At 61.3% G+C, this 57,296-nt stretch carries 49 protein-coding genes, 6 tRNA genes and 2 pseudogenes (2 of these 57 only partly in view); 24 read left to right on the top strand and 33 right to left on the bottom strand.

Annotated features, from left to right (window positions below; genetic code table 11):
- From J1777_RS00840 to J1777_RS00805, 8 genes and pseudogenes are all read right to left on the bottom strand, one after another.
- Nucleotides 1–55, bottom strand: the beginning of a protein-coding gene (locus J1777_RS00840) for a hypothetical protein (RefSeq protein WP_207573942.1). Its footprint begins 122 nt before the window's first position; 55 of the gene's 177 nt are visible here — the first part of the coding sequence; it begins with the start codon at nt 53–55; the stop codon falls past the left edge of the window.
- A gap of 54 nt (nt 56–109) precedes the next feature.
- Nucleotides 110–682, bottom strand: a pseudogene (locus tag J1777_RS00835) (IS3 family transposase); the annotation flags it as partial.
- An 8-nt stretch (nt 683–690) separates the two neighbouring features.
- Nucleotides 691–2,328: a DUF2130 domain-containing protein gene (locus J1777_RS00830; RefSeq protein WP_242700315.1), complete on the bottom strand. Its 1,638-nt coding sequence runs from the start codon at nt 2,326–2,328 to the stop codon at nt 691–693.
- 147 nt (nt 2,329–2,475) lie between these two features.
- Nucleotides 2,476–2,637: a hypothetical protein gene (locus J1777_RS00825; RefSeq protein WP_207573941.1), complete on the bottom strand. Its 162-nt coding sequence runs from the start codon at nt 2,635–2,637 to the stop codon at nt 2,476–2,478.
- Between the two features lie 1,001 nt (nt 2,638–3,638).
- Entirely contained in the window at nt 3,639–4,220 is a 582-nt protein-coding gene (locus tag J1777_RS00820; protein WP_207573940.1) for a hypothetical protein, read from the bottom strand.
- Between the two features lie 43 nt (nt 4,221–4,263).
- Nucleotides 4,264–7,359: an HsdM family class I SAM-dependent methyltransferase gene (locus J1777_RS00815; RefSeq protein ID WP_207573939.1), complete on the bottom strand. Its 3,096-nt coding sequence runs from the start codon at nt 7,357–7,359 to the stop codon at nt 4,264–4,266.
- Between the two features lie 63 nt (nt 7,360–7,422).
- Complete coding sequence (locus J1777_RS00810; RefSeq protein ID WP_242700314.1) at nt 7,423–7,755, bottom strand: XRE family transcriptional regulator; 333 nt, start codon at nt 7,753–7,755, stop codon at nt 7,423–7,425.
- A gap of 458 nt (nt 7,756–8,213) precedes the next feature.
- Entirely contained in the window at nt 8,214–8,837 is a 624-nt protein-coding gene (locus tag J1777_RS00805) for a tyrosine-type recombinase/integrase (protein WP_207573938.1), read from the bottom strand.
- Between the two features lie 308 nt (nt 8,838–9,145).
- Here J1777_RS00805 and J1777_RS00800 point away from each other — a divergent pair, with 308 nt between their 5' ends.
- From J1777_RS00800 to J1777_RS00790, 3 genes are all read left to right on the top strand, one after another.
- Nucleotides 9,146–9,505 carry a hypothetical protein gene (locus tag J1777_RS00800; protein ID WP_207573937.1) on the top strand — a complete coding sequence of 120 codons (360 nt, stop codon included), beginning with the start codon at nt 9,146–9,148 and terminating at the stop codon, nt 9,503–9,505.
- Nucleotides 9,506–10,446: 941 nt separating this feature from the next.
- Nucleotides 10,447–10,794 carry a type I restriction endonuclease subunit M gene (locus J1777_RS00795; RefSeq protein WP_207573936.1) on the top strand — a complete coding sequence of 116 codons (348 nt, stop codon included), beginning with the start codon at nt 10,447–10,449 and terminating at the stop codon, nt 10,792–10,794.
- Nucleotides 10,794–11,417, top strand: coding sequence for a hypothetical protein (locus J1777_RS00790; protein WP_207573935.1), 624 nt, complete (start codon nt 10,794–10,796; stop codon nt 11,415–11,417). The genes J1777_RS00795 and J1777_RS00790 overlap by 1 nt, the downstream gene beginning before the upstream one ends.
- Here J1777_RS00790 and J1777_RS00785 read toward each other — a convergent pair.
- Nucleotides 11,405–11,656: a hypothetical protein gene (locus J1777_RS00785; RefSeq protein ID WP_207573934.1), complete on the bottom strand. Its 252-nt coding sequence runs from the start codon at nt 11,654–11,656 to the stop codon at nt 11,405–11,407. The genes J1777_RS00790 and J1777_RS00785 overlap by 13 nt on opposite strands.
- Nucleotides 11,657–11,730: 74 nt before the next feature.
- On the opposite strand from J1777_RS00785, the gene J1777_RS00780 reads away from it, so the two are divergent.
- From J1777_RS00780 to J1777_RS00745, 8 genes are all read left to right on the top strand, one after another.
- Entirely contained in the window at nt 11,731–12,912 is a 1,182-nt protein-coding gene (locus J1777_RS00780) for a hypothetical protein (protein WP_207573933.1), read from the top strand.
- 94 nt (nt 12,913–13,006) lie between these two features.
- Entirely contained in the window at nt 13,007–13,786 is a 780-nt protein-coding gene (gene xth, locus J1777_RS00775; RefSeq protein WP_207573932.1) for an exodeoxyribonuclease III, read from the top strand.
- A 29-nt stretch (nt 13,787–13,815) separates the two neighbouring features.
- Nucleotides 13,816–15,288, top strand: a complete 1,473-nt coding sequence (locus J1777_RS00770; protein ID WP_207573931.1) for a cryptochrome/photolyase family protein — start codon at nt 13,816–13,818, stop codon at nt 15,286–15,288.
- A gap of 59 nt (nt 15,289–15,347) precedes the next feature.
- The gene (locus tag J1777_RS00765; protein WP_207573930.1) at nt 15,348–17,366 is read left to right on the top strand and encodes a heavy metal translocating P-type ATPase; all 2,019 of its coding nucleotides are present in this window, start codon (nt 15,348–15,350) and stop codon (nt 17,364–17,366) included.
- A 61-nt stretch (nt 17,367–17,427) separates the two neighbouring features.
- On the top strand, nt 17,428–18,084 hold the full coding sequence (locus J1777_RS00760; protein ID WP_207573929.1) for a YitT family protein: 657 nt from the start codon (nt 17,428–17,430) through the stop codon (nt 18,082–18,084).
- 104 nt (nt 18,085–18,188) lie between these two features.
- Complete coding sequence (locus tag J1777_RS00755; protein WP_207573928.1) at nt 18,189–18,704, top strand: DUF411 domain-containing protein; 516 nt, start codon at nt 18,189–18,191, stop codon at nt 18,702–18,704.
- A gap of 66 nt (nt 18,705–18,770) precedes the next feature.
- The gene (locus tag J1777_RS00750; RefSeq protein WP_207573927.1) at nt 18,771–19,793 is read left to right on the top strand and encodes a P1 family peptidase; all 1,023 of its coding nucleotides are present in this window, start codon (nt 18,771–18,773) and stop codon (nt 19,791–19,793) included.
- Complete coding sequence (locus tag J1777_RS00745) at nt 19,784–20,242, top strand: RNA-binding S4 domain-containing protein (RefSeq protein ID WP_207573926.1); 459 nt, start codon at nt 19,784–19,786, stop codon at nt 20,240–20,242. Before J1777_RS00750 ends, J1777_RS00745 begins: the two co-directional genes overlap by 10 nt.
- A gap of 243 nt (nt 20,243–20,485) precedes the next feature.
- Here the strand turns inward: J1777_RS00745 and J1777_RS00740 are convergent, their stop codons facing one another.
- The 3 genes from J1777_RS00740 to ppa all read right to left on the bottom strand — a co-directional run bounded on the left by J1777_RS00740 (nt 20,486) and on the right by ppa (nt 23,203).
- Nucleotides 20,486–20,824: a P-II family nitrogen regulator gene (locus J1777_RS00740; RefSeq protein ID WP_207573925.1), complete on the bottom strand. Its 339-nt coding sequence runs from the start codon at nt 20,822–20,824 to the stop codon at nt 20,486–20,488.
- A gap of 49 nt (nt 20,825–20,873) precedes the next feature.
- Nucleotides 20,874–22,505 (bottom strand): NAD+ synthase, encoded by a 1,632-nt coding sequence (locus J1777_RS00735; protein ID WP_207573924.1) that lies wholly within the window; start codon nt 22,503–22,505, stop codon nt 20,874–20,876.
- Nucleotides 22,506–22,675: 170 nt separating this feature from the next.
- Nucleotides 22,676–23,203 carry an inorganic diphosphatase gene (gene ppa, locus J1777_RS00730; RefSeq protein ID WP_207573923.1) on the bottom strand — a complete coding sequence of 176 codons (528 nt, stop codon included), beginning with the start codon at nt 23,201–23,203 and terminating at the stop codon, nt 22,676–22,678.
- A 276-nt stretch (nt 23,204–23,479) separates the two neighbouring features.
- Between ppa and J1777_RS00725 the strand changes: the two genes are divergently transcribed.
- A complete protein-coding gene (locus tag J1777_RS00725; protein ID WP_207573922.1) occupies nt 23,480–24,052 on the top strand; it encodes a DUF2889 domain-containing protein in 573 nt (190 codons plus the stop codon).
- Here the strand turns inward: J1777_RS00725 and bcsG are convergent.
- The 10 genes from bcsG to tadA all read right to left on the bottom strand — a co-directional run bounded on the left by bcsG (nt 24,040) and on the right by tadA (nt 40,612).
- Entirely contained in the window at nt 24,040–25,617 is a 1,578-nt protein-coding gene (gene bcsG / locus J1777_RS00720; protein ID WP_207573921.1) for a cellulose biosynthesis protein BcsG, read from the bottom strand. The genes J1777_RS00725 and bcsG overlap by 13 nt on opposite strands.
- Before the next feature lie 18 nt (nt 25,618–25,635).
- The gene (gene bcsA / locus J1777_RS00715) at nt 25,636–28,062 is read right to left on the bottom strand and encodes a UDP-forming cellulose synthase catalytic subunit (protein ID WP_207573920.1); all 2,427 of its coding nucleotides are present in this window, start codon (nt 28,060–28,062) and stop codon (nt 25,636–25,638) included.
- A complete protein-coding gene (bcsQ, locus tag J1777_RS00710) occupies nt 28,062–28,817 on the bottom strand; it encodes a cellulose biosynthesis protein BcsQ (RefSeq protein ID WP_207573919.1) in 756 nt (251 codons plus the stop codon). Before bcsQ ends, bcsA begins: the two co-directional genes overlap by 1 nt.
- Before the next feature lie 3 nt (nt 28,818–28,820).
- The gene (locus J1777_RS00705) at nt 28,821–28,976 is read right to left on the bottom strand and encodes a hypothetical protein (protein ID WP_207573918.1); all 156 of its coding nucleotides are present in this window, start codon (nt 28,974–28,976) and stop codon (nt 28,821–28,823) included.
- Nucleotides 28,973–30,763 carry a BcsE family c-di-GMP-binding protein gene (locus J1777_RS00700; RefSeq protein ID WP_207573917.1) on the bottom strand — a complete coding sequence of 597 codons (1,791 nt, stop codon included), beginning with the start codon at nt 30,761–30,763 and terminating at the stop codon, nt 28,973–28,975. Before J1777_RS00700 ends, J1777_RS00705 begins: the two co-directional genes overlap by 4 nt.
- A gap of 13 nt (nt 30,764–30,776) precedes the next feature.
- Nucleotides 30,777–34,712, bottom strand: a complete 3,936-nt coding sequence (locus J1777_RS00695; RefSeq protein WP_207573916.1) for a cellulose synthase subunit BcsC-related outer membrane protein — start codon at nt 34,710–34,712, stop codon at nt 30,777–30,779.
- The gene (gene bcsZ, locus J1777_RS00690) at nt 34,709–35,896 is read right to left on the bottom strand and encodes a cellulose synthase complex periplasmic endoglucanase BcsZ (protein WP_242700313.1); all 1,188 of its coding nucleotides are present in this window, start codon (nt 35,894–35,896) and stop codon (nt 34,709–34,711) included. Before bcsZ ends, J1777_RS00695 begins: the two co-directional genes overlap by 4 nt.
- A complete protein-coding gene (gene bcsB / locus J1777_RS00685) occupies nt 35,886–38,189 on the bottom strand; it encodes a cellulose biosynthesis cyclic di-GMP-binding regulatory protein BcsB (RefSeq protein ID WP_242700312.1) in 2,304 nt (767 codons plus the stop codon). The genes bcsZ and bcsB overlap by 11 nt, the downstream gene beginning before the upstream one ends.
- 225 nt (nt 38,190–38,414) lie before the next feature.
- Nucleotides 38,415–39,446, bottom strand: coding sequence for an LD-carboxypeptidase (locus tag J1777_RS00680; protein WP_207573914.1), 1,032 nt, complete (start codon nt 39,444–39,446; stop codon nt 38,415–38,417).
- A 32-nt stretch (nt 39,447–39,478) separates the two neighbouring features.
- Nucleotides 39,479–40,612 carry a tRNA adenosine(34) deaminase TadA gene (tadA, locus tag J1777_RS00675; protein ID WP_207573913.1) on the bottom strand — a complete coding sequence of 378 codons (1,134 nt, stop codon included), beginning with the start codon at nt 40,610–40,612 and terminating at the stop codon, nt 39,479–39,481.
- 93 nt (nt 40,613–40,705) lie between these two features.
- Between tadA and J1777_RS00670 the strand changes: the two genes are divergently transcribed.
- From J1777_RS00670 to J1777_RS00635, 8 genes and pseudogenes are all read left to right on the top strand, one after another.
- Entirely contained in the window at nt 40,706–42,718 is a 2,013-nt protein-coding gene (locus tag J1777_RS00670) for a peptidase U32 family protein (RefSeq protein ID WP_207573912.1), read from the top strand.
- A gap of 72 nt (nt 42,719–42,790) precedes the next feature.
- A pseudogene (locus J1777_RS14550) lies at nt 42,791–43,360 on the top strand (3'-5' exonuclease); the annotation flags it as partial.
- Between the two features lie 138 nt (nt 43,361–43,498).
- Nucleotides 43,499–43,873, top strand: coding sequence for a YbaN family protein (locus J1777_RS14545; RefSeq protein WP_207573958.1), 375 nt, complete (start codon nt 43,499–43,501; stop codon nt 43,871–43,873).
- Nucleotides 43,874–43,929: 56 nt separating this feature from the next.
- A tRNA-Asn gene (locus J1777_RS00655) sits at nt 43,930–44,005 on the top strand.
- Between the two features lie 27 nt (nt 44,006–44,032).
- Nucleotides 44,033–44,108: transfer RNA gene (locus tag J1777_RS00650), tRNA-Asn, on the top strand.
- A 16-nt stretch (nt 44,109–44,124) separates the two neighbouring features.
- Nucleotides 44,125–44,919: a leucyl/phenylalanyl-tRNA--protein transferase gene (aat, locus tag J1777_RS00645; RefSeq protein ID WP_207573911.1), complete on the top strand. Its 795-nt coding sequence runs from the start codon at nt 44,125–44,127 to the stop codon at nt 44,917–44,919.
- The gene (locus J1777_RS00640; RefSeq protein ID WP_207573910.1) at nt 44,912–45,640 is read left to right on the top strand and encodes an arginyltransferase; all 729 of its coding nucleotides are present in this window, start codon (nt 44,912–44,914) and stop codon (nt 45,638–45,640) included. Before aat ends, J1777_RS00640 begins: the two co-directional genes overlap by 8 nt.
- Before the next feature lie 58 nt (nt 45,641–45,698).
- A complete protein-coding gene (locus J1777_RS00635) occupies nt 45,699–46,481 on the top strand; it encodes an IclR family transcriptional regulator (RefSeq protein ID WP_207573909.1) in 783 nt (260 codons plus the stop codon).
- 29 nt (nt 46,482–46,510) lie between these two features.
- Here the strand turns inward: J1777_RS00635 and J1777_RS00630 are convergent, their stop codons facing one another.
- The 10 genes from J1777_RS00630 to hda all read right to left on the bottom strand — a co-directional run bounded on the left by J1777_RS00630 (nt 46,511) and on the right by hda (nt 52,283).
- A complete protein-coding gene (locus J1777_RS00630; RefSeq protein WP_207573908.1) occupies nt 46,511–47,125 on the bottom strand; it encodes a DUF6806 family protein in 615 nt (204 codons plus the stop codon).
- Nucleotides 47,126–47,139: 14 nt separating this feature from the next.
- A tRNA-Leu gene (locus tag J1777_RS00625) sits at nt 47,140–47,228 on the bottom strand.
- Nucleotides 47,229–47,344: 116 nt separating this feature from the next.
- Nucleotides 47,345–47,420 (bottom strand) — tRNA-Gly (locus J1777_RS00620).
- A 6-nt stretch (nt 47,421–47,426) separates the two neighbouring features.
- Nucleotides 47,427–47,500, bottom strand: a tRNA-Cys gene (locus tag J1777_RS00615).
- A gap of 6 nt (nt 47,501–47,506) precedes the next feature.
- Nucleotides 47,507–47,582 (bottom strand) — tRNA-Gly (locus tag J1777_RS00610).
- 175 nt (nt 47,583–47,757) lie between these two features.
- Nucleotides 47,758–48,606: a nuclease-related domain-containing protein gene (locus J1777_RS00605; protein WP_207573907.1), complete on the bottom strand. Its 849-nt coding sequence runs from the start codon at nt 48,604–48,606 to the stop codon at nt 47,758–47,760.
- A gap of 203 nt (nt 48,607–48,809) precedes the next feature.
- Nucleotides 48,810–49,304 carry a 2-amino-4-hydroxy-6-hydroxymethyldihydropteridine diphosphokinase gene (gene folK / locus J1777_RS00600; protein WP_207573906.1) on the bottom strand — a complete coding sequence of 165 codons (495 nt, stop codon included), beginning with the start codon at nt 49,302–49,304 and terminating at the stop codon, nt 48,810–48,812.
- 11 nt (nt 49,305–49,315) lie between these two features.
- On the bottom strand, nt 49,316–50,866 hold the full coding sequence (gene pcnB / locus J1777_RS00595; RefSeq protein ID WP_207573905.1) for a polynucleotide adenylyltransferase PcnB: 1,551 nt from the start codon (nt 50,864–50,866) through the stop codon (nt 49,316–49,318).
- 9 nt (nt 50,867–50,875) lie between these two features.
- Nucleotides 50,876–51,562, bottom strand: a complete 687-nt coding sequence (locus J1777_RS00590) for a histidinol-phosphatase (RefSeq protein ID WP_207573904.1) — start codon at nt 51,560–51,562, stop codon at nt 50,876–50,878.
- Between the two features lie 28 nt (nt 51,563–51,590).
- Nucleotides 51,591–52,283 (bottom strand): DnaA regulatory inactivator Hda, encoded by a 693-nt coding sequence (gene hda, locus J1777_RS00585; protein WP_207573903.1) that lies wholly within the window; start codon nt 52,281–52,283, stop codon nt 51,591–51,593.
- Between the two features lie 231 nt (nt 52,284–52,514).
- On the opposite strand from hda, the gene purM reads away from it, so the two are divergent.
- Entirely contained in the window at nt 52,515–53,558 is a 1,044-nt protein-coding gene (purM, locus tag J1777_RS00580; RefSeq protein WP_207573902.1) for a phosphoribosylformylglycinamidine cyclo-ligase, read from the top strand.
- A 44-nt stretch (nt 53,559–53,602) separates the two neighbouring features.
- Nucleotides 53,603–54,670 (top strand): AI-2E family transporter, encoded by a 1,068-nt coding sequence (locus J1777_RS00575; RefSeq protein ID WP_207573901.1) that lies wholly within the window; start codon nt 53,603–53,605, stop codon nt 54,668–54,670.
- A gap of 94 nt (nt 54,671–54,764) precedes the next feature.
- On the opposite strand, the gene J1777_RS00570 is transcribed toward J1777_RS00575, so the two are convergent.
- Complete coding sequence (locus J1777_RS00570; protein WP_207573900.1) at nt 54,765–55,670, bottom strand: LysR family transcriptional regulator; 906 nt, start codon at nt 55,668–55,670, stop codon at nt 54,765–54,767.
- A 136-nt stretch (nt 55,671–55,806) separates the two neighbouring features.
- Here J1777_RS00570 and J1777_RS00565 point away from each other — a divergent pair, with 136 nt between their 5' ends.
- Nucleotides 55,807–56,784, top strand: coding sequence for a TerC family protein (locus J1777_RS00565; RefSeq protein ID WP_207573899.1), 978 nt, complete (start codon nt 55,807–55,809; stop codon nt 56,782–56,784).
- A gap of 177 nt (nt 56,785–56,961) precedes the next feature.
- Nucleotides 56,962–57,296: the 5' portion of a universal stress protein gene (locus J1777_RS00560; RefSeq protein ID WP_207573898.1), read on the top strand. Its footprint extends 58 nt past the window's final position; the window shows 335 of its 393 coding nt (coding positions 1–335); the start codon lies at nt 56,962–56,964; its stop codon lies off the right edge, out of view.

Raw genomic sequence — 57,296 nt, 5'->3', positions numbered from 1 at the left:
GAGCTTGCTGTAGCTCGACCGATTGCGCCTGGTGCGCCCTGGTAATTTCGGCCAAGGAGGCGCGAGCACCGGCTGCTTCTGCCGCCAACCTTGAATCGCCCATGGTTTCCTAGACGCCTCGGAGCCTCAGGAAGTGACGCCGCTCAAACTCGGCAGGCGGCAGGCCGTCAGCACTTGAATGACGACGTTTGGGGTTATAGAACATTTCGATGTAGTTGAAGACATCGCTGCGGGCAGCTTGCCGGGTGGCATAGGTTTTACGGCGGATGCGCTCACGTTTGAGCAACTGGAAGAAACTCTCTGCGACAGCGTTGTCATGGCAGTTGCCCCGTCGGCTCATGCTGGGCTGCAGTTTGTGGCTCTTGAGGAAGTCCTGCCACTCTCGGCTAGTGAATTGGCAGCCCTGGTCGGAATGAACCAGCACCGTCTTGCTGGGCCTGCGCCGCCAGACGGCCATCAGCAAGGCGTCCAAGGCCAACTGGGTGTCGATGCGGTTGCCCATGGACCAACCCACCACCTGACGCGAGAACAGGTCAATAACCACCGACAGGTACAGCCAGCCTTCGTGAGTGCGGATGTAGGTAATGTCCGTCACCCACGCCTGGTTGGGCATTTCCACCGAGAACTGCTGCTCCAGCACATTGGGCGCGAGCGGCCGCAACTGGTCTGTTACCGGCCTTCGACTACGTGTCAATTTGACTCAGCGGTGCCTTCGTTCTTCAGTTCAGCAAACTTGGTGGCCATGGTCGGGTTGCCACGTGTCAGCTTCTTGACGGTGAGATCTTCGGCTTTGTCATTGGCTAGGCGCAGATTGTTGGCCGACTTGTAGAGCGCGTCTTTAGTCTTTTCCAGATCCTTGATGGCTTCATCGATGCGCTTGATGGCTTCCTCGAAACCGTCGGACGCAAGACGCCAGTTGCGGCCAAAAGAGGTTTTGAAGTCTTCCAGTTGGGTCTCAAAGCGCGTGATGTCCACGTTCTGTGCTTTCACCAAGGCCAGCTCGGATTTGTAGTGCAGCGAGTTCATGGCCGCATTGCGCAGCAATGTGATCATGGGGATGAAAAACTGCGGTCGTACCACGTACATCTTGGGGTAGCGGTGCGAGACATCGACGATACCGCTGTTGTAGAGCTCGTTGTCAGGTTCCAGTAGCGTGACTAACACCGCGTATTCACAGCCTTTTTCCGTGCGATCCTTGTCCAGTTCCTTGAAGAAGTCTTCGTTCTTTTTCTTGGTGGCCGTCTGGTCGTTCTCGTTTTTCATCTCGAACATGATGGAGACAATCTCGGTCTGCGCATCGTCGCTGTCACGGAAAATGAAGTCGCCCTTGCTACCGCTGCTGGCGTCGTTGTCCTTTTCAAAATAAGCACGCGGAAAAGCGCTGGCGCGAATGCGGTTGAACTCGATTTCGCAATGCTGCTCCAGCGTCTCGCCCACCATCTTGGTCGAGAGTTTGGCCTTCATGTCGCGCAGGCGCTCAATAGCCTCGTCGCGGTCCTTCAACTGGGTTTCGTACTTGTCCTTGAGCGATTTTTCGGCCAGCTCCTTCTCTAGCGCGGCGCGATCCAGGTGGTTTTTGAACGTGTCACGCTCTTGCTGCACCTTGCCCACGGCCTCGGTGATCGCCAATTGGTGGCTGACTGACGTCGCGTCCAGCTGAGATTTCAGAGTTTGCAATTCCAGCTCTTTGCTGGTCGCCGCCTTTTGCAGTTCGCTTTCCAGTCGGGCCTGCGCCAGATCGGCCTGGGCTTTTTTTTCAAGCAGGGTCTGGTGCAGCTGTTGCGCCAGCTCGTCGCGCTGTTTTTGTGCATCGCTGACGGCGGTGTTTACGGCCAACTGGCGCGCAACGGCTTCGCCGTCGAGCTGGGCCTTGAGTCTCTGGATTTCCGCATCCTTGGCTGCAGCGGTTTTCTCCAGTTCAGCCTGTAGCCGTGTGGCGGCCAATTGTTCGGCACTTTGCTGCTCGCTCTGCGCCTGGGTCAGTTGATTGAGCAGCCCATCACGCTCTTTTTCAAGCCCGCTAAGGGCCTGAGCCAACGCCAACCGGTTGGCCAACGCAGCGGCCTCTAACTGGTTTTTTAGATCCTGTATTTCGGCATCCTTGTTCGCAGCACTGCTCGTCAATTCACCGGCCATCCTGGCTTGCTCCAGCGCGACGGCGTTGCGCTTCTCTTGCTCCGCCAGTTGCAGCCGCTCGTGCAACTGCTTTTCCAGCTCTTCGCGCTGCTTGTCGAACTCACTGTCACGGACCTGTTTTTGAATATCTGCGTAGCCAGCTTCGTCGATCTTGAACGCTTTCTTGCAATGAGGGCAAATGATTTCGTGCATGGTTTTTCTGGCATTGAAGAGCGTTGAAGTGCCCTCTTTGATTCCTGAGTAAGTCAAAAGTAGAGGTAGGGGGAACAGTTGACACGATACACGACCGGGGGCCGGGGCATCCTGAGCAGCGGACGCACCGGGCGGGACAGGCGCGAACTACTTTTGAGCACCTGCTTCTGCAACAATGCCCTCGCATCCGCTGCCATGGCAGATACCTGCTGGGTGACGGTCAATGATGCTTGCTAATAGGTCAAGTTCTGACTGGGCTTTGTCGTAATTCATGACGCTAATTGTGTCGCAATATTTGATTTGCGACATATGTTTTGTCGCAATGGCAAGAAAAATTGCCTCAAACAGCTATACGCTTGTATGCCTCGCAGGACTCCAAAAGTCCAGCACACGGGCTGACTCACTGCTGGCTGCGATCTCGGCGCGCACGGCAGGTGTGGTGCGTGCATTCTTGTGCAGAGAGATTTGCATTACAGGCTCCTGGTTGATGGCAGGGACTCTATCAACTCCCGCAGCACGGATCGCGCCATAAACAGCGGATAGCGATTTTTATCTATGCAATCGTCCGGGATGCGACAGCTAATGAGCTAATGCCACTTTATGAGGCTCAAGTTGGCCGTGGCTACTACGATGAGATTTCCCATGAGGGGATCATGAATCGGGTACTCAAAGCGCATAAAGTGGGTGTGGAATAGATGATCTAGCGTACACATAAAAAGCTTCTTTGAAGGTCGAGGATGTCAAGCAGTCCTTGAAGAGAGAGTGGTTCAAAGGCTTGGAATCTTCCGGAAAAATGGCCTTAGCAACTGAGTGTGAGGGACATTGAATTTCACAAGCACCGACTGGCCTGCGGCTGAGAACGGTACGGTTCAGGGCGGACTTAATAGGTCATGAAGATGGGCCTTCTCGCCGCCACTGTCCATGAGTGACTACGCTGGCTGAATAAGGTCTTAAGATTTGACCGGAGAGCCGGGCCGCGCTCGAATGGCCGCTCTCGCTCTTCTTGGCAGCCGTCCATTCATGGGTGTACGAGCGGCCGGCAGCTCCCAACCTGAAGCTGTAGTTCGGAGGTGCACTACGGATGTCTGCTCATGGCCTTTTGCGACTGTCGCCAATCGACCCGATGTCGCCATTCAAGCATCGTCAATGAATGCGCGCCCTGTGCTGTGATTGCAGTCCTTAGCGTCTGAAGGTCGAGCTCACACTAGCTCGCACCAAGCAGTCATTGGATTTCGCAGCCAAGATTTATGTAAGGGGAATCACAGAACCATGAAATTCGCCCAGGTTGTATTCGAAGGTCTAGTGAACTATTACGGCCAGGGCAAGAGATGGTGCTCGACACTCATACTGTGCCCGGAACTGCAATCGTGCGTGGAAGCGAATCGCATGGGGCGCCCTGCTATTGAGAGACGATCTTGCTCAGCGGTCAGTCGTAGGGCAACAGTGCGCAGCTTCATCACCCGGCGTAGTCCTTGGCGCGCAGTGGCGTTATTGCCGTTCATGACATAGCCGATCATCGTCGCCATCGGAAGCCCTTTGGCGTATTGACCAGATACAAAACGCATCAGGCCGTCGTCAACGTACGGCCCGCAATAGTTGCGGACTCGGGTCCCATAGATCACATTCAGTCGCTTGCATTCGTAGGCCAAATAGACTTCTTCATCGTCCCCCACGGTTAATACGAAGTCAATGCTGCTTGGCGTCGTCACGTAGCCGTCGGCGTGCTCTTCTTGCAAGGAATACTGGTACTCAATGCGGCCTGGTACTTTCTTGGACCTTCTAAGAGCCTTTACGAGATGCACTGTGATGTGATCCTCATGCGTCATTGCGCCCTTCCTAGATTGCAAAGGCTTGATGCAGACCGGCCATGCATCCTCAATCGCTTCGGCCATCTGCTCGCCAAGGTCTCGGAAATGTGCGATCCAGACTCCAGGGCTACCCGCGAGCACGAAGCCCCCCTTCCTTTCCATGGCGGGCAGCAGCAGCCGCCAACTCCGCGGCGATTTGCTCTGCGTCCGCCAGTGCAGTGGATCGTAGCCAGTGCCGAACCGCGGTGGGCTTCACGAGATACATGTCGCGGCCATCCACAATTCGCAGATCAGGTATCAGTTGCACGTTGCCTGGCATTTCCATAGACAGCTTAGCGGTGATCGGTGGCAGGAATTCGTTGAACTCACTAGCGGTGTTCTCTGCGTACGGCGCAACCGCATCATCACCGATCATCAGCTTCAACACGGCAACATCTGTGGAGCGCGCCACCAACGATGCACTGACGGGCGCGCGGAAGTGTGGCGAGAGGGCTTCACACAGCATGGTCGCATAGGCCTCGCGCTGAACTGGCGAAGCTGCAGCCCAGATGGGTTGCAACCCGGCGCTGCGCCTGGGTTGCATGGCAGGGATGATGGCGTTAACCGTGTCCTCGACGATGGCCACGTCACTGACGTCGAGACCGTAGTAATCGAACACTAGGTGGTCAATCTTGCTCAAGACGTCATCTTGGGCGACAAGCAACTTCTGCGCGTTCGCCATCTCGCGCTTGATCAGTACGACGAGTTCCCGTTCCGCCTTCAGTGCCTTCTCCGGATCCGGCATGTTCTCGGGGACATCGAATGGAAGTTTGAGCAATTCACCCTGATGAACCTTCGCTCGATCGGCACCGAGGTTTGCGGTGGCATGGAAATAGAACCAAGCGGCTAGGCTGCTGTTCAGGACGGCTGTGAGCAGCATCCCTCTGTGCGCCTGTCTAGGTGGCACTGTCATCGCCTGAAGCGAATGCTGGAACACGAAGTCTTGATTGCTGAACGCTGCTCGCACACGCCCAACAGCGCGCTCTACCCCTTGTGGAATGATGATGTGAGGTCCGCGGAACCCGGCTTCGAAGCCGGCCCGACGCACGAGCGACTCACGCCTTGGCGCGCTCTCTACCTTCGGAAGTGCAACGGCCTGAAACTGGCTCGCGTCCAAGTACGGTAGACGGGTCACGATCTCTGCCGTAGTCGTCTGGTAGTCATCATCATCCAGGCGATCCTCCTGTGCTGGTTGGAAGCCCTGCCCAATCACCCAATGCTCGTCGCGGTTGAATTCCAACTTGGCGCGCTTGAACTCTTTGAACACATGAACAAATGATGACAAGGGAGGCATTGTCCGGAGATACTGCAGAAGCCGCTCTTCTGGAGCGCGCGTCCACAGCCGCCGCTTGAACACAGTTGGATCGCTTGCGACCAGGTCGGAGCGGAGCGTCAGGCGATCCGCCCGAGAGAGCGTCACCTGTCGTTTGAGTCGAAGGTTGAGGTCAGCCTTGGGCACCCAGTACTCAAATCGGTAGGGGGTCTTCTGTTGTTGCGGACCGTAAAGTACAAAGGCGGTGGGCCGCGCCGCTCCATCGAATAGCTGGAAGCACAGATCCGACAGATTGATGATCCGCCGAATTCTGGACTGCTCCAGCAACATCTTGCGTGCGCCTTGGCTGTCGGTGTTGTGCAGGGTTCCCATTGCGGGTAGCAGGAACGCTATGAGCCCAGAGGCCTTTACGCTTTCCAGTGCTTTCCACACAAACCCCCATGCGATGTCTTTGGCGGGTAGGAGATACCCGTTAGTCATGGTCCAGTTCTGCGCGGTCGTCGCCAATCCTGCGCGTCCCTTCCAAGGGGGATTTCCGATGATCACATCATACGTTGGCACCTCTTGGACGCTGAAGAAGTCCGCTCCGGGATGCAGCGTTTTGCCGTAAAGCGGTGGCAACAATTTCCCGGCTTTGATGAGTCTGGGCAGATCAGAAGGACTAGAGAGTTCAAGGAGCGCGATGTAGAGTGAAAAAGCTGCGACACGCACTGCCGACGAGTTAATGTCACCGCCGTGCAGTCGACTGGCGACGCCCTTGAGCTCTGCCCAGGTGGCATGTCGCTTGCCTTTGACTTGGCAGTGATGCGCTACCAAGCGCTGGAACAACCGCACCAGGAAAATGCCGGAACCGCATGCCGGATCGCAATAGATGCCATTGGCCTTCTGATCGTCGGTCAGCTCGCACCAGAGCTGGTTGACGACGATGTCGGCCAGGAACATCGGGGTGTAGAACGCTCCATCCGCGTTCTTCTTGGCTGCCTCTTCCTTCAGAAATCGGTCGTAGACCGCACTGATCAGGCCGATCGACATGTATCGGAAGTCATAGCCCCAAAACCGAAGCTGCTGAGTGGCCATGTCCTCGCGGCCATGACGAAACCGTGCGAGCACGCCCAAATGAGCGGGATTCAGCTTTGGCGGTAGTCCGTCCCCGGTTTCGAAGGCACACGGCGCCTTGAAAAGGTTACCGTTGAATGCTTCATGCAACCAAGCAAACAGTTTCTCAAAAGGTGCAGGCTTTCCGGCGTCGAGCAGTTCCTGGAAACTTCCATAGCGATCCTGTGACGCGACACGGAAGACGGCCTCTCCGATGATCTGCCGGTCTTCCAGGTAGGCTACGAACATCGTCTGCATCAACAGCGCCTGGGCCGGTTCTGCGCCCAGTTCGTCCTTGAGCCCTTGAAACGCTGCGAGCAAATTGACCAGCAGGACGTTGTCGACCCGGTTGTCTGGATTAAAGTAACCGTCGTTCTCGAACCAGAACCGTCCAGACTCCGTAGCATCGAGCAGTTCGCGCAGCGCAAGTGCGTCAGTTAACAGGTTGAGTGTTTTGACCAGCCGCGGATCCTTGCCACGCCCCTCGTCGCGGTACAACGGCCGCTGTACCAGTGAGTATGCCGTCAGCTCGTCATCGCGAATGACGAGCAGCAGGCTCATCAAGCCCTGGTTCCACAGGATTCGGTGGAGCTTATTCACATGTTCCACGGAAACGTTTGGATCGCTTAGAAATCCAATCGTTGGAACGCCGTTGATGCAACTGACAGCCGACAGCCCCAATTCGTCCAGCACAAAGTTGATCGCGTCGGCATGCGCACCTGCACCGACACTGCTGCCCGCAGCATAGAACTCGGGCACCCGACGCCGGTCGAGTGCCAGGGCGCTGACCCACCGGGAATCGATCTCTGCACTCATGAACCGTGCCATCCGGGTTGTGCCGAGGTCTTCGCGCGGTTCAGTGAGCGCTCGCTTGGAAGCTCATTCATTGACGAACCCCAGCGTGGTCTGCTTATCGCCTGCAAACCGCCCCTCCACTGCAGCACCACGTGCCCGTTTCTTGAGCGGTTGCACTCGTGCCATGACGGGTTCGTAATTAATCTGACGGGCGGACATTTCAGCGAGGAGAGTGGCGATCAGTGCGAGATGGACAGGGACCTCGCCCCTCTTCTTGTTGTTGGAAACCGAATTAGGCTGCATGCCGATTAAGTCAGCAAAACGCTTGACGCTGAGGCCAGCCTTGTTCAGCTCAACAAGAAAATCTTCGTAGGTCACGCTGTGGAGAAATAATGATTTAATGAGATTAAACCACATAAAAACATGAGTTCCCTGCCCAAACTAGAGTCGACATCGCATGCGGACTGGAGCCGAACGAATTTCACCACTCAGCCCCCAAGAGGCGTCTGGGGATACGCTGCAAGCGCATCACCGAGCACTCCATTTCAGACGGCATCGCGATATCGCGGGCAAGGCGGAGTAAGCAGCACCAAGAGCCACCTTGCACCAAGGAGCAGCTTATTGTCTGTGCAAAAGTGCAGCGCTCACGGCATCGACGCAGCTTTGCCTCAGCCCTCCAATTGGCTGGCATGGCCCAAGCGGTCGCTCAAGCCGCCGAACGCAAACGACTCAGATCAGCCTGAACCTACTGTGCGCGGCCTCGCTCCGGGCGGCCGCTGTTGGCCGAATGTGTGAGCTGGGCCGGGCGCCGGTCAGCAGCCATTCGAGTCCCGCCGCCTCAACGCCCGGATCGGGGCGGCGGGACTTCCGCCCCGTCAGATCTCCGTCTGTTCGGAGATCTCAAGGGCGTCATCGACCTCGATGCCGAGGTATCGCACGGTCGACTCTAGCTTGGAGTGCCCCAGGAGCAATTGCACGGCACGCAGGTTCTTGGTGCGCCTGTAGATCAGCGTCGCCTTGGTCCTACGCATCGAGTGCGTGCCGTAGTCGGCGCGCTCCAGCCCCAGTTCGTCGACCCAGTGCCCGAGGATCCGGGCGTATTGGCGAGTGCCCAGATGAGGTGAACCGTGAAGTCGGCTGGGGAAGAGGAAGTCCTCCTGCTTCAGCCCAGCCCGCTTGATCCACGCCTGCAACGCATCGCGAGTGGCCTGGGTGATCTCGAACTGTACCGGGCGCTGGGTCTTGTGCTGCATGACGATGGCGCGCGAGGCGACCTTATCACCATGAGACACGTCCCGCACCCTCAGGGCGACAAGATCGCAGCCACGCAGCTTGCTGTCGATGCCCAGGTTGAACAGGGCGAGTTCGCGCACTCGGCCCTCCATCTCGAGACGGACACGCAGCGCCCAGATGTCCTTGAGCTTGAACGGCGCCTTCTGTCCGACGATCTTGCCCTTGTTCCACGGCTCGCGATGAGTGGTGTTGTCTGCATTTTCCATGATGGTCTCCCATCGAGTTGAGGGACCTGCAGAATGCGCTCGCGAGCCCACCTGTTGCCAGATACCAGCCGGGCTTGCGTCCACATGTGCTGAAGGGGCTACCGGGCGTCGCCGCGAACTCGTAGTTCCGGCCAATTGCAGACATTGTGTCGATATGCAGTGTTGTCCCTACAGCAAGCGATCTGTTCAATTTTTCATACTGTTGGCGTCGCGTGGAATCCATAACAGCCGAACAAGCAACACAACGTAGTTCTGCGTCAAAAGTCAAGATTTATGCTAAAAATTAGCAAACTACCGTATAAAATTTCATGATGCTTGTAAATACAAATGAAGACAACTTGGACAACCTGGAGCTTATGCTGGGTTCGATGGAACAGTCCATCGCGGTACTCGCAACCGCTATCCCTGAGATGAAGAAGCGTTTGATGGTCACCCGACTTGCATGGACAAATGGGATGCAAACACACTCACAAATGATGACTCAAATGCAAGCGAATCATGTAGATCTTCTTCAGAAGCAGATCATCATCTTACGCAAAATTGCGATCCAGCTCGATATCCAAAATGGCATTGGTGGGCGCGATGTCGCCCTAAACTACAACGTGACTCAATCAAGAGTTAGCCAAGTTTGCAGCGCTCCTGTCAGCTGGCAACCAGTCGATCAATGATTAGCTTGCTTTAAAAATTAAATTAAGCGTGCTAACATTGCTTCTTCTTAACTACCTAGGAGAAGCAAATGTTTTTTGGTCCAGGAATCCAAGACTATTTCAATAGAGCCATGTTCAACAGTAAGCCCAGACATGATCAGAACCAGATCCTGCAAACGCTGTACGACCAAGGCTATAACGTACCAGCCATCGAGAAATTTTTAGGCATCCCAGCCTCAACAATCTATGCACGTATCAATGCGCATCGTGGTCGAGGGCCTGGGCCAGCCTTTGGAAATGCACATTGAGCTATGAGCCCCCAGTTGGGGGCCATTTTTTGCCTGCGATAACACGTTCGCGTTATCGGCAGCTGAATGACTGCAACGGGTCGAAACCGCCAGTCCAGGTGATAGGGAAGCGGTCGGTAGCGCGGTGCCAATAGGGTCGCGGAAGTCTTATGACTGCGGTACCTCGCACAGCCGCCACTCGGGCCAGCGCCAGTCGTCGTGCCCAACAACCGCTTCGGGGCAGTTAGCGTGAGTGCGTCTGACCGCCCCCACCGGCAGCAATCGCTGCACAGCGGACATACACTGGCCCGCTTGAGCGAGGGGGTGGGCTTGCCAAACCTGCGCCACTGACCTTCAAAACCAGCCAATTAAATTGATACAAACGTTCAAAATCGTTATAAGTATTGATTTCTTTATTTGAAAATGATATTATAAAAATGCTAGCGTTCGCTGCTCGGTGCACTCGCTAGTGCAAGTTAGGTTTCCCGCTCAGTGTCTTGAGCTATCCACCCTTGATTACCTGTTTCGCCTGAATAGATCAGGTGAGTCACCTGCGCTCGCTTGCAAAAGCCAGTGCGGCGTAGCTGTGCCCGTCATGTGGCGGTTCAGCATTCTGGGGTGACTGCAAGCATCCCTGAGCATTTCATTCCCATTCCCCCTTTTTTGGAGTTATCTATGACAGAGACAAGTCAGGCCGCCGCATGCCCAAACGATTCATCTTCTGCCTCTTCGCAAAAAGCAGGTGTTAGCTTGCCCCTGTTCCCTTTGGGGCAGGTGTTAGCTACGCCAGGCGCTTTGGAGCTGCTGCAAACCTATCAGCTGTCACCGTTGTCGTTCATTCAGCGCCACGTAGTAGGCGATTGGGGCGATATCTGTACCGAAGATCGCCAGGTGAACGCTGATGCCTTGCAGTATGGGTCACGGCTGATGTCGGTATATGCGATCACCCCCACTGAAACGTTGTGGATCATCACGGAAGCTGACCGCAGTTGCACCACGCTATTGCTCCCTCAGGAGTACTGATGCTGGGGCGGCGCTGCGTACTGCACTCACAACTGAGCTTTGGCAGATCAGGTGCGATTGCCCATCAAAACAAGCTGCTGCTGCGCCAGGGCGACAACGACATGGCCTGTGGCCACCACTGTGTGCTGATGGCTTTGATGTTGCTTGGCGTGATATCGCGTGGTGACTTACATGAAGTTGAGCTGCATGAACGCTTGCTGGAAACTTGCCTGAGAGGGCAGACGCGGTACTTTGCAGGGTGCTCAACAACGCACATTAAAGAGCAGATTGCTCCGTTTGACGATCAAGTTCAATGTCGTCATCTTCAGCGTGACGTGGCAGCTCGCACGGTCGAAGCCTTGGAATCAGACCATGTGTGCCTGATTCGGTTTAGCTCAGATAGCTACACACATTGGGTGCTGGCGGTAGGGCTGATGTATGCCGATGACAAGCCGCATTCCCTGCTGGTTCTTGATCCCTTGATGGAAGGCATACCCCTGACCCCATGGAATGCGCTGTTGGAGCATTGGGGCAGCAAAAAGCTGCGCAACACCAACGCCCGCTGGTCAGAAAAAGCCACTGTCGAGACGGTGGTGCAAGTCGGTTTGCGTAGCCGCCGTGGTACGGCAATTCAGCTGCCTTGAGCAGCAGGTTCCTTCTCTCTTTTCTTGTTTTCCCTCTTGTGCACGTTGTGTGCCTGGTGCTGGCTGTTGAAGCCGCATTCAGGTGCGGTTGCGGCGTGCCGATTTTTTTGAAAGGTCAGCCATGCATCCTTATCACTTGAGTAGTTTTCGCTACAGGCGTTTGTTGGCTGCGGTGATGACGTTGCCAGCTTTAGATAGCGCAACGCCAGCTCAGCATGCATGCAGTGGGCAGTGCTCATGCTGTTCCAACTCCCATGCAGGGGCCGGTCGCTATGTGCACACAGTAAGCCCATGCATACAGCTGCAATCGGCCATGGTGTTGGAACTGGTTGATGCAGCATTGCAGGTGGTTGAGGCCATCCCCGAACGTACTGCTGCATGGCAGGCATTCGCACGCAATGCAGTGCACCAGCAAGGGTTGGTGAGCTTTGCCAGGTTAGTGTCTCTACTGAGGCAATACGAGCCCTCTGAAGATGAAGAGTTGGCGATATTGCTATGGCAAGGTGAAGTTTCAGAGGCAGGAATGGCACGCAAAGCTGTTCGGATTTTGCGTGGGCTCACTGTGTTCCTGCAGGGCCAAGGCATTACCGATGCGGCCAGCTGGTTGCAATGGCGGGAAGCTGTGCAGGTTCAGTCGATTGCTCAAGAAGCCAGAGAGGAACCCGTCGAGACAGTTCGGGCTGTGCTGTGGCATCTAGATCATGGGCGCTGTGATGTGCCTTGGGTACTGAAGTTTGCAAGGCGAGTGCTGGGGCAAGCGCCTGCGCATGGGCACCTCATGTTGGCAGTGCAAGAAATGGCTGAAGCGATGGGGTTGAGTGCCAGGGCTTTGGCCAGGCGCATAGCGTGGCACGAACGACAGTTTCAAGCGCTGGATGACGCACCCACATTAAGGCTGTATTGGTGGCAGGGCGTAAAGCGCACGCTGAAAGCGCAATTGCACAATGCCACGACGGTAACGCTGCAGGTGGGCAGTGGAATAGACGCGTTGCCTTTGTCATTAGCGATGCACCTGCGCAAAGGCCAGCCAACGCTAACCGTCAAGCTACCCAGGGCCTTCGGTGCGGCACCTGCTTGGCCCAACTTGACCATCATTCAGCTACAGCAAGCAGGCTGGGGCATCGGTTTGGGGCTGGGCTTGGTTCTGCAAGGGGAGGGCGCACTGTCAGCGCAGTTGCAGCTAGAGATTGCCAGGCGCTGGAAAGCGGCACAGTTGCAGCCGCCTGTGTTTGAAAGGATCAGCGCCACCAAGTGGCAGGTTAGCTGTGGCTGGTGTGATGGGCTGTGGATGCCGTCAAGCCTTGAGCATGCTGAGGTGAGCAGCTGGGCGACTGATACAGCGCTGCAGGTGTTCGAATATGTGCTGGTGCTCAAAGGCATGCTGCGCACCACTGCTTCCAGCACAGGGACTAAGCCCCCTTTTCTTAAAACACGCTCACACAGCGGAAACTTAGCGACTGATACGATAGAAGGAAGTAAGCACCAAACTTTTTAAACATTTATTTTTTGGGTAGCTAGCTGGGTAGCTAGAGCTAGAAATTCAAAAAAATATCAATTAACTCATTGAAAATAAATGAGTTTTTATAAAAATGAAAATTGCCACCTGGAACATCAATTCCCTTACCGTGCGCCTGCCCCAGGTGCTCGAGTGGCTGGAGGCCAACCCGGTCGATGCCCTCGGCCTGCAAGAGCTCAAGCTCACCGACGATAAATTCCCCCACCTGGAGCTGGAGGCTGCGGGCTACCAATGCGTGAGCCACGGGCAAAAGACCTACAACGGCGTGGCCATCGTCTCGCGCCTGCCGATCAGTGAAGTGGTGCGCAACCTGCCCGATTTTGCCGATGAGCAGGCCCGCGTCATCACCGCCACCCTGGCCACGGCGCAGGGGCCCCTGCGCTTAATCAATGCTTATTTTGTGAATGGCCAAGCGCCGGGCACAGACAAGTTTGCCTACAAGCTGCGCTGGCTGGCCGCGCTGACCGAATGGGTGCGCAGCCAATTGGCGCACTACCCGCGTTTGGTGCTGATGGGGGACTTCAACGTTGCCCCGGACGACCGCGATACGTTTGACCCCATTGGCCTGGCCGGCACCATTCACCATACGCCCGAAGAGCGTGCCCATTTTCAGCAGCTGCTGGCCCTGGGGCTGCACGACAGTTTTCGCCTGTTTGAGCAGCCGGAAAAAAGTTTTTCTTGGTGGGATTACCGCATGCTGGGTTTCCAGAAAAACCGGGGCCTGCGCATCGACCACATCTTGATCAGCGATGCGCTCAAACCGCAGGCCAGCGCCTGCCACATTGACCGCGCACCCCGCAAGAACAAGCAGCCCAGCGACCACACGCCGGTGGTTTTGACCTTGGCCTCCTAAAAAACGCCCCCATACACTGCCCTCTTCGTATGCCCTCCGCCCCTCCTGCCGCGCTTGTCTGGCTGCGCCGCGATCTGCGCTGCGATGACCATAGCGCCCTCTACCACGCACTGCGCCGTTTTCCTCGGGTGTATTGCGCCTTTGTCTTTGATACCGACATCCTGGATGCCCTGCCCACGCGCTGTGACCGGCGGGTTGAGTTCATCCACGCCAGCGTGCTGGAGCTGCACCAGCGCTTGCAGCAGCTGGCCTGGGAGCATGGCGTGCCCGGCGGCGGGCTGATCGTGCGCCACGGCCCGGCCGTGCCGTGCATCGTGCAACTGGCACAAGAGCTGGGCGTGCAAGAAGTGCTGACCAACCGCGACTATGAGCCGGCCGCCATCGCCCGGGACCAGCAAGCCGCCCAGGCATTGCACGCGGCAGGCATCGCCTTCAGCGATTACAAAGACCAGGTGCTGCTAGAAAAAAACGAGGTGCTGACCCAGCAAGGCCAGCCTTACAGCGTGTTTACCCCCTACAAACGCGCCTGGCTGCAAAAGCTCGATGCGTTTCAACGCACGCCCTACCCCGTGCAACGCTATGCACAGCATTTGGCGGCGCTGCCCAGCCCCAGCACCCCCCTGCCCACGCTAGAAGCACTGGGCTTTACGCCCACCAACCTGCCCACCCTGGCACTGCCCACGGGCATGAGCGGGGCCCAGCAACTACTGCAAGACTTTCTGCCGCGCCTGCACGCTTACCACGAGGCCCGCGATTTTCCGGGGCGCAAAGGAGTCTCGTATTTGTCGGTGCATCTGCGCTTTGGCACCATTTCCATCCGCCAGCTGGCCGCACTGGCAGCCCAGCAGGCGGCGACCGGTTGCCAGGGGGCGCAAACCTGGCTGGCTGAATTGGCCTGGCGTGATTTTTATTTCATGATTTTGTACCACCACCCCCAGGTGGTCACCCACGCCTTCAAGCCCGAATACGACGACGTGCCATGGGACGAGGCCCCCGACCTGTGGCAAGCCTGGTGCGCAGCCCGCACGGGCTACCCCCTGGTGGATGCGGCCATGCGGCAGTTGCTGCAAACGGGCTATATGCACAACCGCCTGCGCATGGTGGTGGCCAGTTTTCTGACCAAGCACCTGGGGATTGACTGGCGCCGGGGCGAGCGCTTTTTTGCCCAGCACCTGAACGACTATGACCTGGCCGCCAACAACGGCGGCTGGCAATGGGCCGCCTCGACAGGGTGCGATGCACAGCCGTACTTTCGGATTTTCAACCCCATCCTCCAATCGCAAAAATTCGATCCCCAGGGGCGCTTCATTCGCCGCTACCTGCCCGAACTGGCCCGCGTACCGGACAAACACCTGCATTTTCCCGCCGCCATGAAACCAACCGAGCTGGCCGCCTGCGGGCTGCGCCTGGGGGTGGATTACCCCCAGCCCATCGTCGAGCACGCCCAGGCCCGCACGCGCACCCTGCTGCGGTTTCAGCGCCCATCGCCCAGCCCTGAATAATCAAAAATAAGAGCTTTAACCGATTTAAATACAACGTTTTTAGAGCTTTTTACTAATAAATGAAACATCCATCAAGCCCCAGCTGCTGCACTGGCTGCAGCCCCTCCACCCCACGGGCACACCCTGGCGGTGGCGACCACGGGCATAGCCATGGCGCTCTGCCCTCGTGGCCGCGCATCAGCGCCGCGCTGATTTTGGCCTTGGGGGCCGAAGCCGCCCACTGGGGGCACAGCCAGTGGCCCGCCCTGCACTACCTTGGCATGGCGCTGGCCGTGGTGGCCATTGCCTTAACCGGCCTGGGCATTTACCGCCAAGGCTTAACCGATCTGAAAAACCGGCACCTGGGCATCCATGCCCTGATGGCCGTGGCCGTGACCGGGGCCTTTTTGATTGGCCAATGGCCCGAGGCGGCCATGGTGATGGCCCTGTACGTTGCCGCCGAGCGCCTGGAAGACCAGGCCATGGACCGCGCCCGCCACGCCCTTGGGCAATTGCTGGCCAGCACCCCCAGCACCGCCCAAGTGCAACAGGCCGATGGCCGCTACGCCAGCACAGCACTGGAGGCCGTGCCGCTGCACGCCATTGTGCGCGTGCTGCCGGGCGAGCAAATTCCGCTGGATGGCACCATCACCGAGGGTTTCAGCAGCATCAACCAAGCGCCCATCACCGGCGAGAGCACCCCGGCGGACAAAGGCCCAGGCGATACCGTGTGGGCGGGCAGCATCAACCAGCACGGCCTGCTGCTCATCACCGTGGACAAGGCCAGCCACGACAGCCTGCTGAGCCGCATCGTGCAAGCGGTCGCCCAGGCCCAGGCCCGCAAGGCGCCCACCCAGCGCTTTGTGGATCAATTTGCCCGCATCTACACCCCCATCGTGCTGGTGCTGGCCATCGCCCTGGCCGCGCTGGCCCCGTGGCTGCTAGGCTGGAGCGCGACCGATGCCCTCTACCAAGCGCTGGCCTTGCTGGTCATTGCCTGCCCCTGCGCCCTGGTGCTGTCCACACCAATCACCATCGTCAGCAGCCTGACGGCGGCGGCACGGCAGGGCCTGCTGCTCAAAGGCGGCAGCGTGCTGGAAACGGCCCACCGCCTGCGCCACATCGCCCTGGACAAAACCGGCACCCTCACCACGGGCCGCCCCAGCTTGCAAGACTGGCAAGTTCTGGGCTGCGCAGACAACGCTGCCCAAGCCAGCGCTACCGCTGATGCGGCAGAGTGCGCACGCACCGCGTACGCCATCGCCAGCCAATCCGAGCACCCCGTCGCCCAAGCCATTGCCCAGGGGTTGCAAGCCAGCATCGTCCAGGCCAGCCTGCCCACAGTGCAGCACATTACCGCCCTGCCGGGGCGCGGCGTGCAGGCCCAGCGGGCCGATGGCCACCCCCTCTTTCTGGTCAATCTGCGCTGGGCCCAAGAGCAGGGCCTGGCCACCCCGGCGCTTGCCGCCATCGTGCAGGCCCAAGCCGCCCAGGGCCGCAGCATCAGCCTGCTGGCCACACCGCAGCAGGTACTGGCCTGGTTTGCCGTGGCCGACACCCTGCGCCCCGAAGCACCGGCCGCTATCGCCCAACTGCACGCCCTGGGGCTGCAAGTGCACCTGTTCAGCGGTGACCACCCCGCCACCGCCCACGCCGTGGCCACCCAAGCGGGCATTGCGCACGCCCAAGGCGGCCTGCTGCCCGAGGACAAACTGCGCCTGCTGGCCGATTTACAAACCAGCGGCCCCACTGCCATGGTGGGCGACGGCATGAACGATGCCCCGGCCCTGGCCCAGGCCGATGTTGGCTTTGCCATGGGCGGTGCCCACAGCACGGACATGGCAATAGAGACCGCCGATGTCGTCCTCATGCACGACGATCTGCGCCGCCTCCCCGACACCGTGCACCTGTCGCGCCGCACCCGCAATGTGCTGTGGCAAAACATCGCCCTGGCCCTGGGCATCAAACTCGTGTTCTTTGCCCTGGCCCTCACCGGCCACGCCAGCATGTGGCTGGCGGTGCTGGCCGATATGGGGGTGAGCCTGCTGGTGGTGGCCAATGGCTTGCGGCTGCGCCGGTGGAAAGGGCAGAAGGCTTAAACCCCTTTGCCGCAGGAAATCAGCGCAAATCTACAATCGCGCTGATTTTTCTTGAAACACCATGCCCCCCTCCTCTGCCCGCAGTGATGCTGCCACCCCGGCCATCCTCACCTCTGCCCCCGAAGCCCCTGCCCACACCTTGCTAGAAGATGGCGCTGCCATTGCCACCGGTGTTTTGCTGGTGGCCTTGGGGGTGGCGTTTTTTAAACAAGCGGGGCTGCTGACTGGGGGCATCACCGGGCTGGCCTTTGTGCTGCACTACAGCACCCACACCAGCTTGGGGCTGTGGTTGTTTGTGCTGAATTTGCCGTTTTACTGGCTGGCGGTGCGCAAGCTGGGCTGGGCCTTCACCCTGAAAACTTTTTGCGCCGTGGGGCTGCTGTCGCTCATGACCGAGCTGCAACCGCATTGGCTAGCCCTGCACAGCATCCACCCGGCGTACAGCGCCATTGCGGGCGGCACCTTGGTGGGGGTGGGCATGCTGATCATGTTTCGCCACCGCTGCAGCCTGGGCGGCATTGCCATTGCGGCCCTGTATTTGCAAGAGCGCTACGGCTGGCGCGTGGGCCATGTGCAAATGGTGCTCGATGGCCTCATCCTGATCAGCGCCTTTGCCCTGCTGGAGCTTGACCGGGCGCTGTGGTCGATTCTGGCCGGGGTGGTGCTCAACCAGGTGCTGTCCATGAACCACCGCCCAGGGCGCTACGTGGTGGTGTAGGCCGTACCGGATACCGGGTACCGGGTATCAGCCCCAGCGCAGCAGCGGGAACTTTCAAGGCCCCAGCCCCCCTCTATCACAGGTCTTTTCTTTTGAGGTTTTTTATGCCACAGCACCGCCCCTCGCGCCGCAGCGCCCTTTTGCACCTAACCGCCCTGGCCACCGTGGCCGCCACCAGCGGGGCCAGCTGGGCTGCGGCCCCCACCGCCCAGCCCATCCCGGTAGAGCTGTGGAAAGACCCCACCTGCGGCTGCTGCCACGACTGGATCACGCACATGCAGGACAACGGCTTTGCCGTCACCGCCCACGACACCGGCAACACCGCCGTACGCGCCAAGCTGGGCCTGCCGCCAGAACTGGGCTCGTGCCACACCGCCTTGATTGGGGGGTATGTGATTGAAGGCCACGTTCCCGCCAGCGATGTGCGCAAGCTGCTGGCACAAAAGCCCAAGGCCCTGGGCCTGACCGTGCCTGGCATGGTCATCGGCAGCCCCGGCATGGACACCCCCGCCTACAACGGCCGCCAAGACCCCTACGACGTGCTACTGGTCACCAAAAAAATGCTGGGCAGCGGGGTGAACACCAGCGTGTTTACCAGCTACCGCCACAAAACCGGCTAATTTTTACTATAAAAAGAGCTGTTTTCGCTTATCCTGCAAGCGGTAACAGCTCTTTTTATTGATGTTATGACAGACGACCTTTTGGCCCACAACGGCCACCTTGCCCAGGTGCTGGGCCTGCACGTGGGCCACTTCACCCACCCCGATCGCCCCACCGGCTGCAGCGTGGTGCTGTGCCCGCAAGGGGCCACCGCCGGGGTCGATGTGCGCGGCGCAGCGCCCGGCACGCGCGAGACCGATTTGCTCCACCCCAGCCACTTGGTGCAACACGTCCATGGCATCACCCTGGCCGGGGGCAGCGCCTGGGGGCTGGATGCCGCCAGTGGCACCGCCCGCTGGCTGGAAGAGCACGGCGCGGGGCTGGACATTGGCGTAGGCCGCCTCCCCTTGGTGCCGGCGGCCGTGCTGTTTGATCTGACGGTGGGCGATATGCGCATCCGCCCCGATGCTGCGGCCGGGTATGCCGCCTGCCAGGCCGCATGCGCGGCGGCCCCACACCAGCGTCCGGCCGAGGGCAGCGTCGGTGCCGGAGCGGGGGCCTTGGTGGGCAAAATTTTTGGTTTTGACCGCGCCATGCAAGGCGGCATTGGCACGGCCAGCTTCACCGTGCATGGGGTCACCGTGGGGGCCTTGATTGCCTGCAATGCCGTGGGCGATGTGTACCACCCGCGCAGCGGGCAATTGCTGGCCGGTTGCCGCAGCAGCGATGGCCGCCAGCTCTTGGGGGCCCGCGATGCCCTGCTGCAAGGCCATGCGCCCCAGTCCTTGCTGGCCGGTAGCAACACCACCATTGGCGTGGTCGCCACCGATATGGCACTGACCAAAGCCCAGGCCCAGCGCCTGGCCACCGTGGGCCACGATGGCCTGGCCCGCGCTATCAATCCCGTGCACACCATGAGCGATGGCGACACCTTGTTTGCCCTGGGCACCGGCCAAGCCCCCAAAGCGCTGGATTTAATGACTTTATTCACCCTGGCCGCCGAAGCCGTGGCCATTGCCACCGCCCGCGCCGTGCTGCTGGCCCGCGCCTTGCCCGTGGCGGGCCAAACCCCGGCCCCCAGTTGGGCCGATATGCCACCATGTCTGTAATAAAACCCGACTCCACCCCCAGCACCGGCGTGCGCCTGGACAAATGGCTCTGGGCGGCCCGCTTTTTTAAAACCCGCAGCCTGGCGGCCGAAGAAATCCACAAAGGCCGGGTCAGCATCAATGGCAGCACCGCCAAGGCCGCCCGCGAGGTGCGCGTGGGCGACACCATTGCCCTGCGCCAGGGCAATATGCCAAAAACCGTCATCGTGCGGGCACTATCGGCGATGCGCGGGCCTGCCACTGTGGCCCAACTGCTCTACTACGAAACCGAAGAAAGCCAGCAACAGCGCCTGCAATTGACTGTGCAGCGCCGCCTGGCCCCCGAACCGGCCGCCGCCATCAGCCAACAACGCCAAGGCCGCCCCACCAAACGCCAACGCCGCGATTTGGACACGGCCCGCAACAGCGGCAATTGGGGCGAGCGCTGGAGTGCGCACTGGCAGGAGTAGCGATAACGCCCCGCCACCCGAGGTGGTCTGCACAGCGCAAACCACCGCCCGCCTGCAGCGCTTAGAACGTGTTCATGATCTCGAATGAAGGTGTGGGGGATGCGGTTCGGGATGGGTTGCGAGGCGCAAACCACAGCAATAGCTTGGCTATTGCGAGGATTTGCAACGACGCAGACCGCCCGAAGCCGCGCCCGCACACCCATGAGGAGATCGTGAACACGTTCTAAGATCGTGCACACGTTCTTAAATCGCTGCCTCGTCCAGCTCGCCGGTGCGCACCCGGATCACACGCTCCACCGAGGTGACAAAAATTTTCCCGTCACCAATTTTGCCGGTGCGCGCCGCGCTGACGATGGCATCCAGGCAGCGATCCACGTCGGCATCGTTCACCACCACCTCGACCTTCACCTTGGGCAAAAAATCCACCACGTATTCCGCGCCCCGGTACAGCTCGGTGTGGCCTTTTTGGCGGCCAAAGCCTTTGACCTCAATCACCGTCAAGCCGACGGTGCCGCACTCGGCCAAAGCCTCGCGCACGTCTTCGAGCTTGAAGGGCTTGATGATGGCGGTGATCATTTTCATAACAACTCCAGAAAAATAACAATAGCTAGTAGCACAGAAAAATAAAGGGCTAACCGGTAAAACGATGTGTCATCGGAATCTGCCAGTCGCGGGTAAACGCCGTGGGCGACAGGCGCGGCCCGCCGGGGCCTTGGCGGCGTTTGTACTCACTCAGGCGCAGCAGGCGCAAAGTTTTTGCCACCACCTCGGGGGCATAGCCCGCCGCTTCCAGCTGGGCCGGGCTGGCGTTGTGCTCCAGGTACTGGCGCAGCAGCGCATCGAGCACCTCGTAGGGCGGCAGGCTGTCTTCGTCTTTTTGATCGGGGCGCAGCTCGGCGCTGGGCGGGCGGGTGATGATGCGCTCGGGGATCGGTGCCACCAACCCCGTATGCAACGGGTCGTGCGCATTGCGCCAGCGGGCCAGGGCAAACACCTCGGTTTTCCAGACATCGCACAGCACGGCAAAGCCGCCGGCCATATCGCCGTACAAGGTGCCGTAGCCCATGGCCACCTCGCTTTTGTTGCTGGTGGTCAGCACCACGTGGCCAAATTTGTTCGACAGCGCCATCAGCAGCGTGCCCCGGCAGCGGGCCTGCAGGTTTTCTTCGGTGGTGTCCATCTGGGTGCCCGCAAACAACGGGGCCAAAGCGGTTTCAAACGCTTGCACCTGGGGGGTAATTTCAATCACATCGTGGCGCACGCCCAGGCCATCGGCCATGGCTTGGGCATCTTTCCAGCTGATGTCGGCCGTGTAGGGCGAGGGCATCATCACCGTGCGCACGCGCTGCGGGCCCAGGGCATCGACGGCAATGGCCAGCACCAGGGCCGAATCAATGCCGCCGGACAGGCCCAGCAACACGCCGGGAAAGCGGTTTTTCTCCACGTAATCGCGCACCGCTTGCACCAGGGCTTGCCACAAAATACAGAGTGGCTCCCGCACTGGATATAAGGAATTGGCTGACAAATCGTCATTTTTTATTGTTATATCAGCGCAAGCAGCTACGAAATATTCTAGTCTTTGCACCACGTGCCCGTGCCGATTGCTGGCCACACTGCCCCCGGCAAACACCCAGTGGTCAAACCCGCCCGCCCACTGGCTGCTGACCACGGGCCGCTGCACTGCCTGGGCTTGCGCGGCCAGCGCGGCCTCCAGCGCCTGGGGTTGGCCGGCATAAAAGGCTTGCAGGGGCAAGGCCACAATCACCTGGGCGCAGGCCGCCGCCGCGTGGGCGCAGGCCGGGGTGAGTGCATCTTGGCCCAGCAGCACGGCCAGCCGGGTTGCGCCAATGCTGAACTGGCACGGTGCGGCCACCATGGGCTGGCAATGGCGCAGCAAGGCGGCATCGCCCTGCAGATGCTGCTGGCCGCCGTGGGCAATCTGCGCCCCATTGCGCACCACGCTGACGGCATGCACCAGTACGCCGTCTTGCACTGCGGGGTAGGACAGCACCAGCGCCACATCGGGCCAGGCGGTGCTGGCGCTGATGAGCTGGTGCAAGGCGGTTTGCACCGCTGCCAAAAAGCTGGGGCGCAGCACATAGTCGCCCGCCACGGGGCTGCCACACAGGGCCAGGGCCGGGGGCACCAGGCAGGCCACGCCATCGCGCTGGGCTTGCTCGGCCGCCGTGGTTAATTGCTGCACATTGGCCGCCCAATCGCCCAACACCCCATTGCTTTGCAGTACGCGTAGTTGCGTTTGCACGGCTGTTTGCTCCGCTGTGTGCACCGCTGCCCCTTTGTAAAACCAAAACCGGCGATTATCGGCGCTCAGGCCCCAACGCCAGCGCCGCCCACAAAAAAGGCAGTCCGCAGACTGCCTAGTGGTGGGCGTTGGTGGGCAGTGTTGGGCTTTAAGCCCGCAGCGCCAGCGGCTTAGCCTTGGTAGTTGGCCATGCCATCAACGATTTCTTTGTGCGCTGCGTCCACGCCTTTCCAGCCCAGCACTTTGACCCATTTGCCTTTTTCCAGGTCTTTGTAGTGCTCAAAGAAGTGGGCAATTTGCTGCAAGGTCAGCGTGTGCACATCGTCCAGGGTTTCGATTTTGTCGTAAGCGGGCAGGATTTTTTTGGTGGGCACGGCCAGCACTTTGCCGTCCACGCCGGACTCGTCTTCCATCTCCAGGATGCCGATGGCGCGGCAGGGCACGACCACGCCGCTGGGCAGGGGGAAGGGGGTCAGCACCAGCACGTCCACCGGATCGCCGTCACCGGCCAGGGTTTGGGGCACATACCCGTAGTTGCAGGGGTAGTGCATGGCGGTGCCCATGAAGCGATCGACAAACACGCAGCCGGTTTCTTTATCGACTTCGTACTTGACAGGGTCGGAATTGGCGGCAATTTCAATCACCACGTTAAAGGTTTCAGGGGCATTTTTGCCGGGGGTGACTTTTTCGAAAGACATGCTGATCACACAAGAGAAGTGAAAAATCACGGCTTCCGAAAGACTTGCTGCCTCTGGATGCCGCACGAAAACCGCGCATTTTAGGCCCAGCTGTCTTGCACAAGGCTTGCAATGCGGCGCTGATTGCATTAAAAATAATTAAATTCAATAGCTGTAAGCGCTTACAAATAAAAGGCAAAAGCGCTATTTCATCCCAAAAACGCCAATACCAGAGTGACTGCACACCATGGCCAAGGTTTGCACAATCGGCCGGTTTTTTTGCTGAATTTTCTTGCCATGCCTTTATCTGCCCCGACGATTGACCGCCAACCCCGCCACATCCGCAGCGTGCGCTACCAAAGCTTTGAGCGCAGCGATGGCCTGTGGGATGTAGAAGGGGAGCTGATCGACACCAAGGCCATGGATGTTCCCCGATTGGGCAGCGGCATCTTCCGTGCCGGTGAGCCCATTCACCACATGCACATCCGCGTGACCGTGGATACGCGCTTGGTCGTCCACGCCATTGAAGCGGCCATGGATGCCCACCCCATCCAAGGCTGCCCCGCTGCCCTGGATGCCATGCAGCGCATGGTCGGCTGCTGCATGGCCAAGGGCTGGCGCAAAGCGATTGAGGCCAATCTGGGAAAAGTGGCCGGTTGCACCCATATGCGCGAGCTGCTGATGAACATGGCCACCGCCGCATTTCAAAGCATTGGCGCGGCCTTTAGTACTGGGGGCGACACCCCCCCTTTGTTCTTAGGCGAATGCCAAGGCTGGAGATTCGATGGCCCAGCCGTGGCCGAGCACTTCCCGAAATTCATCGGCTACCTGCGCCCGGAGCCAGCGGGCAAGCCCCCTCACGGGGCATAGTTCACCCAGGCAGAACTTTTGCCCGAGCGCATCAGGTAGCCCCCCGCATCGGGCGCTCGCATCATCACCACATCGTCGTTTTCGGCGACAAACGCGGTGGTTGTCAGCGTTTGCAGGCGCTCGGCCCAGGGCGGGGCATCGGCCGCAAACGGGCTGCGCTCAATCAGATCAAACACCAGGCGATTGACATCGTAGTAGCTGACGGGGGCCTCCACGGTCAGCGGTGTGCTGGCTTGTCCATCGGATGCATCGGGTGCCTTGGGCGCATTCGCAGGTGGCAGGCCAATCAGCTTTAAAGCGGCGGGCACCAGGGTGATGCGCGGGTTCGGAATTTCGCGCATCCCCGAGATTTGGTATTTATCCCCGCGCAAGGCAGCGCCATGCTCGGGCATGAGCAGCACCGCCACAGGGCGGCCGGTGCGTTCCAATTCGGTCAGAAACTGGTCAAAGTCGGCCAGCAATTTGCTCAGGCGGGGTTTGTAAGTGTCCAGGCTGGAGCGCGAGGCCACCCCCTCGATGCGATTGCCGTCATGCAGGCTCACGGTGTTGTAGTACAGCGCCACCGGCTGCGGCCCTTGGGTTTGGCGTTGCTGCCACCACCGGCTGAGCAAGGCCCCGTCGGCATAAATCGGTGAGCCATCAAAATTGCGCATGGCAATGGGCACGCCCTGCGGGTTCTGCAGCCGCCCTGCCAGGCCACCGCGCGCTTGCAGTGTCTTGGCAAAGTCGTCAAACACCCCATCGTGGTTGAGCAGGCCCTGGGCGGTGTAGCCCAAGGCCTCTAGGCTGGGGAAGAGGTAACAGGCGGCATCCCCACCTTCGTACAGGTCATGGTGCGAAGTTTGACCGCACGCACCCCGCGTCAGCCGCAAGGCCGCCGGGCCGCTGTAGCTGGCCGCGCTGTTGAATTGGGTGAACACCACATCAAAACGCTGCAGCAAAGGGTGGTCTCGCAGGCCGACAAACTCCATGTCATCCCACGACAAGGAGCACACCTGCAGCACCACAATGTCAAAAGGCGGGGCGGCCTGGGGGGCCGGGGTGAGCTGGCGCTGGGCTTGGCTGGCATAAAAGGCTTGCAACTGCGCATCGGGGGTTTGCACCAGGGTTTGCCCATCGGCCTGCACCAAGGCAATGGTGGCAGGCGCAGGGGCAGCGCTCCACAGTGCGGCCACAGGCACGCTGAAAATCCCCAAAAAAACCACCGTGGCAAACCGAATGCGCCGCGCCAACAGCCCATACACCACCACCAGCGCCAAGGCCGCCACCAGCGTGCGCACCTCCACCGCCCGCTGCACCAGCTCGGCCAAATAATCCAGCCGAAACTGCGCCAAGGCGGTCACTTGCGACAGCACCCGGCCGATCGCCGGTAGGTAAGAGTCGTAATACAGCAAACTCAGCGCCAGGGGCCAGGCCACCCAGGCACGCACGGTGCGCACCCGTCCGGGGGCCAGCGGCCACAGCAAGCACAGGGCCAGCAGCAGGTTGGCTGGCCAATGAAAGTTCATGCGCCCGGCATAGAACAAGCCCAGCTTGGCCAAAAAATAAAAACTCCAGTGGTGCATGGTGGGGGTGGGTTGGGGTCAAGCCGGCGCAGAGGCGGGGCGATTTTTCACGAAGCGATCGCGCAGCTGGTTTTTCAGGGCCGTCCAAATGGTGTGGTAGCCCTGGGCACCCAGGTGGGTAATTTCCTGCAGCCCCAGCAGCGGGCGGTCTGGTTCCTGGTTGTCATTCCAGTGCGTCCAGGAGTCGGGGCGGGCAAAGGTGCACTGCACCAGGGCGATTTGCTGCTCTTTCGAGAGGTTTTCAAACTCCACGCCCAGCGTGCCCCGGCCCGGATCGAGCATGACCTTGGCGGAGAAGGCGTGTTCGCAATCGTCCCACCACAGGCCGACATGCACCTCGCTGCCCACGGGCAAGGCCTGCCACTGTGCCAGATCCAATTGCTCCAGCTGCAGCCCCAGGCCACTGAGGGAATAGTCGGTGCACGTGGCGTGCAGGACGCGGCCATCGGGCAGGTACAAGGTGGCGGGCAAGGTGGCAGCGACCCGGTGCATTTTGCGCACCTGGCGCGCTTCCGCGGCCACGCCAACGGCGGCCCCCAGCATGAACAGGCTGTAGGCGGTCCAAATCAAGTTCATCACCACCGTGGAAGTCTCGTCGGTGTTCCACCAAAACAGGCGCACCAGGCCCACGCCAAAGGCGGCGATGTTGAGCACCATCAAGATGGTGTAGGGCAAGGAGGTGGTCCAGTCAAAGTAGGAGCGCTCCACCAGCCCACCCTTGGCCGTGACGTTGAACTTGCCCAGCTTGGGGTTGATGATGGCCAAGGTGGTGGGCAGGGCCACGTACCAGGCCAGCACCGTCTCGTACACCTCGGCCCAGAAGGTGTGGCGGTATTTGCCTTGTACGTGGGCGTTGGCCACCCCGGCTTGCACGATGTAAGGCAGCACATACAGCGCCAGCAAAAACGCATGCGCGTGAATGATGTAGATGTGGAAAAACAAATACGCCATGGGGGCCGTCAAAAACACCAAGCGCGGCAGCCCAAAGAAAAAGTGCAGCATGGCATTGCTGTAGCAAATGCGCTGCCACAGCGTCAGTCCCTTGCCCAGCAGGGGGTTGTCGGTGCGGAAAATCTGTGCCATGCCCCGCGCCCAGCGAATGCGCTGGCCGACGTGGGCCGACAGGCTTTCTGTGGCCAGACCCGCCGCCTGGGCTTCGTTGATATAGGCCGTGGTGTAGCCCCGGCGGTGCAGCTTGAGGGCGGTGTGCGCATCTTCGGTCACGGTTTCAACGGCAATGCCGCCCACTTCCATCAATGGCTCGCGGCGAATCACGGCGCACGAGCCGCAGAAAAACGTGGCATTCCAAAAATCGTTGCCATCTTGAATCAGGCCATAAAACAAGGCCCCTTCATTGGGCACGCGCCGAAAGGTGCCCAGGTTGCGCTCAAACGGGTCGGGCGAGAAGAAATGGTGCGGCGTTTGCAGCATGGCGCATTTTGGATCGCGCTGAAACCAGCCGACGGCGGTTTTCAAGAACGAGCGCGTGGGCAGGTGGTCGCAGTCAAAAATGGCGACCAGCTCCCCATCGGTTTTCTGCAAGGCGTGGTTCAGGTTGCCCGCCTTGGCGTGGTGGTTGTCCGGGCGGATGATGTACTGCACCCCCACTTCGGCCGCAAACGCCCGAAATTCCTCGCGCCGACCATCGTCCAGGAGATAGACCTTGAAGCGATCGGCCGGCCAATCCAACGCCATGGCCGCCAGCACCGTCGGGCGCACGACGGACAGCGGCTCGTTGTAAGTGGGAATGAACACATCCACGGTGGGCCAGGACTGGGCTGCGCCTTGCAAAGGGGCCGGCGCACGCTTGAGCGGCCACGCCGTCTGAATAAAACCCAACACCACGATCAGCCAGGTGTAGGCCTCGGCCGCCAGCAAGCCATAGCCCAAAACGGCTTGCGCCAAGGTCTCAAACTCCAGCGTCGTCGTCACGCGCCACCAGGCATAGCGGCCGGTGGCCAGCAAACTGATGGCCGCCAGGGCCAGCGCGGGAAAGCGCCCCGGCAAACGCCGCACCACCAAGGACAAGGCCCAGGCAAAAATAAAAAACAACAGCTGGCCAAACCAGTTGAACGGTGTCGTCATCACAATCACCGCCGCCACCATGGCCAGGCCCAAAGACAGCCAGCGCAGGCTGGGATACCGCATCAGCAGCTGCACGGAGCGCTCGATCCGCGCCGTGGTTTTTGGCTTATTTATAAGAGCTGCTAGCGCATCCAATCCGCGCAAAGTCATGCGTAATGGCTCCAAAATCAAATTAAAAGCAACGGAAACAGCTCTTAATACTGTAGCAATATGCCGCCCCAGCCAGGCCAACAACGGCCACCCCTGGGGGCGCTGCTCTGGGGGCAGTACCAAGGCCCGCCACACCCACTGCCACCACGGGGCGGCCTGTGGCACCCCCAGCACCTGGCGCAGCCATGCAACGGCGTACCGTAAGCCCATCAAACACCTCCTTGGGGCCGCACCAGCGGCAGCTGGGCCAAGGTCTGCTCCAGCCAGTTGGCAATGCCTTGCAAGTCGTGGGCGGATTGGGCGTAGGGGGTCATCTGATGCACGCACAGGCCCTGCGCCTGGGCCTGGGGCAGGTGTTCGTCCTGGTGCAGGACGTAGGGCAACAGCTGCCCAGGCCACTGCAAGCGCAACTGGGCCAAGGCATCGCGGCGGCTGGGGCTGCGCGGGTCCACCCCGGTGACCACCATCCCCACGCGCTGGTGTGGTTGCAAACCGGCCAGCAAGGCCTGCAAAGACGCTTGCAAGCACACGGCACGCCAAGCCGCGTCCAGCACCACCAGCACCACATCGGCACAGGCCAGCGCTTGCTGCGCCAAGGGGGCGGGCAGGGGCGGGGTGTCCAGCAGAACCACCGTGGGGTCAGGCACATCCAACGCCTGCAATTGCTGCACCAGCCAAGGGGCGGCCAGGAGCAGCGGGGCAGCGCACGGGCCATGCGCAAGCAAGCGCACGCCATCGGCATTTTCCAGTGCCGCATCGCCCAACCAGCCACCGGCTTGCACGGCGCTGTGCCACCCCGTTGGGGGTTGCTCGCGCATGCCCAGGTACAGGCCCAGGGTGTTTTGCGCACTCAACTCCAGCGCCACCACGGGGTGCCCGCGCTCGGCCAACAACGCCGCACTGTGCGCCACCAAGGTGGTACACCCCACGCCCCCCAGGGCCGAAACAAAAGCCACAGTGCGCATGGCTTACTCCGGCTGCCCAGGCGCACGCTCGGCAGGCATGCGGTAGGGTTGCAAATACCGGGGCCTGCGGGACAAGGCCGACAAACCACCGTGGCGCCAGGCGATGGTGCCCAACGCGGCTCCCAGGGTTAGGCCCAGGGCCAAATACCAACCGCTCATACACTGGACTCCAAAATTTTTGTGCTGCGCCGCCCAATCGGGTGGGCACGCCAAGGCTGTGCGGCACGCTCTGTCTGGGGCGGCGGGGGGGCCATCGGCGGCAGCAGCGTCATTGCCGCCGGTGCTGCCGCCACCACAGGGGCTGCGGCAGGCTCAACAGCAAGATCGACCACCGCAGCGGCTGCCGCCTGCAAGGCCACCGTGTAATCCGGCAAGCGTGCGGCCTGGGTGCGCAATTGCTGCAAGGCATGGGCAATGCCGACCTCGGAGCTATCGACCGTTTGCGCCGCAAACAATTGCTCCAGCGGCAGGGCAAACATATTGTTCAGGGCGTAGGGCACATCCGAAGGCGTACAGGCGAATAAAAAGAGCTGCAACCCCTGGGCATCGGCGGTGACCAAGTCCCCATTGCGCAAAACGCGACAGGCTTGGAGTGCGTCCACATGGGCAATTCGGGGCAACAGCTGCAAATGCACCAGAGAATGGACCAACCCCACCGCCCGGCTGCGCTGCAGCATCTGGCGGGCCGCTTGTTCAAACGCCGCCGGGGCTTGGTAGCCGCGCACATGGGCGGGGGCAAAGGCCCCCAGCACCTGCTCCATCGTGCCTTGCACTGGTTGGGTGTGGACCAAGGTGCGTGCCGAGGCAATCATGCGCAGCAAGCGGGCAAAACCCAGCTCGCGGTAGGCCACCGCCGTGACCCCCAAGTGCAGCAAAGCCTGCTCGCTGTGCGCGCGCAATTTGCCCGAGGTCTCGCGCACAATGATTTTGACGCTGGGGGCCAAGCGGCTGCGCAGGCGGTACACCAGGGCGCACAAGGCATCAAAGGCCTGCGGATCGCCCACATCCAGCAGCACCGTGGCCCCCTTGGCCTGCTGGGCAGCGTGTTCTAAGGCGGCCCAGTCGGGCAGCACCACCCAGTGCGCGGGCACCTCAATGGGCGGGGGCACGCAGGCGGTGGTGGTGTACACCACCTCCAGATCGGGCGCTTGCACCAGCACCGGCACTTCGCCATGCGAGTAGCTGCCCGCATAGCACAACCGCCCGGCCTGCAGTTGCAGGTCATAGCGCATATGAAACACCATCCCCTGGGGGCCATCCCAACTGTGCAGGGCCAACACTGGATGGTCGCCGGTGTGCTCCAGCGTGGCCACATGGCCCAGGCCCAGGCTGGCCGAACGGGCCGCGCTGGCCAGCTGTTCCGCCTCGGCCAAAGAGGCCTGCAGGGCAGCGCCCCCCGCACTGGCTGGGGGGGCCAAGGGCAGCATCAGCACGATGGGCCAGGCGTGGCGTTTGGCAAAGCGGCGCAGCTGCCCGCCCAAACTGCGCAGTTGCGCTTGCGATGCGCCCGAGAGCATGGCCCGGGCATCCAAAACGCACAGACTCGCCCCAGCGGCTAAGCCCGCGCGGCGCACTTCGCTGGCCCAGGCCCCCAAATTTTCTTGGCGCAGCAAGGCTTGTTGCTTGGCCGGGAACAGCATCACTTGCAACTGACCCGCCGCATAGGCTTGGCGCAAAGGGGCGTGCTGCCACAGGGCATCGGCCTGCTGGGCGCTGCTCGCCAACACCAGCACCGGGCCAGCGGCCAGCAAACTTTGCAGCACCAAGGGCCCCCACACTTGGCTGCTGGCTTCATCGGCGGCCAACAGCACAGCGGGCGCGCCCGCAGGCAGCACCCCCACCCCAGCGGGCAGGCCATCCATGCCCACCGACACCGGCTGGGCCGGTTGGGCCGCAACCCGCCAAAAACGCTGCCACCACGAGCGCCTGTCTTTTCTTGCCGTCATAGTGTTTGCCATCTCAAAAATCCGAATAGGGCTGCACTGGGCGCGGTCGGTCCGCCAAGGGCGCGCGCACCGGGTCAATGAGCCAGCGCATGTACAGCAGGGCATTGGTGGGGGCGTAGTACGCCGAGCGGTCCAGCGACAGCTGCGCCCCCAGGGCCAGATTGCGGGTGACTTGGTACTCCACCACGCTGCGCAAGGAGCGCCCTAGCCCACTGCTGCGCCCCCCGTCAAAGAAAGGGGAAACGCCTTGCGCCTGGGCCTGCCCTTGCAGTGCGGCACTGCCGGGGTAGTAAGGGCTGGCCTGGCTGGAGCTGCTAGAGAACGACAGCGCCCCGCGCACCAGCCAGGTGAGTTTGTTGCGCCGCCCGCCCCACTCGATGGGCAGGCTCAGGGAAAGGTAGTTTTTCGGGCTGTAGTAGCCCCCATGGCCCCAGGTGTACTCCGACAGGTCTTTGCCATAGCTCCAGTACGACAGGGCCAGCCCGGCATTGACCGTGCTGTACTTTCCCTGCCACACATCGCGGTCTGCGGCCGCCCGCAATTGCAAGCGGGTGTTGTTTTGCACGTTTTTGCCTTGCAGCACGGCAAAACTGGCCGACAGCGAGGTGCTCACCGGCCCCATCGGCCGGCCCACCCGGCCACTGAGGCCAGTGGCGACCACCCCGCCCCAGGTGTTGCCGGTGATCGGGTCGTGCGCCCCGGCGTAGGACAGCAGGCTGCCAGTAATTGGGCGGCGCGATAGCTCAACGCGGTAGTTGAAATCCTCATTCCACTCCCCGTACGAGACACCGCCCACCAAGTTGGTCACCGGCATGCCCGCGCCAATCACGCCCACATCCCACTCCAGGCCCGTGCCCCGGTAGCCAAAACCCAGGTTCATCCCATGGCCGCGCGGCGTGCCGGGCGAGGTGGGGTAGGCGCTGCTGGGCCAGGCGGCCACTTGGCCATATTCCAAGGCATCGCTTTGGGCCAAGGGCAAGCCCCCGGCATTGAGCTGCACCCGGTCGGCATGCAAAAAGTAGTGCCCCGCATAGCCTTTGGGCCACCAGGCCACGGTGGGGATTTCGTGGCCGTGCAAAGAAGAGATGCCCTCGGTCGAAGATTTGCCCACCCGCACCACGCCGGTCTCGATCCAGGCTTGGCGACGCGCTTCAATGGCGGCAATGTTTTCGGCGATGTACGCACTGTCTTCCTGCGTTTGGCGCTCTTGTTTTTGCGCGGTCTGGAAGTGGCCCAGCGCCTGGGCGTAGCGGTCTTGCGCCCGCTCCAGGCGGGCGGCGTGCAGCAGCACGGGGATGTCTTGGGGCGCGGTGGCCAGCAGCTTTTGCGCCAGGGCGTTGGCCGCCTCCAGCGCAGGAATGCGCTGCAGCAGGCGCAGCAAAGCCAATTGGTCGGTGGTGGCGCTTTGGGGCAAATGCGCCTGCAGCCACTGGGCTTGCGCATACGCGGCCTGGCGCTGGCCTTGGCGGGCATAGGCATCGCCCAGGGCCAGGCGCACCTCGGGGTTGTCGGGCAAGGCGGCTTGGGCTTTGCGCAAGGCGTGCTCGGCCTGGGCCCAATCGTTGGCAGCCAGGTGCAGGCGGCCTTGGCCCAAGTCAGCCTGGCCAGGGGGCAGGTGCTGCAGCCCCCACAGGGGGGCGCTGGCCAGCGCACGCGCCTGGGGCAGTTGCCCTGCGGCGGCCAAGGCCTCCACGGCGCGTTCGCGGTGGGTCAGCGTCAGTTCGGCCAAGCGTTGGGCTTCGGGGGCCTCCCAGCCCGGCAGGGCGTGCAAGGCGGGCAACAGCGTGGCCAGGCGCTCATCCATCGCCGCCTGCCGCGCCCGTGCGAACAAGGCCGCATGGTCTAAGCGCACGGCGGGGGGCAGCTTGTCTGGGCCGCCCAGGCGCTGGGCCAGGCGGTCAAACACCGCCACCGCCTGGGCCGCTTCGCCCTGGTCAAACCAGGCATTGGCCACGGCCCAAAGCAGGCGGTCATCATCGCCAGCGGTGTTTTCAGCCTCGGCCAGCAGGGCTGCTGCATTGGCCCCTGCTTTGTTTATTGAAGCTATTTTCGCTTGCACTGTCGATGATTTAAGGAGTGATTGCATAGCATCTGTACGCTGTGCAAGCGGTACATGCTCTAAATCTTGAACCGCCCCGGCGTAATCATTGGCGGCATTGCGGATCAAGGCCCGGGCAAAGCGCATTTCAACCGAACGGTCATCGTGGGCCATGCCTTCGTCCATGACTTGCAGCGCCTCGTGCGGCTGGGCAAGTTCCAGGTAAATGCGGGCGATGCGGTGGCGCAGCCACGGGTCGGCGGGGGTGAAATCGGCGGCTTCTTCCAACAGGCGCAAAGCGGCCCCCGGTTGTGCTTTGGCCACCAACAGATCGGCCTGGGCACTGAGCACCGTTGCCCGCAGCCCGTTGCGCAAGGCACGGCTGTCCGCACTGGTGTTGGCGTATTGGCCATATTCGTCCAAAGCCGCCTGGGCCGCTTCCAAGCGCCCAGCACGAATCAACAAGCCGACCATACTGCGCAACGCACCGCTGTGCCCAGGCTCAAGCACCAGGGCTTGGCGAAATAACTGCCGTGCCACTTCGGCCTGGCCTTGCTCGGCGCGGATTTGGCCCAGGGTGACAAACGCCTCGGCATTGGTTGGCTGCAGGCGCAGCGCCTGGGTGGCCCAGGCCGCAGCCTGCTCCAACTGCCCGGTGGCCTGGGCGGTATCGGCTTGCTGCAACAGCCCCCAGAACCGGGCCGATGCCAACAGATCGCGCCATTTTTCTTCGTCGGAGTGCTGCGCTGCCAAGCCCAGCAATTGCTGCGCCTCGGCATAGCGCGATTGGCGAAAACGGATTTGCCCCAGCATTCCCAGGGCCTGCGGCGCTTGGGGGCGCTGCTTGAGCACGGTGTGCAGATAGGCTTCGGCCTGGGCCGTGTTGTCCGCCTCCAAGGCTTGCTCGGCCGCAGCCAAGCTCAGGTTGATGGGGTCTTGGGCTTGTTGGAGCAGCTCGGCCACGGCCGTATCGTCGGGGTAGCGCCGCAGGTAGGCTTTGAGCCGCTGCTGGGCGGCCACGCTGGCTGGCAGGCGCTCCAGAATGCGCCGCCATACATCGCGCAGCCGGTAGGGGTCGATTCCGGGCTGGCCCGCCAGTGGTTCCACGGCCTGCGCCAAGGGCAGCGCCGGTGCGCCTTGGGCTTGGTCAATCTCCAAGGCGATCAGGCGGTATTCCAGCTCCCCCGTCTGCTCGTACATGCTTTGCGCCGCCTGGCGCGTGGCGCTGCTGGCTTGGGGCCCCAGATCGGTGCGCGCAACGATGCGGTAGTACTCCGTGCCCAAGGTGCCCGTTTGCGGCGGGCCATCCGGGAACAAGGCGCGGGCAATTTCAGCCGCTTCTTTTTCCCGGCCGGCACGGGCCAGCAGGCGCATGCGGGCCAATTCCTCTTGCTCGGCCCCGTACACGCGCACCAGGGCGGCCAGGTCGTGGGTTGCCGGCGCTTGCGGGTGTTGCTGGCGCAGGCGATCGAGGATTTTTTGCGCTTCCTCGGGTTGCTGCTCCAGCAGTGCGATATTGCCCAGCTCGGCCCAACCGGCAGGCGATTGGGGGTTGGCCAAGAGGAGTTTTTCAATGTTCTGCCGGGCCAAATCCACACGCCCCTGAACCAACCAACGGCGGGCATTGCGCAATAAATCCTCCACGCCCGCAGCGGCACTGCCCCGGTTTTGCTCCAGCTCAGGCGACGGTGCCAAGCGCACCTGCTGCGCCACGGCCGCTGCGCGGCCCGGGCGCTTGGGGGCGGCGGCTTCGCCCAGCGCAAGGCTAAAGGCCAGACCCGAGGCCAAGCGCAGCGGCGGGGCCGGGCTGACTGCTGGCAGCGGGGGCTGGGCCTGGGCCTGTACCGCGCCCAGGCCCCAGGCCCCCAGGCACACGGCCAAGGGGGTCCAGCGCAAACGCTGCGGTTTCATGCGGGGTCTCCCCAGGGCACCAGCAGCTGGCCATCCGCAGCAAAGCGGTAGCGGCCCTGCATCCAGCCTTGGCCCCACAGCATGAGGCAGCCGCCGTAATAGGCATCGGGCTGGGGCGGGTGGTCTGCCACATACTGTTGCTGCGCCGCTAGCGCCTGCGTCGCTTGCGCGGCCTGCAGCAAGGGCAGCAAAGCAGCGGCAAAGCCCCCACCGCCAGCGCCTTGCACCACGCCGGTGACGCTATCGACCATCTCTGGCGGGTAGCCCAAGGCAGCGACCCGCTCGACCATGGGGGCCAAGGCTTGCAGCAGCGGCGCATGGGCCGGATCTTGCGGGGCCAGCATGCCGGCCCATAAATACACCCGGATGGCGTTGTACGCGCCCAGGGCTTGCTGCTCGCCTTGGTGGTCGGGCACAAAGCCCTGATCTGCGGCGTACAGCACCCAATCGGGTGCAAACCCTCGGGGGGCGGATTCGATAAGCACCCGCTGGCTGCTGTGCAGCAAGGATTGCCACTGCGCCGCCGTCTGCGCTGGGGCCACCGCGGCCAAGCGGCGCAGCGCCTGCAGCGGCAAGTAGCTGGGGTTGAGCCGCCAGCGTTGCCCGGCCTCCACCACAAAACCCACGGGGCCGGGTAACAGGGTGTGGCCCAGGCCGGGCAGGTCGGCGGTTTCTTCGGCCAAAATGCGCTGCGCCAAGCTGCGGCCCAGCGCGCGGTAGCGGCGCACATTCCACAGCCGCCCAGCCTCAATCAAGGCGTAAGCAATCCAGACATCGGCATCCGAGGCGGCATTGCTGTCCAGCACGCCCCACTGGCCATCGTCTTGTTGGCCCCAGAGCCAGGCAGGCAGGCGGGTGGTCACATCCCCGGCGCACAGGTTGTCTTCTGTCCAGCGCAGGATGCTTTTGAACCGGGGGCGGTCATTGGCAATCAGGGCAAACATCAAGGCGTAGCTTTGCGCCTCAGAGTGGGTTTGCCCTTGCGCATTGGCCAGCACCCGGCCATCGGGTTGCAAAAAGCGTTGGGCAAAGGTGTCCCAATCCGCCCAGGCCCCCGCCCGCTGTGCGGATGGCTTGGGGCTGGCCCCAGCCAGGGCGGGCCAGCCCAGCGCACTGAGCAATAGCGTGTGTTGCAACAGCACACGGCGCGATGGATGGCTGCGGGCCCCGGTCTTAAGCATCATCACGCTCCAGACGGCGACGGGCCATGGCCCGCAAGCTGCCGTAGGCTATCAAGGTGACGACCAAGCCGGCAAAAATACCCAGCGCCGCCAATAAGAAGGGGTGGCTGTGCAGATGGAACCACGCCCATTTGTACCAAGGCAAATCCCCCACGTAATACACCGGGTTGATGCGAAAGCTCTCGACCACATCGCCGCGCAGCAGGCTCAAATCACCGTGCAACTGCTCCAACCGGCCGCGCTCGGTCAGCCCTTTGCCGACCCAATCCATGGCCTGGGCATTCGTCGCGGTCAAGGCCACCACACTGCGCCCTTTGGTAAAGGGCGATTGCAGCCCAACCACCGCCGCCAATGGCCCATCGCCTTCCAGGGTGGTCATCCCAGCAGCCACTTTTGTGGGGGCTCCTTCCCCCAGGCGAAACAGCTCATTAAACCGGTTCAAGCCCCGCGCCAGGGGTTGCACCGAGCGCTGGCCCGCTGCCAGCAGCGCAGGCAGATCGGCCTGCCATTGCTGCAACACGCTGTCTTGCTCCCCATGGGTGATCAGCAAAATATCGCGGTCTTTGGCCTGGTCAATGCTGTCGCTGGAGAGCAAGGCAAAGCGCGTTCCCGCATAGCCCGTAGAAGCGGCCATGCGGGCCACGGCGGCCAAGTAGGTTTGCACATCGGCCACCGTGGGCTGGCTGGGCAGCACAATTGCGGTCTGGGCCAAATCGGCGTACTTGGTAAACGGAAAGCCGGTATTGGCAAACGCGGCCAAATTGGGCATGGCGATGTAGTGATCAAACCCGGTGAGGTCGATGGTCGATTGCGGATCCAGCGCCGCCCGCAATTCCACCGGCTGGGTGGCGCGGCAGCGCCCCAAGTCTGCTGGCGGGATGGCAAAGGTAAATTGCATTTGGTTGTCGCCACCCACCATGAAGGCCGGAATCTTCATATTCGAGCGGGTCTGGCCTGGGGAATCCTCCACCAAGGGCAGCAGGGCGCTGACCTTGCCCTGGCTGTCCCCACTGGCGTACAGGCGGTAAGAGCGCAAAAACTGGTCATTGAGTGCCACATTCAACGCTCCCCGATCCGACAGCGGGGTCGGCGTGTACCGGTACTGCAACTGCAGGGGCACGCCTTTGGCATTCCAGGTAAATAAGTCTGGGGCCATGCGGGCGTTAATGCGAATCGTGTCGTACAGGGTGGTGCCACGCAATTGCAACTCTTCAGGGCGCTCCACCAACTCCCCCAGCGGCACCACACGCTTTGAGGAAATCCAGCGCGGGGCATCGTAGGCTGCCCGCAGCGCAGGAAATTCAAATTGCGTCACCTGCAAACTGCGCCCGGACAAAGCGGCTTTGCCCAGCGCCAACACCTGGGCCGCTTGCTCCACCTGCGCCTCATCCTTGCCCAAGACCAGCAGCAGTTGCGTCCCCGGCACCAGGGGGTGATCCACCATGCTCAAGGTAGGCTGCTCTACAGGCGGGAGGTCGTGCAAAAAGTCAGGGCGGTGGGCATTGGTGGCAATCACAATCGCCGAGCGCAGGGGCAACTCATTTTCCAGCACCGACAGCTCGGTGCCCCGGTACGCAGCCAACGCCCCCAACCAGCCCGCCACGGTGCCAGCGGCTTTGAGCTCGCCCTGGTTGGGGCGGGCCGCGTACACAATTGGCACCTGCACCGGGCGGCTATCACGGGGATCAAAAAACGGTGCTGGCAGCAAGGCCAAGTCCGTTTTCAAGGGCAGGCGGCGCAGCGTCAGATCCAGCCGACTTTGGCCACTGATTTCGGCCCACAGGCTGGAATGCTCCTGATCCTCACATTCCAGGGTGTAGTGCCCGATGAACTGAAACTGCAAACGGTTGTAATCGGCAAAGTAGGCCGGGGGAATGTCCAGCTCCACCTGGTGCATCAGGCCCAAGCGCTCTTTGGGCAACACAATGGTCTGGATCAGCTGGTCGTTGAACGACACCTTCAGGTGCGACAAATCGGCCAGCAGCGCCGGGGAGAGGGTAAATTGCAAACGCAAACGGGCCAGCTCCACCTGCTCATCGCGGCGAATACCCAGGCCCACGCTGACCTCGCTTTGCGTACCGCGCAAGCGCACCACACCGCCCAGCCCCAAATCCTGCAACCGTGGCCGCCAGTGCGAGACGGGCAGCGGCGGCTGCCCCTGCGCCGCCTGTTGAACCCGCGCAGCGCCAATATCGGACACCGGCACGGCCTCTTGCGACACTGTCTGTAGCGATAACGCGCCAAGCACAGCCCCCACACCTAAGCGCAGCCCCCACAAACTATCTCTTTGTTTCATAGCCATTTTTGCTTTATATGCATTGTTCTGTACCGCTGAAAGGGCACACCACCAAGCCCACTTCATTGCATTTCAGCAAGTAACAAAACTCTAACATTGGCAAGCGTCAATAGATTGTTAATTTTTTTTAAAAATGGAAGCCTATTAAATATTAACTATGATGAATTTACCGTGGCCACGCATGCTGCTGCCTTCAACAAACCCGCTTAGAACGTGTTCATGATCTTACACATGCCCCCAGTAGAGCAGCGCCTCCCGCCCCTGAACCGACAGCGACACCGTGGCCCCGACCGGCAGCAGCACCTTGGTGGGCACATGGCCAAACGGCAGGCCAGTCAGCACCGGGCAGGCCACTTGTCCGCGCAGCCGGTCCACCACGGTTTGCAGCTTGAAACCGGCATCGTGGCGGCTCAGGCTGTAGTCGGTGAACTGGCCCAACACAATCGCCTTTTGCCGCGCCAGCACCCCGGCATGCAGCAGCTGGGTGAGCATGCGCTCGATGCGGTAGGGGTGTTCGCCCACGTCTTCTAAGAACAAAATCCCGCCGTCAATCTGCGGAAAGTAAGGCGTGCCCAGCAAGGACACCAGCACCGCCAAATTGCTGCCCCACAAAATCGCCGCACCAGGAATGTCCACCCCCTCGGGCTGCGCCGTGGCCGCGCCGCGCTCTTTGGGCAGCCGCCAGCCTGCGCCCTCGCCCTGGCCGCACAGCAGGTCTTCAAAAAAGGCCTGGCAGATCTCATCCACCCCATCTTTGGCACCAAAGTCGGCGCACAACAGCGGCCCGGCCCAACTCACCGCCCCGGTCTGTGCCAACAAGGCGTTTTGCAAGGCGGTGAAATCACTCATGCCCACAAACTGCGTGCCTTGGCTGACGGCCTTGGCCACGGCGGCGTAATCAATGGCGGGCAACAAGCGCGTCAGGCCATAACCGCCCCGGGCCATCAGCGCCACGTCGGCCCCACTGGCGGCGGCACGGTGCAGGGCGGCCAGGCGCGTGGCATCGTCACCGGCAAAGCGTTGGTCACGGGCCAGGGCATCGGCATCCACCTCAACGCAATGGCCCATGGCCTCCAGGCGGCGCACCCCGCGCCGAAACGCGGCCTTGTCACGAATCACCCCAGACGGTGCGTACACATAAATATGCCGTGTGCCCGTGGGGTGGTGGTGGGGGCAGTCACACGCTTGGGGGTGGTGGTGGGAATGCGCATGGTCATGGCCATGCTGGGAATCGTGGGCAGGATGGTGAGAAGACACGGTAGAGGGCAGGCCCAAAGGCCATTGAAAAACTAAGTGCCGAAGTATTCCATAGCCGCCCTGACCTGCACCTGCGCAGTGGCGGCATCGTGCGGCACCGTGCCATGCCAACGCGCCACCGTGGCCTGCACCGGCCACTGCGCCCAGGCCCGGGGGCCAGCGCGGTGCCCAGCATCAGGAAACGGGGCCTGCGCTGCCGCACCCAGCGGGGCCGGGCCTTGCAGGCACCAATCCCACGCTGGGCCGGCAAGGGCGGGCAAGACGGCGGCGGCCCCCTCCTGCACCACCCAGCGGGGCTGATCAATTTTTAAAAACAAGAGCAGCTCACGCACTATCTGCGTATGTTTTTGCGGTAAATGCCATTGCGTTTTTTTGGGCTTGTCACTGCGCCCAAAGCCGGGCAAATCCACCGCCACCACCCGTTGCCCCGCTTGCAACAGCGCGGCCACCAGATAGCGCAGGCCATAGCTGCTGCCCACCCCATCGTGCAGCAGCACCCAGGCGGGGGCCGTGGGGGGGCCTTCGTCCACATAGTGCAGCCGCAATCCGGCCAGGCCGGGCAGATCGGCCACATACCGCGCCGCCCAGGGCCACTCCGGATCGGGGGCAAAACAGCGCTCGGGCGTGCGCACAGCATCCGGGCGCAGCGGCTGGGCCTGCTGGCGCTGCTGCTGGCGGCGTTGCTGAAAAAATTCAGCCAGCACCGCCGCACACTCCTCGGCCAAAACGCCGCCCTCCATGGTGGTGTGGGCATTGAGCTGCGGCAGCGCAAACACATCCAGCACCGACCCGGCCGCCCCGGTTTTAGGCTCCCGCGCCCCATACACCACCCGGGCGATGCGGGCGTTGAGCAGCGCCCCGCTGCACATGGTGCACGGCTCCAACGTGACATACAGAGTGCAGCCGTCCAGCCGGTAGTTGCCCAGCCGCTGGGCCGCCTGGCGCAGCGCCTGCACCTCGGCATGGGCGGTGGGGTCGTGCTGGCCAATGGGGGCGTTAAAACCCTCGCCCAGTACCTGCCCGCCTTTGACCACCACGGCCCCCACGGGCACCTCACCGGCCGCCGCCGCTTGCCGGGCCAAGCGCAGGGCGTGGCGCATCCAGTGCTGGTCGGTTTCAGCGCCATCAGACACTGCGGCAGGATCGGGAAAAAAGGGCTCGGACATAGGCGGCGCATTATCCGCCGCCACTGGCCAAGCCCCTGCCACAAGCCCCCGCCCTGCACGCCTGATCGCGCCCGCAGGGATAATTCGCGCCCTATGTCTCTCCTGCCCCACCAGCTTGAACTGCTTGCCCCCGCCCGCAACGCCGATATCGGTATTGAGGCCATCAACCACGGTGCCGATGCCGTCTATATCGGCGGCCCCGCCTTTGGGGCCCGCGCCACAGCGGGCAATGCCCTGGCCGATTTAGAGCGCCTGATCGCCCACGCGCACCGCTTTCACAGCCGCATCTTCATCACCCTGAACACCATCCTGCGCGACGATGAGCTGGAAGATGCCAGGCGCATGGCCTGGCAGGTGTACGAGGCCGGGGCCGATGCCCTGATCGTGCAGGACATGGGCCTGCTGCAGCTGGATTTGCCCCCCATCCAGCTGCACGCCAGCACACAAACCGACATCCGCACGCCCGAAAAAGCCCGGTTTTTGCAAGACGTGGGCTTCTCGCAAATCGTCCCGGCGCGCGAGCTGGACTTGGCGCAGATTGCCGCCATCCGCGATGCACTCCAGCCCAGCACGACGATCGAGTTTTTCGTGCATGGGGCGCTGTGCGTGGCCTACTCGGGCCAGTGCTTCATCAGCCACGCGCACACCGGGCGCAGCGCCAACCGGGGCGACTGCAACCAGGCCTGCCGCCTGCCCTACGAAGTGCTCGATGCCCAGGGCCGCATCCTTGCGCACGAAAAGCACGTGCTGTCGATGAAAGACAACAACCAAAGCAACAACCTGCGCGCATTAATCAGTGCGGGCGTGCGCAGCTTCAAAATCGAAGGGCGCTACAAAGACATGGGCTATGTGAAAAACATCACCGCCCATTACCGCAAGCTGCTGGACGAAATCGTCGAAGAAGGCGAATTCACCCGCGCCGCCTCGGGGCGCACCACCTTCAGCTTCACGCCCGACCCGGACCAAAACTTCAACCGCGAATTTACCGACTACTTCGTGCAGGGCCGCCAGATCGACATCGGTGCCTTTGACACGCCCAAAACCCCAGGCCGCGCCATCGGCTGGGTGACGCAGATCGGGCCCGCAGGCGACAAGTGGTTTGAGCTGGAAGTCAGCGACAAAACCACCCAATTGCACAACGGCGACGGCCTGTGCTACTACGACCTGCAAAAAGAACTGGTGGGCATCCACGTCAATCGCGCCGAATGCGTCCATGCCAAAAAAGGCATCTGGCGCATCTTCCCCAAAGATGCGCTGACCAGCTTCAAAGACTTGCGCAAGGGCCTGGAAATCAACCGCAACCGCGACATGGCCTGGAACCGCACCCTCGAGAAAAAATCCAGCGACCGGCGCATCGGCCTGTGGGCCAGCTTCAGCGAAACCCCGGACGGCTTCGCGCTGACGCTGACCGACGAGGACGGCTTTACCGGCCACGCCCACATCGCCCAGCCCCACCAAGCCGCCACCGACGCCGCCCAGGCCGAGGCCACGCTGCGCGAGCAACTGGGCCGCTTTGGCGCGACTATTTTTGCAGCGCACGACATCGCCCTGCAACTGAGCCAGCCCTGGTTTGTGCCCGCCTCGGCCCTCAACCAGCTGCGCCGCGATGCCGTGGCGGCCCTGGAGAGCGCCCGCGCCCAGGGGCTGGCCCGCCTGCCCCGCGCCACGCCCGTGCAGCCGCCCGTGCCCTTCCCCGAAGACACGCTGACCTACCTGGCCAACGTCTTCAACCACCAGGCGCACGATTTTTACGTCAAGCACGGCGTCAAAGTGATCGACGCGGCCTACGAAAGCAAAGAGGAAGAAGGCGAAGTCAGCCTGATGATCACCAAGCACTGCGTGCGCTTTTCCATGAGCCTGTGCCCCAAACAGGCCAAGGGCGTGGTCGGCGTGAAAGGCACCATCAAGGCCGAGCCGCTGCAGCTGATCAACGGCAAGGAAAAGCTCAAACTCGTCTTCGACTGCAAACCCTGCGAAATGCACGTCGTGGGCAAGATGAAAAAATCCGTCCTGCACCAGCACGAGCGCCAAATGCACGAGCAGCCCCTGCAGTTCTACCGCACCCGGCCTGCTAAAAATAAAGTAGCATCATCCGCTGATATCTAAATAGAAAAAAGGCCAAAAGCCCAATAAGTCCAATAAATAAAAGCGCTAGAAGCTATCGAATCAAAGAAACCCATGCCGCGCCGCACTGCCCCCAGCAAGGCCGACAGCGCCCTGCTCCCGCCCTGGACCCCCCTGCCAGACAGCGCCATCCAGGTGCCGGCCACGGCCGCAGAATGGGCGCAAGCCCGCGCCGCCTTGCTCGCCGCCAGCGCCCTGGGCTTTGATACCGAGAGCAAGCCCATCTTCCGCGCCGACCAGCACGACGATGGCCCCCACATCGTGCAACTGGCCACACCCCGCGCGGCCTGGGTGCTGCAACTGCGCCACCCCCAGGCCCTGGCGCTGGCCCGCGAGGTACTGGCCGCGCCCCACATCACCAAAGTCGGCTTCGGCCTGGACAACGATTTGCGCACCCTGCCCCAGCGCCTGGGCGTACAACCGGCCAACGTGCTGGACCTGGACAAAGTCTTTCGCCACCACGGCTTTGGCCACAACACCGGCGTGCGCGCCGCCATGGCCATCGTATTGCAGCGCAGCTTTAGCAAATCCAAACGCACCAGCACCAGCAACTGGGCCGCGCCAACACTCAGCCCGGCGCAAGTGCGCTACGCCGCCAACGATGCCCACGCCCCCGCGCTCATCCACGCCGCCTTGCCCGCCTGGCAGGCGCAGCAGCCCCCGCTGCCCCCCAGCAAACCGCCGCGCCCAAAAAAAACAGTGCGCTTACCGCAAGCCCCACAACAATCTGTACCGGCTAGCACCAACCACCCTAGCTCCATCATGCGGTGGGTGCTACGTTTTTTTGCACTGCTGTGCCTGGGCCTGGGCATTGTCGGTGTCTTTCTGCCGGGCCTGCCCACCACCGTCTTTATCTTGATGGCCAGTTGGGCCGCCGCCCGCAGCAGCCCACGCATCCATGCCTGGCTGCACCGCCACAAACTGTTTGGCCCCATGCTGCGCAACTGGGAGGCCGGCGGCTACGTCAGCCGCCGCGCCAAATACAGCGCGGCCATCACCATGGCGTTGAGCGCCGCCATCTTGTGGTGGCTGGCCCAGCCCTGGTGGGCCCCCATGCTGGCCAGCAGCTGCATGGCCGGCGTGCTGCTGTGGCTGTGGCGCAGACCCGAGCCACCCACAGCAACCGCAAAAAATTAAAAAATTTCCCCACTTTGTTGCGAAAGCCAAAATTCCATGCCTATAATCGCGGCTCTTCCCTGATAGCTCAGTCGGTAGAGCGACGGACTGTTAATCCGCAGGTCCCTGGTTCGAGCCCAGGTCGGGGAGCCAAAATTTAAATAGATAGTTACCGAATATTCCCTGATAGCTCAGTCGGTAGAGCGACGGACTGTTAATCCGCAGGTCCCTGGTTCGAGCCCAGGTCGGGGAGCCAAAATAAAGCCAGACAGATGCCAATTTGTCTGGCTTTTTTTATTATTCCCGCCGTGACGACCGCACCTCCCCCCCTGCCCTGGCTCACCCCACACGACCCCTTCCCCCCGGTCAGCACCGCTTGGGGCCAGGACAGCCCCTTGCCCGGCCTGCTGGCGGCAGGTGCTGTGGTGGACGCACCCCATCTGCAAGCGGCTTACCAACAAGGTATTTTTCCCTGGTTCAGCCCGGGCCAGCCACCGCTGTGGTGGTCGCCCGACCCGCGCATGGTGCTGCAGGTAGAACGCTTTCGCCTGCACCGCTCACTGCGCCAGACGCTGAAAAATTTTCAGCGCAACCCACGCTGCAGCATTCGCATCGATCACAGCTTTCGCCAAGTCATGCAGCACTGCGCCGCCACCCCACGCCCAGGGCAAGACGGCACCTGGATCGTGCCCAGCATCATCGATGCCTATTGCGACTTGCACGCCCAAGGCTTGGCGCACAGCGTGGAAACCTGGATTGGCGGGGAACTGGTCGGCGGTTTGTACTGCGTCGCCCTGGGCCGGGCGGTGTATGGCGAATCCATGTTCGCCCACCAGCGCGATGCCTCCAAAATCGCCCTGGCAGCCCTGGTGGCCCTGTGCCGCAGTGCAGGCGTGGTGCAAATCGACTGCCAGCAAGCCACCCGGCATCTGGCCTCGCTCGGTGCAGCAGAAATGCCCCGGGATGATTTTTTGCAAGTGGCCCAAGCCCAGCAAACCTATCCCGCGATGCATTGGCAGTTTTCGCCCCATTTATGGGCTACGCTTGGCCTGCCCACCTATGACTGAGCCTGTTCACCCCATCTTGCAGCTGTACACCACCGCCGAATACCCTTGCAGCTACCTGCCCACGCAGCAGGCCCGGTCGCTGGTCGTTGCCCCCAATCACCTGATTACCACCCCGGTCTATTCCAGCCTGATGGAGCAGGGCTTTCGCCGCAGCGGAAATTTCACCTACCGCCCGCACTGCGCCCAGTGCCAAGCATGCGAATCACTGCGCGTTGTGGTGGCGCACTTTCAGCCCAGCCGCAGCCAGCGCCGCACTTGGCAGCGCCACGGGCACCTGGAGGCCAGCATCCAGCGGCTGCACTACAACCCTGCGCATTACGCCCTGTACCAGCGCTATGAAAAAACCCGCCACCCCGGCGGCGGCATGGACAACGACAGCGTTGCGCAATACCGTCAGTTTCTGCTGGATAGCCATATTGAAACCCGCCTGGTCGAGTTTCGCGACCCCCGGGCCGAGAATGCTTTGGTGATGGTCTCCATCATTGACCTGCTCACCCAGGGCCTCTCTGCCGTTTATACCTTCTACGAAACCGACCACCCTGAGGCCAGCTACGGCACCTACGGCATCTTGTGGCAAATCGAGCTGGCCCGCAGCCTGAACCTGCCGTATGTGTACCTGGGCTACTGGATAGAAAAAAGCCCCAAGATGCGCTACAAGCAAGACTTTCATCCGCATGAAATTTTGCGCCACGGACAATGGCAAGCACACCAGCCGCAATGAAAGCAAGGCAAAGGCAAGCACGGGGCTAGAATGCGGCCCATTTGCCTCTCTATTTCACATGAAGAAAAACGACAACGAAACGCCCAACAAACCCAGCGTCCAAGTATTGGAGCGCATGTTCACCCTCATCGACGTGCTGGCCGCCAAGGAAGAACCCGTTGCCCTGAAGGAAATCAGTGAAAAAACCGGCCTGCACCCCTCCACCGCCCACCGCATCCTGAACGACCTGACCACCGGCGGCTTTGTCGATCGCCCCGAGGCAGGCACCTACCGCCTAGGGATGCGCCTGCTGGAGCTGGGCAACCTGGTCAAAGCGCGCCTGAGCGTGCGCGAGGCCGCACTGCCACACATGCGCCTGCTGCACAAACAAATCCAGCAACCGGTCAATTTAAGCATCCGCCAGGGCGACGAGATCGTCTATGTGGAACGCGCCTACAGCGAGCGCTCCGGCATGCAGGTGGTCCGAGCCATTGGTGGACACGCACCGCTGCACCTGACCTCCAACGGCAAGCTGTTTTTGGCCGCTGACGATCCGCAAAACGTGCGCAGCTACGCCATGCGCACCGGCCTGTCAGGCAATACCCACAACAGCCTCACACAGCTACCCCAGTTAGAGCGCGAACTGGCCAAAGCACGGCAAACCGGCATCGCTTACGACAATGAAGAGTTGGAACTGGGCGTGCGCTGCATGGCCGCCGGGATTTACGATGACCAAGGCAAACTGGTGGCCGCCCTATCGATTTCTGCCCCGGCAGACCGTCTAGATGACAGCTGGCTGCCCAAGCTCAAAAGCTGCGCCCACCACATATCGGCTGCCTTAGGGTTTCAAGGCGCGATGTAAGCGCCTGACTTGTTTTCTGGACTGCGGCTTCAGTGCAAGTGCCGGGGCCGACGGCCACCACCGCGAGGGCCACCACGCGGTGGCTGGCGGCCAAGGTCCAGGGAATTGACCAAGTTATCAAAGCGCTGGGCAAATAACTTGTCAATCTCGCCCACCACACCGGCCAATTCGGAGGCATCAAAGTGACGCTCCATCAGATGAATCACGTCTTGCACCAGCATGTCACGCTGCACACTCATGATGGCCGCCGGGGTAGGTCCAACAAAAAGCATGACAAAGTCATCGCGCGACTCTTCGCCTTCGCCCGCCTCTTCTTCGTCAAACTCGGCATCGTAGAAGGTCACTTCAATGGCTGCCCCCTCTTGCGCCAGCTCATTCAAGCCCATGCAAAAATCATCCAGGGCATAGCGAAAATCTTCAGCCCCAGAAACCGTCCAGCACATTTGCAGCATGTGGGCAGCGCTATCAAAAACGATGCCCGGCTCCTCTTCATAAGCACTTACCGCCCCGTCTTGCAAAGAGCGCGCGCCCGCGTAGGACCACAGGGGTTTCAAGGCTTCTTGTAACTGGGAAGGCGTGACATCCGGGCGCAAAGCCACTTGACCGTGCACATGAATTTCAAAAGGGGTGTTGTAGCGATTCATTTTTGTGGCCTATGTGGTGCCTCGGGCCGGGATCGAACCGGCACGCCGCTTTCGCGGCACGGGATTTTAAGTCCCGGGTGTCTACCAATTTCACCACCGAGGCCACATTCACCTAAAGCTGTGCAGGAAAGCGATCTAGCTTACCTGATTTTCATCAACTCGCTTGTCTCTACAAGCCAGGAGAACATGAAAAAGGGAAGCGATTGCTTCCCTTTTATTTGGAGCGGGAAAACGGTCTCGAACCGTCGACCTCAACCTTGGCAAGGTTGCGCTCTACCAACTGAGCTATTCCCGCGTTTTCTGGAGGCGCGACCCGGAGTCGAACCGGGCTAGACGGATTTGCAATCCGTTGCATAACCGCTTTGCTATCGCGCCAAAATTTGGAGCGGGAAAACGGTCTCGAACCGTCGACCTCAACCTTGGCAAGGTTGCGCTCTACCAACTGAGCTATTCCCGCAAACAACCAGCAGCTACTAATGAAGTACTGGTTTTGGTTTTTCACAACTACAAAATTGCGAAGACCGCAACTATAACATTTTTTTCAATTTAAAAAAGAAATTTGCCAAAATTTTGCAACAGTTCAAGCAAGTCTTCCCAAGACCCACACACACCTATGGGGCGCTGCCTGCGCACTAGAAAGGCTCTGTTTTTTGCCGCTGTTTGCGCAAATGTTGCACATGGGCGCGATGCGTCGCCCAGGTGGGTGGCAAGCGGTGCTTTTCAATCGCCTGGGCAATGGCCTGCACTTGCTGCTTGGGCAAAACTTTTTGCGTGAAGGAATCGATGTAAGCGTTCAGATCCGCCTTGGTGCAGACGTTGTCTGGAAAATCTGACTTCAGCTCGCAGTCCCCGGCAAACACAATGACCGAATGAAACACCGGGCTGGGCAAGCCCAGTAGGCGCTCCAGTGCCTGGGTATGGCGGTAGTTTTGCCGCAGCGGATTTTGAAATTCATACTGCCGACGGTAGTGCGTTTGCCTCCAATGGCTGTCGGCGACTCTTCCCGTAATCCAACCGCTGTAATTTTTGACTTCCAGCACAAAAATTCCGTATTCGGAGATAAGAATACTGTCAATCTGTGTGCTGCCGCGCTCATCTTGGACGGTGACGTTGTGCAGCGAGACCTCACTGGGTGCATGGAGACGTTTTTTGAGCAAATGGCGCACCAACCTTTCGCCGATCCAGCCTTTGAAGGCGACTGTTTTCAAGGCTGCTGCAACAACAAATAGCGGCAACAACCAAAGCAGAGGCTGTAACACACCCAGCGCCGCAACCACCGTGTTGCCCAAAGGTGCTCCGCGCTGTGGCGAATTTCCAGCCTTGGGCGGCGCGACTGGCACGGGCGCAGCAGTGGCTGCATTGTTGGGCTTTGGCAAGGCATCGCCCCATCCAATCGCCAAGGAGCGCTGGGATTGCCCAGTCAAGTTTTCGTATGAAATTTCTCGCTGCACACTCGCGCTGCGGCGTTGGGTGCCGGACATGTGATCGACACCACGGGTGGGCGTGACATCGACGGTGACGGCATCGGGGCAAGGGGTATCGGAATACTCAATCCGCCCCTCTAGCTGGCATTTAAACACCGTATTTTTTGCTGTGGGCGGCAATGTGGTTTGCGCTTTGGCCAAGCCCATGCACAAGCATAAAAAATAGGCAAAAACAACGAAAAACCTATACCACATAAGCGCTATAAGCTCTCTTTTTTAATCCAATCCACTCCCTGCAAACACTCAATAGCCTGGTCGGCCACCGCCATCAATTGCGCTGCCGTCACCACTTCGGGTGCCAACTCAGCCAACGGCCGCAGCACAAAGGCCCGCTCCCGCATGCGCGGGTGGGGTACGGTCAAGCTGGGGGTGTTCAGCTGTGCCTGGCCCCACAGCAGGATGTCCAAATCCAAAGTACGCGGTGCGTTGCGGTAGGGGCGCTGGCGGCCTGCGGCCTGCTCCAGGTGCTGCAGTTGCTGCAAAAACGCTTCGGGGCCGAAGTCGGTGGTCAAAACCGCCACGGCATTGAGGTAGTCAGGCCCCGTGGCCTCAATGGGGGCGCTGCTGTAGAGCGATGACACCGCCTGCAGCTGCGTCCCCGGCAACGCCGCCATGGCATGGACTGCCGCCTGCAAGGCTTGCCCCCGGTCACCGAGGTTGGCCCCCAAGCCAACATATACCGTTGTTGTTGGCATGGCTTGGGGCCTTATTCCTGCGCGGGGCTGGTGGTTTCACCCACGGATTTTTTACGGCGGCGGCGGCGTTTTTTGGCGGGGGCATCGCCCTCCTCCCCGGCCTGCACGCCAGCGGCCTCCAGGGGGCTGGCGCTACCGTCATCGTCTGCCTTGGGTTTGCGTGCTGCTTTGGGTTTTTGCGTTTTCTGGCGCTGGCGCTGCTCGTCGCGGGCCTGGGCGATCAGGTCTTCGCGCTGGGCTTCATCGGCGTACTGGAACAACTGCCACCAATTGGCCAGGGCTTCATCGGCATCGCCCACATCGGCGCGCAGACGCAAAAAGTCAAAGCCCGCACGAAAGCGCCCCTGGGCCACGAGACTGAAGGGCGTGGCCCCAGTGCGCTTATCAAAGCGCGGCTGCATGGCCCAGATTTCGCGCATGTCGGCGGCCAGCTTGCCCCGGCCCGAGACATCGCCAATGCGCCGCTCGAACACTTCGTCGATCGCGTCTTGCAGCGCAGGAAAGCTGTGCGCACCGTTGTTCAGGCGCTGCTGCCAGCCAGCTTGCACGTCTTGCCAGAGCACGCAGGCCAGCAAAAAGCTGGGCACGCAGGTTTTGCCTTCGGCCACGCGGCGGTCGGTATCTTGCAGCACGGCCTGCACCAACGGGGTGGCAGCGCGCTCCACCACCACGTCCAGCAGCGGGTAGATGCCTTTGGCCAGGCCAAGCTTTTGCAGTTGCTCAATCGACGCTGTGGCGTGGCCGGTGAGCAGCAGCTTGAGCATTTCATCGAACAGGCGGCTTTGCGGCACATCGTGCAAGAGCGGCTCGCAGGCGACCAGGGGTTTGGCGGTTTTCGCCTCCAGCTTAAAGCCCAGGTGGGCCAGCTTGGCCCCAAAGCGCACGGCGCGGATGATGCGCACGGGATCTTCGCGGTAGCGTTGTTCAGGGTCGCCAATCATGCGCAGCACGCGCTTGTGTGCATCCTGGATGCCTTTGTGAAAATCAACCAGCACTTGGCTTTGCGGGTCGTAGTACATGGCATTGATGGTGAAATCGCGCCGCGTGGCATCTTGGTCTTGCGGCCCCCAGACGTTGTCGCGCAGCACGCGGCCACTGGCATCGACGGCGTGCTGCATGCCCATGAGCTGCTGCTTGCTGGTGCGCTCGTTGCCGCTGACCTGCTCGGCCTGGCTGTTGTCCAAAAAGGCGCGGAAGGTGGAGACCTCGATCACCTCGTGCTCACGCCCGCGCCCGTAAACGACGTGGACGATGCGAAAGCGCTTGCCAATGATGAAGGCGCGGCGAAACAGGCGTTTGACCTCTTCTGGGCTGGCATTGGTGGCCACGTCAAAGTCTTTGGGGCGCAGGCCCAGCAGCAGATCGCGCACGGCACCGCCGACGATGTAGGCCTCAAAGCCGGCGTTTTTTAGCGTGCGCACCACATCAATCGCACGGTCATCGACCAGCTCAGGATTGATGCCGTGGACGCTGGCCGGCAGCTCCTCGCGTTTGCCAAAGGGATTTTTGCGGCTGCGGGCGATGGGTTTGCCCAGCAGTTTGTCGATAAAAGTTTTGATCATGAAAAGGGTTTATTTTTCTTTAAACAAGTCCAGCACCGGCCAGCCGCGCTCTTGCGCCAAGGCACGCAGACGCTCGTCGGGGTTGGTGGCCACGGGGTGCTGGACTTTCTCCAGCAGGGGCAGGTCATTCATGGAGTCGCTGTAGAAGGTGGCCTCCACATCGCTCCAGTCCCAGCCACGTGCGGCCAGCCAGGCAGCCAGGCGGGCCACCTTGCCTTCGCGCATATTGGGCTGGCCCGCCACTTCCCCGGTCAGCCAGCCGTCGGGGCCGCGTGCCAGTTCGGTGGCGATGAGTTCATCCACACCAAACGCCTGGGCGATGGGGCGGGTGACAAATTCGTTGGTGGCCGAGGTAATCACCACCACGTCCCCGGCCTGTTGGTGGCGGCGCACCAGTTCGATGGCCTCCGGGCGGATGGCCGGACGGATGATCTCGTCCATAAAACGCTGGTGCGCGGCCGCCGCCGCTTGCGGGCCGCGCTGCACCACAGCCTCAGTGGCAAAGCGCACGTAGTCATGGATATCCAAGCGGCCCGCTAAATAGTCCTGAAAAAAAGCATCGTTGCGCCGACCAAACTCGGCGCGGTCGCACCAGCCGATCTGCATGGTGAACTCGCCCCAGCCGTGATCGGAATCCAGGGGCAATAAGGTGTGGTCAAGATCGAACAGCGCAAGACGGTAAAGGGGTTTTTTCATATTAAAAAAGAGAGCTGCTAGCGCTTATTTACATTGTCTCTAGCATCGTTTTTAGCAATGGAATTGTGATTGCCCGTTTGTTGCGCAGTGCAAACTCATCCAGCATATCGAGCAGCTGCATCAGGCTGGACAAATCGCGGGAAAAGCGCTTGAGCATGTAATCGAGCACATCGGCGCTGTAGGTCACGCCCCGGGCGGCCGCCTCGTTTTGCAGGATGCGGCGGCATTCATCTTCATTGGGCACCTGCAGCTGAAACACATGGCCCCAGCCCAGGCGCGAGCGCAAATCATCGCGCAAGCGCAACTCGGCCGGGGGCGCATTGCCCGCCGTCAGCACCCAGCACGGCCGACCGCTGGGCGGGTTGCTGGCATTGACAAACCAGTTGAACGCCCGTTGCTGCTGCATGGGGGTGTAGCTGTGCACATCGTCCATCAGCACCGCGCCCCAGCGCTCGTCAAACTCCGGCGGAAAACCGGTGGTCACATCCATCCAACCCAGTGCCACGCCTTGCTCGCGCAGCAATTGGCGCACAGCTTGGAGCAAGTGGGTTTTTCCCGCCCCGCTTTCCCCCCACACATAGGTGGGCACTGGCATGTGCCCCCCTTGGCGCTCAAACACCCAGGCACGTACATGCTGCGCCACGGGCGCGTTGCGCCCGGCATAAAAACGCTCTAACGAGGGGCCTGTGGGCAAGCCAATATCCAGCGCCAACTGCTTCATGCGCACAGCAGCAGCACCGCACAGCAAAGCGGCATGCAAATTAAAGGACGAAAGGGGTAGAACAAAAAAATATCGCTGAGGCTGCATTGGCCGACACCAGCGCCAGACCAACGTAAAAGGCGGCATTTTAGTCCCTGCCCATGCCGATCACCAGCGCGGGCCTTAGAATCGGCCGGTTTAGCCGTTTGCATGATGTGCAAATGCTGTCTCCCGCTTTACCTTGCCCCTGCCATGAGCACTGCTTCCACCCTCCCCATTTCCTACAAAGACGCTGGCGTCGATATTGATGCTGGCGACGCACTGGTCGAACGCATCAAGCCCCTGGCCAAGAAGACCATGCGCGAAGGCGTATTGGCCAGCATTGGCGGTTTTGGCGCTTTGTTTGAAGTGCCCAAGCGCTACCAAGAGCCCGTCTTGGTCAGCGGCACCGACGGCGTGGGCACCAAGCTGAAACTGGCTTTTGAGTGGAATATGCACGACACCGTCGGCATCGACCTGGTGGCCATGAGCGTCAATGACGTGCTGGTCCAAGGGGCTGAGCCGCTGTTCTTCCTCGATTACTTTGCCTGCGGCAAGCTGGACGTGGACACGGCCGCTGCCGTCATTGGCGGCATTGCCAAGGGCTGCGAGCTGTCGGGCTGCGCCCTGATCGGTGGCGAAACCGCCGAAATGCCCGGCATGTACCCCGATGGCGAGTACGACCTGGCCGGCTTTGCCGTCGGTGCCGTGGAAAAATCCAAAATCCTCACCGGCCAAAATGTTCAGGCCGGTGACGTGGTACTGGGCTTGGCCTCAGCAGGCGTTCACTCCAACGGCTTTAGCCTGGTGCGCAAATGCATTGACCGCGCTGGCAGCAGCACCCCGGCTACGCTGGACGGCAGGCCGTTCAAAGAAGCCATCATGCAACCCACGCGCCTGTACGTGAAAAACGTGCTGGCTGCGCTGGCCCAGCACCCCATCAAAGCGCTGGCGCACATCACCGGCGGCGGTCTGCTGGAAAACATCCCCCGCGTGCTGCCCGAAGGCCTGGCCGCGCAGCTGCAACTGGGCAGCTGGCCCAAGACCGAGCTGTTTGCCTGGCTGCAAAGCACAGCGGGCATCGACGATGTGGAAATGAACCGCACCTTCAACAACGGCATTGGCATGGTGGTCGTGGTGGCCGCCGATCAGGCCGAAGCCACCGCCGCCACCCTGCGCAGCCTGGGCGAGACGGTGTACACCATTGGCCGCATTGCCCCGCGTGCCGAAGGCGCCGCTGCCGTACAGCTGCAGTAATCCACAAGGCCCATAGCCCAAGCCACCAGGCACACCGATAGCCCATGGCGCAACCACCGCACTCCAATCTGCCCACGGTCTACCCCTCTGTGGCCCCACCTGGGCGTGCGGTGCTGCTCTCCAGCTACCTGCTGATGGCCGCCGCGCTGCTGCTGGTCATGGTGCAAGGGCTGCTGCCGGGCCTGTTGTGCGCCTGCCTGGGCTTTTTGCTCACCCGCAAGCTGTCTGAGCTGCTCAATCGGCTCGATCGCCGCGCGCCAGCGGTCATCCCCCGGCGCTGGTCGCAAGTCATCGCAGCCACCCTGATTGGGCTGGCACCGCTGCTGCTGCTGACCAGCGCCCTGTCGCACACGCGTGGCTACGTGATGGAAGCACCACAGCAGTACCGCGAGCTGCTCGACTACCTGGCCAGCACGGTGCTGGAACTGCAACAAAAGCTGCCGCCCGACCTGGGCGTGCTGCTGCCCCAGGGCAGCGAAGACATTCAGCGCACCATCGCCAACTACCTGGCCAATAAGGCGGGCATGCTGGCCTCGACCGGCAAAGTGTGGCTGGCCGGCCTGCTGCACGCCTACGTCGGCTTGCTGATTGGTCTGCTGGCCGCCGTGCGCCCCCGCCTGGAGCCCATCGCTCCGCTGACGCGCACCCTGCTGCAGCGCGTGCGCCTGCTGGGCGAAGCCTTTCGCCAAATCGTGGCCGCGCAGTTCTGGATTGCGCTGTTCAACACCACCCTGACGGCGCTGTTTCTGCTGCTGGTCCTGCCCTGGTGGGATATGGCGCTGCCCTACACCCCGGCGTTGATTGGTCTGACCTTTGTGGCGGGGCTGATCCCCATCGTCGGCAATTTGTTTTGCAACCTGGTGCTGACCCTTGTGGGGCTGTCCGTTTCGCCCACGGCGGCGGCGGCCTGCCTGGGCTTTTTGATTTTGATTCACAAGGCCGAGTACGTCATCAATGCCAAGGTGGTCGGCCAGCGCACGCACATGGCGGTGTGGGAGCTGCTCTCGGTGATGTTTGTCGCTGAATCGGTGTTTGGCCCCGCTGGTCTGGTGGCCGCACCGCTGATGTACGCCTACCTGAAAAAAGAACTCGAAGCCGCACACCTGGTGTGATGCGTCCCGCCAGGCCATCTGGATGGCGCACCGGTGGTCAGCACAAAATTACAGCGTTTTTCGCCTCTAGCGCTTATACAGCCTACGCTAGAAGCTACTCATTCAATAGCATCTCATCCGCTGCTGCAGCCAACAGCCGCATCAGCAGCGGGTGCATGACTTTGCGGGCGCTGTAAATCAGGTGGAACTGCTCATGCACGTCGGGCGTGGTGCCCACCCACTCCAGGGCGCAGGTTTGCTCCAGGTGTGCGCCCAACGATGCGGGCGCGGGCATCACCCCCATGCCGCTGGCGGCAAAGGTGCTAAGCAGGGCACTGTCTTCAAACTCCCCAGCAATGTGCGGGCGGATGTGCTCGCGCTCCAGCCAGTGGTTGATGCGCGCGCGCACGGCGGCGTGCTCGGTGGGCAGCAGCACCGGCACCTGCGCCAGGCTGTACGGAAAATTCTCCCGTGCCGCCTGCGCCCAGCGCGCCGGGGCGTACCAGGCAATGGCGCTGGTGCCCAACAGCTGGCTGGTGGTTTTCAGCGCGGGGTTGGGCGGGGCCGGGCGGTCGGCCAGCACGGCATCGAGCTTGTGCAGGGCCAGCTCGCCCAGCAGTGGCTGGAACTCGCCCTCGTGGCACAGCAGGCGCAGGTGCGGCTCGTGCAGCACGGGTTGGAGCAGCCGGTGCATGGCCAGTTTGGCAATACCGTCCGAGATGCCCAGGCTCAGCCGCAGCGTGGTGCCCGTGGCGGCTTCGCGCACGCGCTGGGGCAGCTGCTCGCCCAGGGCAAAAATGTGGTCGGCCTCGTGCAGCGCGGCCACGCCCGCCTCGGTCAGCACCAGGTTGCGGCCCTCGTTGCGCAGCAGGCTCACGCCCAGCGCTTGCTCCAGCGCGCGCACCTGGGCGCTGATGGTTTGCACGGCCATGTCCAGGCGCTCAGCGGCGCGGGCCATGCCGCCTTCTTTGGCCACCACCCAGAAGTAATACAAATGGCGGTAATTAAAACTTTGGCTCATGGCAATGCAGTTGGAGAAATGGCGAACAGTTCGCAAAAACCGAAGTAATACTGCGTTGAATACAGGTTTTTAAATTGTATCTGCGGTTTTATATTCGCCCATCTTCAACTTTCTCTTGCGATGAAGCGCAACGATCATGGAAACAATCGGTACGTGGTGGATGTGGACGGCACTGGCCGTCTTTGTGGTGGTGGCCATTGCCATCGACCTGTTGGTGATGGAGCGCCAAGGCGCACACAAAGTCACCATGAAAGAGGCCGTGCACTGGAGCCTGCTGTGGTTTGGCCTGGCCTTTGTGTTTGTGGCGCTCTTGTGGTGGTACCTGGACAGCAGCCAGGGCCGCACGGTGGCCAATACGGTGTCGATGCAGTTCATCACCGGCTATTTGGTGGAAAAAAGCTTGTCGATTGACAACATCTTTGTGTTTTTGATGCTGTTTAGCTACTTTGCCGTGCCGCCGCAGTACCAAAAGCGCGCGCTCATCGTCGGCATCATTGGTGCCATCATCCTGCGCACACTGCTGATTTTGGTGGGCGCGTGGCTGCTGGCCACCTTCCACTGGCTGCTGTACGTGTTTGGCGCTTTCCTGGTGGTGACGGGCGCGAAGATGTGGTTTGCTGCGGGCCAGGAACCCGACATTTCCACCAACCCGGTACTGGGCTTGCTGAAAAAGCGCATCCGCATCACCGACCGTTTTGATGGCGAAAAGCTCTCCACCATGGTCGATGGTGTCAAGCACTACACCCCGCTGTTTGTGGTGCTGGTGCTGATTGGCACCACCGACGTCATTTTTGCGGTGGACAGCATTCCGGCGATTTTTGCCATCACCAGCGACCCGTTCATCGTGCTCACAGCCAATATCTTTGCCATCTTGGGCCTGCGCGCGCTGTACTTTTTGCTGGCCGATTTGGCCAACCGCTTCCACCTGCTGGCCTATGGTCTGGCGCTGGTGCTGGTGTTCATCGGTGCCAAGATGCTGCTGATCGACGTAGTCAAAATCCCAATTGGCTACGCGCTGCTGGTCACCGCTTCGCTGATAGCTGGGTCGATCTTTCTGTCGCTGCGCAACTCCAGCATGAGCGAACTGGCACTGCCGTCCAAAGATGAACGCTAAGCCTGGGCGGCGGCGTATGGCGGAGCCCTCCAAGGCCCCGCCAACGGGCAGGGCATTGGTAAAATCCCTGCCCCGCCGCAGCGGCGCGGTGCCATTGCTCGCGCTGAACACCGGCTATGCTCTACAAATTGTTTTTCGTCTTTTTTACCCTTTGCCTCACCAAGGAAAGAGCACCCCATGACCATTCTTGTCGCCTACGCCCCCCGCCCTGAAGGCGAAGCCGCCCTCGAAAAAGGCATCGAGGCGGCCACCCGCCGCAATGAACGCCTGATCGTTGTCAATGCCGCTGTGGGCGGCCCCCAGGAAGACCCCAACATCGTCTCCGGCCACGATGCGGAACGCCTGGAGCAGCGCCTGCAAGGCCTGAGCATTCCTGCCGAATTCAAAATGTTTGTGCGCGGCCACAACGCGGTGGAAGAAATTCAAAACCTGGTACACCGCGAGCAAGTCTCGCTGCTGGTCATCGGCCTGCGCCGGCGCTCTGCCGTCGGCAAGCTGCTGCTGGGCAGCGT

Origin of the sequence: Comamonas denitrificans, from assembly GCF_017368815.1 — a bacterium.
In the GTDB taxonomy this organism is placed as follows: Bacteria; Pseudomonadota; Gammaproteobacteria; order Burkholderiales; family Burkholderiaceae_C; genus Comamonas; species Comamonas denitrificans.
Note: the sequence above shows the minus strand (reverse complement) of the source record. Positions and strands in the feature narration are given on the sequence as shown.

Bases quoted from the DNA above. Each gene is read 5' to 3' on its own strand.
- J1777_RS00805 (WP_207573938.1), bottom strand. From the start codon at position 8,837: ATGGAAAATGCAGACAACACCACTCATCGCGAGCCGTGGAACAAGGGC.
- tadA (WP_207573913.1), bottom strand. From the start codon at position 40,612: ATGTCCGAGCCCTTTTTTCCCGATCCTGCCGCAGTGTCTGATGGCGCT.
- J1777_RS00695 (WP_207573916.1), bottom strand. From the start codon at position 34,712: ATGAAACCGCAGCGTTTGCGCTGGACCCCCTTGGCCGTGTGCCTGGGG.
- J1777_RS00755 (WP_207573928.1), top strand. From the start codon at position 18,189: ATGCCACAGCACCGCCCCTCGCGCCGCAGCGCCCTTTTGCACCTAACC.
- bcsA (WP_207573920.1), bottom strand. From the start codon at position 28,062: ATGGGCTTACGGTACGCCGTTGCATGGCTGCGCCAGGTGCTGGGGGTG.
- J1777_RS00705 (WP_207573918.1), bottom strand. From the start codon at position 28,976: ATGAGCGGTTGGTATTTGGCCCTGGGCCTAACCCTGGGAGCCGCGTTG.
- J1777_RS00820 (WP_207573940.1), bottom strand. From the start codon at position 4,220: ATGGCCGAAGCGATTGAGGATGCATGGCCGGTCTGCATCAAGCCTTTG.
- J1777_RS00830 (WP_242700315.1), bottom strand. From the start codon at position 2,328: ATGCACGAAATCATTTGCCCTCATTGCAAGAAAGCGTTCAAGATCGAC.
- J1777_RS00635 (WP_207573909.1), top strand. From the start codon at position 45,699: ATGAAGAAAAACGACAACGAAACGCCCAACAAACCCAGCGTCCAAGTA.
- J1777_RS00575 (WP_207573901.1), top strand. From the start codon at position 53,603: ATGGCGCAACCACCGCACTCCAATCTGCCCACGGTCTACCCCTCTGTG.
- J1777_RS00800 (WP_207573937.1), top strand. From the start codon at position 9,146: ATGATGCTTGTAAATACAAATGAAGACAACTTGGACAACCTGGAGCTT.
- J1777_RS00630 (WP_207573908.1), bottom strand. From the start codon at position 47,125: ATGAATCGCTACAACACCCCTTTTGAAATTCATGTGCACGGTCAAGTG.
- J1777_RS00825 (WP_207573941.1), bottom strand. From the start codon at position 2,637: ATGTCGCAAATCAAATATTGCGACACAATTAGCGTCATGAATTACGAC.
- J1777_RS00740 (WP_207573925.1), bottom strand. From the start codon at position 20,824: ATGAAAATGATCACCGCCATCATCAAGCCCTTCAAGCTCGAAGACGTG.
- bcsG (WP_207573921.1), bottom strand. From the start codon at position 25,617: ATGCACCACTGGAGTTTTTATTTTTTGGCCAAGCTGGGCTTGTTCTAT.
- J1777_RS00745 (WP_207573926.1), top strand. From the start codon at position 19,784: ATGTCTGTAATAAAACCCGACTCCACCCCCAGCACCGGCGTGCGCCTG.
- J1777_RS00810 (WP_242700314.1), bottom strand. From the start codon at position 7,755: ATGTGGTTTAATCTCATTAAATCATTATTTCTCCACAGCGTGACCTAC.
- purM (WP_207573902.1), top strand. From the start codon at position 52,515: ATGAGCACTGCTTCCACCCTCCCCATTTCCTACAAAGACGCTGGCGTC.
- J1777_RS00570 (WP_207573900.1), bottom strand. From the start codon at position 55,670: ATGAGCCAAAGTTTTAATTACCGCCATTTGTATTACTTCTGGGTGGTG.
- J1777_RS00640 (WP_207573910.1), top strand. From the start codon at position 44,912: ATGACTGAGCCTGTTCACCCCATCTTGCAGCTGTACACCACCGCCGAA.
- J1777_RS14545 (WP_207573958.1), top strand. From the start codon at position 43,499: ATGCGGTGGGTGCTACGTTTTTTTGCACTGCTGTGCCTGGGCCTGGGC.
- xth (WP_207573932.1), top strand. From the start codon at position 13,007: ATGAAAATTGCCACCTGGAACATCAATTCCCTTACCGTGCGCCTGCCC.
- bcsZ (WP_242700313.1), bottom strand. From the start codon at position 35,896: ATGATGCTTAAGACCGGGGCCCGCAGCCATCCATCGCGCCGTGTGCTG.
- J1777_RS00565 (WP_207573899.1), top strand. From the start codon at position 55,807: ATGGAAACAATCGGTACGTGGTGGATGTGGACGGCACTGGCCGTCTTT.
- ppa (WP_207573923.1), bottom strand. From the start codon at position 23,203: ATGTCTTTCGAAAAAGTCACCCCCGGCAAAAATGCCCCTGAAACCTTT.
- folK (WP_207573906.1), bottom strand. From the start codon at position 49,304: ATGCCAACAACAACGGTATATGTTGGCTTGGGGGCCAACCTCGGTGAC.
- J1777_RS00795 (WP_207573936.1), top strand. From the start codon at position 10,447: ATGACAGAGACAAGTCAGGCCGCCGCATGCCCAAACGATTCATCTTCT.
- J1777_RS00760 (WP_207573929.1), top strand. From the start codon at position 17,428: ATGCCCCCCTCCTCTGCCCGCAGTGATGCTGCCACCCCGGCCATCCTC.
- J1777_RS00670 (WP_207573912.1), top strand. From the start codon at position 40,706: ATGTCTCTCCTGCCCCACCAGCTTGAACTGCTTGCCCCCGCCCGCAAC.
- J1777_RS00780 (WP_207573933.1), top strand. From the start codon at position 11,731: ATGGTGTTGGAACTGGTTGATGCAGCATTGCAGGTGGTTGAGGCCATC.
- J1777_RS00790 (WP_207573935.1), top strand. From the start codon at position 10,794: ATGCTGGGGCGGCGCTGCGTACTGCACTCACAACTGAGCTTTGGCAGA.
- J1777_RS00815 (WP_207573939.1), bottom strand. From the start codon at position 7,359: ATGAGTGCAGAGATCGATTCCCGGTGGGTCAGCGCCCTGGCACTCGAC.
- J1777_RS00700 (WP_207573917.1), bottom strand. From the start codon at position 30,763: ATGACGGCAAGAAAAGACAGGCGCTCGTGGTGGCAGCGTTTTTGGCGG.
- J1777_RS00765 (WP_207573930.1), top strand. From the start codon at position 15,348: ATGAAACATCCATCAAGCCCCAGCTGCTGCACTGGCTGCAGCCCCTCC.
- J1777_RS00750 (WP_207573927.1), top strand. From the start codon at position 18,771: ATGACAGACGACCTTTTGGCCCACAACGGCCACCTTGCCCAGGTGCTG.
- hda (WP_207573903.1), bottom strand. From the start codon at position 52,283: ATGAAGCAGTTGGCGCTGGATATTGGCTTGCCCACAGGCCCCTCGTTA.
- bcsB (WP_242700312.1), bottom strand. From the start codon at position 38,189: ATGAAACAAAGAGATAGTTTGTGGGGGCTGCGCTTAGGTGTGGGGGCT.
- pcnB (WP_207573905.1), bottom strand. From the start codon at position 50,866: ATGATCAAAACTTTTATCGACAAACTGCTGGGCAAACCCATCGCCCGC.
- J1777_RS00770 (WP_207573931.1), top strand. From the start codon at position 13,816: ATGCCCTCCGCCCCTCCTGCCGCGCTTGTCTGGCTGCGCCGCGATCTG.
- J1777_RS00725 (WP_207573922.1), top strand. From the start codon at position 23,480: ATGCCTTTATCTGCCCCGACGATTGACCGCCAACCCCGCCACATCCGC.
- J1777_RS00785 (WP_207573934.1), bottom strand. From the start codon at position 11,656: ATGAGCACTGCCCACTGCATGCATGCTGAGCTGGCGTTGCGCTATCTA.
- bcsQ (WP_207573919.1), bottom strand. From the start codon at position 28,817: ATGCGCACTGTGGCTTTTGTTTCGGCCCTGGGGGGCGTGGGGTGTACC.
- aat (WP_207573911.1), top strand. From the start codon at position 44,125: ATGCCAATTTGTCTGGCTTTTTTTATTATTCCCGCCGTGACGACCGCA.
- J1777_RS00590 (WP_207573904.1), bottom strand. From the start codon at position 51,562: ATGAAAAAACCCCTTTACCGTCTTGCGCTGTTCGATCTTGACCACACC.
- J1777_RS00605 (WP_207573907.1), bottom strand. From the start codon at position 48,606: ATGTCCGGCACCCAACGCCGCAGCGCGAGTGTGCAGCGAGAAATTTCA.